This is a genomic window from Enterobacter cloacae complex sp. ECL411, assembly GCF_021869665.1.
GTDB lineage: Bacteria > Pseudomonadota > Gammaproteobacteria > Enterobacterales > Enterobacteriaceae > Enterobacter > Enterobacter intestinihominis.
Genome location: NZ_CP091486.1, coordinates 1380127 through 1436709, shown reverse-complemented (window position 1 = coordinate 1436709; position 56583 = coordinate 1380127). Strand labels below are relative to the sequence as shown.

General features: G+C 56.8%; 54 protein-coding genes and 1 riboswitch (2 of these 55 cut by a window edge). Of the genes, 28 read left to right on the top strand and 26 right to left on the bottom strand.

Translation table 11 applies throughout. The features are described 5' to 3' along the window. From L3069_RS06825 to mntR, 6 genes are all read right to left on the bottom strand, one after another. Positions 1-577, bottom strand: partial view of an aldo/keto reductase gene (locus L3069_RS06825; RefSeq protein WP_023299653.1) — the 5' portion only. 464 nt of this gene lie to the left of the window's left edge; the window shows 577 of its 1041 coding nt (coding positions 1-577); it begins with the start codon at positions 575-577; its stop codon lies off the left edge, out of view. 102 nt (positions 578-679) lie between these two features. Beyond that, on the bottom strand, positions 680-2203 hold the full coding sequence (locus L3069_RS06820; RefSeq protein ID WP_023305747.1) for an efflux transporter outer membrane subunit: 1524 nt from the start codon (positions 2201-2203) through the stop codon (positions 680-682). Continuing rightward, a complete protein-coding gene (locus L3069_RS06815; RefSeq protein ID WP_022647529.1) occupies positions 2203-3774 on the bottom strand; it encodes a DHA2 family efflux MFS transporter permease subunit in 1572 nt (523 codons plus the stop codon). The genes L3069_RS06820 and L3069_RS06815 overlap by 1 nt, the downstream gene beginning before the upstream one ends. Then, complete coding sequence (locus L3069_RS06810; protein WP_023305746.1) at positions 3771-4865, bottom strand: HlyD family secretion protein; 1095 nt, start codon at positions 4863-4865, stop codon at positions 3771-3773. The genes L3069_RS06815 and L3069_RS06810 overlap by 4 nt, the downstream gene beginning before the upstream one ends. Positions 4866-4966: 101 nt before the next feature. Beyond that, a complete protein-coding gene (locus tag L3069_RS06805) occupies positions 4967-6076 on the bottom strand; it encodes an anion transporter (protein ID WP_023299650.1) in 1110 nt (369 codons plus the stop codon). Then, positions 6073-6546, bottom strand: a complete 474-nt coding sequence (gene mntR, locus L3069_RS06800) for a manganese-binding transcriptional regulator MntR (RefSeq protein WP_022647526.1) — start codon at positions 6544-6546, stop codon at positions 6073-6075. Before mntR ends, L3069_RS06805 begins: the two co-directional genes overlap by 4 nt. Positions 6547-6728: 182 nt before the next feature. On the opposite strand from mntR, the gene mntS reads away from it, so the two are divergent. Beyond that, the gene (gene mntS, locus L3069_RS06795; RefSeq protein WP_022647525.1) at positions 6729-6857 is read left to right on the top strand and encodes a manganase accumulation protein MntS; all 129 of its coding nucleotides are present in this window, start codon (positions 6729-6731) and stop codon (positions 6855-6857) included. 268 nt (positions 6858-7125) lie between these two features. Next, the gene (locus tag L3069_RS06790; protein WP_022647524.1) at positions 7126-8709 is read left to right on the top strand and encodes a phosphoethanolamine transferase; all 1584 of its coding nucleotides are present in this window, start codon (positions 7126-7128) and stop codon (positions 8707-8709) included. A 116-nt stretch (positions 8710-8825) separates the two neighbouring features. Here the strand turns inward: L3069_RS06790 and ompX are convergent, their stop codons facing one another. Next, positions 8826-9344, bottom strand: a complete 519-nt coding sequence (gene ompX / locus L3069_RS06785; protein ID WP_003858450.1) for an outer membrane protein OmpX — start codon at positions 9342-9344, stop codon at positions 8826-8828. 355 nt (positions 9345-9699) lie between these two features. On the opposite strand from ompX, the gene rhtA reads away from it, so the two are divergent. The 6 genes from rhtA (at position 9700) to ybiO (ending at position 16302) form a co-directional block, all read left to right on the top strand. After that, a complete protein-coding gene (gene rhtA / locus L3069_RS06780) occupies positions 9700-10587 on the top strand; it encodes a threonine/homoserine exporter RhtA (RefSeq protein WP_023305742.1) in 888 nt (295 codons plus the stop codon). A gap of 298 nt (positions 10588-10885) precedes the next feature. Beyond that, positions 10886-11389: a DNA starvation/stationary phase protection protein Dps gene (dps, locus tag L3069_RS06775; RefSeq protein ID WP_000100801.1), complete on the top strand. Its 504-nt coding sequence runs from the start codon at positions 10886-10888 to the stop codon at positions 11387-11389. A 366-nt stretch (positions 11390-11755) separates the two neighbouring features. After that, positions 11756-12499: a glutamine ABC transporter substrate-binding protein GlnH gene (glnH, locus tag L3069_RS06770; protein ID WP_038415725.1), complete on the top strand. Its 744-nt coding sequence runs from the start codon at positions 11756-11758 to the stop codon at positions 12497-12499. A 93-nt stretch (positions 12500-12592) separates the two neighbouring features. Continuing rightward, positions 12593-13252, top strand: a complete 660-nt coding sequence (gene glnP / locus L3069_RS06765) for a glutamine ABC transporter permease GlnP (protein ID WP_010428919.1) — start codon at positions 12593-12595, stop codon at positions 13250-13252. Then, positions 13249-13971 carry a glutamine ABC transporter ATP-binding protein GlnQ gene (gene glnQ, locus L3069_RS06760; protein ID WP_038415724.1) on the top strand — a complete coding sequence of 241 codons (723 nt, stop codon included), beginning with the start codon at positions 13249-13251 and terminating at the stop codon, positions 13969-13971. The genes glnP and glnQ overlap by 4 nt, the downstream gene beginning before the upstream one ends. A 120-nt stretch (positions 13972-14091) precedes the next feature. Continuing rightward, positions 14092-16302 carry a mechanosensitive channel protein gene (ybiO, locus tag L3069_RS06755; RefSeq protein ID WP_038415723.1) on the top strand — a complete coding sequence of 737 codons (2211 nt, stop codon included), beginning with the start codon at positions 14092-14094 and terminating at the stop codon, positions 16300-16302. Between the two features lie 43 nt (positions 16303-16345). On the opposite strand, the gene rlmF is transcribed toward ybiO, so the two are convergent. Continuing rightward, a complete protein-coding gene (rlmF, locus tag L3069_RS06750; RefSeq protein ID WP_038415722.1) occupies positions 16346-17257 on the bottom strand; it encodes a 23S rRNA (adenine(1618)-N(6))-methyltransferase RlmF in 912 nt (303 codons plus the stop codon). Positions 17258-17499: 242 nt separating this feature from the next. Here rlmF and mcbA point away from each other — a divergent pair, with 242 nt between their 5' ends. From mcbA to ybiJ, 3 genes are all read left to right on the top strand, one after another. Further along, positions 17500-17763, top strand: a complete 264-nt coding sequence (mcbA, locus tag L3069_RS06745; RefSeq protein ID WP_022647519.1) for a DUF1471 family periplasmic protein McbA — start codon at positions 17500-17502, stop codon at positions 17761-17763. Positions 17764-17881: 118 nt separating this feature from the next. Beyond that, positions 17882-18148, top strand: coding sequence for a DksA/TraR family C4-type zinc finger protein (locus L3069_RS06740; protein WP_022647518.1), 267 nt, complete (start codon positions 17882-17884; stop codon positions 18146-18148). 285 nt (positions 18149-18433) lie between these two features. Beyond that, complete coding sequence (gene ybiJ / locus L3069_RS06735) at positions 18434-18694, top strand: DUF1471 family protein YbiJ (RefSeq protein WP_003858474.1); 261 nt, start codon at positions 18434-18436, stop codon at positions 18692-18694. Positions 18695-18810: 116 nt separating this feature from the next. Here the strand turns inward: ybiJ and ybiB are convergent, their stop codons facing one another. Then, positions 18811-19773, bottom strand: a complete 963-nt coding sequence (gene ybiB / locus L3069_RS06730; protein WP_022647517.1) for a DNA-binding protein YbiB — start codon at positions 19771-19773, stop codon at positions 18811-18813. A 256-nt stretch (positions 19774-20029) separates the two neighbouring features. On the opposite strand from ybiB, the gene L3069_RS06725 reads away from it, so the two are divergent. From L3069_RS06725 to L3069_RS06705, 5 genes are all read left to right on the top strand, one after another. Beyond that, complete coding sequence (locus tag L3069_RS06725) at positions 20030-20566, top strand: fimbrial protein (protein ID WP_022647516.1); 537 nt, start codon at positions 20030-20032, stop codon at positions 20564-20566. A 69-nt stretch (positions 20567-20635) separates the two neighbouring features. Then, positions 20636-21310: a molecular chaperone gene (locus tag L3069_RS06720; RefSeq protein WP_022647515.1), complete on the top strand. Its 675-nt coding sequence runs from the start codon at positions 20636-20638 to the stop codon at positions 21308-21310. 22 nt (positions 21311-21332) lie between these two features. Continuing rightward, complete coding sequence (locus L3069_RS06715; protein ID WP_139155915.1) at positions 21333-23876, top strand: fimbria/pilus outer membrane usher protein; 2544 nt, start codon at positions 21333-21335, stop codon at positions 23874-23876. A 22-nt stretch (positions 23877-23898) separates the two neighbouring features. Beyond that, positions 23899-24888 (top strand): fimbrial protein, encoded by a 990-nt coding sequence (locus L3069_RS06710; RefSeq protein WP_038415720.1) that lies wholly within the window; start codon positions 23899-23901, stop codon positions 24886-24888. 5 nt (positions 24889-24893) lie between these two features. Further along, positions 24894-25397, top strand: coding sequence for a fimbrial protein (locus L3069_RS06705; RefSeq protein ID WP_023299643.1), 504 nt, complete (start codon positions 24894-24896; stop codon positions 25395-25397). On the opposite strand, the gene dinG is transcribed toward L3069_RS06705, so the two are convergent. Beyond that, positions 25384-27561 (bottom strand): ATP-dependent DNA helicase DinG, encoded by a 2178-nt coding sequence (dinG, locus tag L3069_RS06700; RefSeq protein ID WP_100167732.1) that lies wholly within the window; start codon positions 27559-27561, stop codon positions 25384-25386. The two genes, L3069_RS06705 and dinG, sit on opposite strands and share 14 nt — an antisense overlap. A 96-nt stretch (positions 27562-27657) precedes the next feature. Further along, positions 27658-29040 (bottom strand): ATP-dependent RNA helicase RhlE, encoded by a 1383-nt coding sequence (gene rhlE / locus L3069_RS06695; RefSeq protein ID WP_038415718.1) that lies wholly within the window; start codon positions 29038-29040, stop codon positions 27658-27660. A 204-nt stretch (positions 29041-29244) separates the two neighbouring features. Here rhlE and cecR point away from each other — a divergent pair, with 204 nt between their 5' ends. From cecR to L3069_RS06670, 5 genes are read left to right on the top strand one after another with little or no spacing between them, the layout of a single operon-like run. Then, positions 29245-29922: a transcriptional regulator CecR gene (gene cecR / locus L3069_RS06690; RefSeq protein WP_038415717.1), complete on the top strand. Its 678-nt coding sequence runs from the start codon at positions 29245-29247 to the stop codon at positions 29920-29922. Continuing rightward, complete coding sequence (hlyD, locus tag L3069_RS06685) at positions 29919-30914, top strand: secretion protein HlyD (protein WP_038415716.1); 996 nt, start codon at positions 29919-29921, stop codon at positions 30912-30914. Before cecR ends, hlyD begins: the two co-directional genes overlap by 4 nt. After that, positions 30907-32646 carry an ATP-binding cassette domain-containing protein gene (locus tag L3069_RS06680; RefSeq protein ID WP_038415715.1) on the top strand — a complete coding sequence of 580 codons (1740 nt, stop codon included), beginning with the start codon at positions 30907-30909 and terminating at the stop codon, positions 32644-32646. Before hlyD ends, L3069_RS06680 begins: the two co-directional genes overlap by 8 nt. Beyond that, the gene (locus L3069_RS06675; protein ID WP_022647507.1) at positions 32636-33769 is read left to right on the top strand and encodes an ABC transporter permease; all 1134 of its coding nucleotides are present in this window, start codon (positions 32636-32638) and stop codon (positions 33767-33769) included. The genes L3069_RS06680 and L3069_RS06675 overlap by 11 nt, the downstream gene beginning before the upstream one ends. Positions 33770-33826: 57 nt before the next feature. Then, positions 33827-34933, top strand: coding sequence for an ABC transporter permease (locus L3069_RS06670; RefSeq protein WP_038415714.1), 1107 nt, complete (start codon positions 33827-33829; stop codon positions 34931-34933). Here L3069_RS06670 and L3069_RS06665 read toward each other — a convergent pair. Beyond that, positions 34895-35305, bottom strand: coding sequence for a YbhQ family protein (locus L3069_RS06665; RefSeq protein ID WP_003858499.1), 411 nt, complete (start codon positions 35303-35305; stop codon positions 34895-34897). The two genes, L3069_RS06670 and L3069_RS06665, sit on opposite strands and share 39 nt — an antisense overlap. 133 nt (positions 35306-35438) lie before the next feature. On the opposite strand from L3069_RS06665, the gene L3069_RS06660 reads away from it, so the two are divergent. From L3069_RS06660 to L3069_RS06650, 3 genes are read left to right on the top strand one after another with little or no spacing between them, the layout of a single operon-like run. Further along, a complete protein-coding gene (locus L3069_RS06660; protein ID WP_022647505.1) occupies positions 35439-36200 on the top strand; it encodes an endonuclease/exonuclease/phosphatase family protein in 762 nt (253 codons plus the stop codon). Beyond that, on the top strand, positions 36197-37435 hold the full coding sequence (clsB, locus tag L3069_RS06655) for a cardiolipin synthase ClsB (RefSeq protein ID WP_022647504.1): 1239 nt from the start codon (positions 36197-36199) through the stop codon (positions 37433-37435). Before L3069_RS06660 ends, clsB begins: the two co-directional genes overlap by 4 nt. Beyond that, positions 37435-38397 carry a YbhN family protein gene (locus L3069_RS06650; RefSeq protein ID WP_023299637.1) on the top strand — a complete coding sequence of 321 codons (963 nt, stop codon included), beginning with the start codon at positions 37435-37437 and terminating at the stop codon, positions 38395-38397. Before clsB ends, L3069_RS06650 begins: the two co-directional genes overlap by 1 nt. Before the next feature lie 532 nt (positions 38398-38929). On the opposite strand, the gene L3069_RS06645 is transcribed toward L3069_RS06650, so the two are convergent. From L3069_RS06645 to moaA, 6 genes are all read right to left on the bottom strand, one after another. Then, positions 38930-39637 (bottom strand): Bax inhibitor-1/YccA family protein, encoded by a 708-nt coding sequence (locus L3069_RS06645; protein WP_015571081.1) that lies wholly within the window; start codon positions 39635-39637, stop codon positions 38930-38932. Positions 39638-39695: 58 nt separating this feature from the next. Continuing rightward, positions 39696-40148, bottom strand: a complete 453-nt coding sequence (gene moaE / locus L3069_RS06640; protein WP_100167731.1) for a molybdopterin synthase catalytic subunit MoaE — start codon at positions 40146-40148, stop codon at positions 39696-39698. 1 nt (position 40149) lies between these two features. Beyond that, positions 40150-40395, bottom strand: coding sequence for a molybdopterin synthase sulfur carrier subunit (gene moaD / locus L3069_RS06635; protein ID WP_038415713.1), 246 nt, complete (start codon positions 40393-40395; stop codon positions 40150-40152). After that, the gene (gene moaC, locus L3069_RS06630) at positions 40388-40873 is read right to left on the bottom strand and encodes a cyclic pyranopterin monophosphate synthase MoaC (RefSeq protein WP_023305732.1); all 486 of its coding nucleotides are present in this window, start codon (positions 40871-40873) and stop codon (positions 40388-40390) included. The genes moaD and moaC overlap by 8 nt, the downstream gene beginning before the upstream one ends. Positions 40874-40876: 3 nt before the next feature. Continuing rightward, entirely contained in the window at positions 40877-41389 is a 513-nt protein-coding gene (gene moaB, locus L3069_RS06625) for a molybdenum cofactor biosynthesis protein B (RefSeq protein ID WP_022647501.1), read from the bottom strand. 24 nt (positions 41390-41413) lie between these two features. After that, positions 41414-42403 carry a GTP 3',8-cyclase MoaA gene (gene moaA, locus L3069_RS06620; RefSeq protein ID WP_017384935.1) on the bottom strand — a complete coding sequence of 330 codons (990 nt, stop codon included), beginning with the start codon at positions 42401-42403 and terminating at the stop codon, positions 41414-41416. After that, positions 42391-42524: riboswitch (molybdenum cofactor riboswitch) on the bottom strand. (Overlaps the previous gene by 13 nt.) A 226-nt stretch (positions 42525-42750) precedes the next feature. On the opposite strand from moaA, the gene yvcK reads away from it, so the two are divergent. Next, positions 42751-43659: a uridine diphosphate-N-acetylglucosamine-binding protein YvcK gene (yvcK, locus tag L3069_RS06615; protein WP_023299636.1), complete on the top strand. Its 909-nt coding sequence runs from the start codon at positions 42751-42753 to the stop codon at positions 43657-43659. A gap of 515 nt (positions 43660-44174) precedes the next feature. Here the strand turns inward: yvcK and uvrB are convergent. After that, on the bottom strand, positions 44175-46190 hold the full coding sequence (gene uvrB / locus L3069_RS06610; RefSeq protein ID WP_003858519.1) for an excinuclease ABC subunit UvrB: 2016 nt from the start codon (positions 46188-46190) through the stop codon (positions 44175-44177). A 748-nt stretch (positions 46191-46938) separates the two neighbouring features. Here uvrB and L3069_RS06605 point away from each other — a divergent pair. Next, a complete protein-coding gene (locus L3069_RS06605) occupies positions 46939-47661 on the top strand; it encodes an ABC transporter ATP-binding protein (protein WP_038415712.1) in 723 nt (240 codons plus the stop codon). Here the strand turns inward: L3069_RS06605 and bioD are convergent. From bioD to bioB, 4 genes are read right to left on the bottom strand one after another with little or no spacing between them, the layout of a single operon-like run. Further along, the gene (bioD, locus tag L3069_RS06600) at positions 47624-48325 is read right to left on the bottom strand and encodes a dethiobiotin synthase (RefSeq protein WP_074133655.1); all 702 of its coding nucleotides are present in this window, start codon (positions 48323-48325) and stop codon (positions 47624-47626) included. The two genes, L3069_RS06605 and bioD, sit on opposite strands and share 38 nt — an antisense overlap. After that, positions 48318-49073 carry a malonyl-ACP O-methyltransferase BioC gene (gene bioC / locus L3069_RS06595; protein ID WP_022647496.1) on the bottom strand — a complete coding sequence of 252 codons (756 nt, stop codon included), beginning with the start codon at positions 49071-49073 and terminating at the stop codon, positions 48318-48320. The genes bioD and bioC overlap by 8 nt, the downstream gene beginning before the upstream one ends. Continuing rightward, positions 49057-50214, bottom strand: a complete 1158-nt coding sequence (gene bioF / locus L3069_RS06590; protein ID WP_038415710.1) for an 8-amino-7-oxononanoate synthase — start codon at positions 50212-50214, stop codon at positions 49057-49059. The genes bioC and bioF overlap by 17 nt, the downstream gene beginning before the upstream one ends. After that, positions 50211-51251, bottom strand: coding sequence for a biotin synthase BioB (gene bioB / locus L3069_RS06585; protein WP_038415709.1), 1041 nt, complete (start codon positions 51249-51251; stop codon positions 50211-50213). Before bioB ends, bioF begins: the two co-directional genes overlap by 4 nt. A 68-nt stretch (positions 51252-51319) precedes the next feature. Here bioB and bioA point away from each other — a divergent pair, with 68 nt between their 5' ends. Both bioA and L3069_RS06575 read left to right on the top strand, forming a co-directional pair. Next, the gene (bioA, locus tag L3069_RS06580; protein ID WP_063135845.1) at positions 51320-52627 is read left to right on the top strand and encodes an adenosylmethionine--8-amino-7-oxononanoate transaminase; all 1308 of its coding nucleotides are present in this window, start codon (positions 51320-51322) and stop codon (positions 52625-52627) included. Positions 52628-52674: 47 nt separating this feature from the next. Beyond that, positions 52675-53151 carry a kinase inhibitor gene (locus L3069_RS06575; protein ID WP_038415707.1) on the top strand — a complete coding sequence of 159 codons (477 nt, stop codon included), beginning with the start codon at positions 52675-52677 and terminating at the stop codon, positions 53149-53151. An 85-nt stretch (positions 53152-53236) separates the two neighbouring features. Here L3069_RS06575 and hutH read toward each other — a convergent pair whose 3' ends face one another. The 3 genes from hutH to L3069_RS06560 all read right to left on the bottom strand — a co-directional run. Next, entirely contained in the window at positions 53237-54757 is a 1521-nt protein-coding gene (gene hutH / locus L3069_RS06570) for a histidine ammonia-lyase (RefSeq protein ID WP_032624627.1), read from the bottom strand. Further along, complete coding sequence (hutU, locus tag L3069_RS06565; RefSeq protein WP_003858533.1) at positions 54754-56442, bottom strand: urocanate hydratase; 1689 nt, start codon at positions 56440-56442, stop codon at positions 54754-54756. Before hutU ends, hutH begins: the two co-directional genes overlap by 4 nt. A 127-nt stretch (positions 56443-56569) precedes the next feature. Then, a protein-coding gene (locus L3069_RS06560) for a histidine utilization repressor (protein WP_063160743.1) crosses the window boundary here: on the bottom strand, positions 56570-56583 show its final stretch. The gene runs 721 nt beyond the window's last position; the window shows 14 of its 735 coding nt (coding positions 722-735); the start codon falls outside the window, past its right edge — the gene reads right to left on this strand; the stop codon is at positions 56570-56572.

Genomic DNA, 56583 nt, shown 5'->3' with positions numbered 1-56583 from the left:
TGGTGTAATACGCCTGCAACGATGCGAAACGCGCCAGCCCAAGACGTTCAGAAATACCGAGCGCTTTGGCAATCTGCCACGCAGTCCAGTTCGAGACGCCGATGTATCGCACGTGACCGTGCTGTACAAGGTTATCCAGTGCGTAAAGCGTCTCCTCAATGGGGGTCGCGGGGTCGAAACCGTGCAGCTGATAGAGATCGATATGATCGAGCTGCAGGCGGCGCAGGCTCTCCTTTACGCTGTCGATAATGTGATAGCGCGAGCCGCCGCGTGAGTTCACTCCCGCCGTGCCCGTTTCACCAAACACCTTTGTGGCGACCACCACGTTTTCACGTGGAACGTTCAGGTTTTTCAGCGCCTGCCCGAGGATCTCCTCCGAGCGTCCTTCCGAATAGACGTCGGCAGTGTCGATAAAGTTGATGCCCGCGTCCAGCGCGCGGCCCACCAGCTGCTCGGCTTCGTTTTGCCTTAGCTGGCCAATCTTGCCCCACATGCCGCCCTCGCCGCCGAAGGTCATGGTGCCGAGGCAGAGTTCAGAAACAAACAGTCCGGTATTGCCCAGTTTTTGATAACGCATAACGCTTTCCTCGCATATCGATTGGGTGTCTGTTAGTTATACCCGCCCCCCAGCCATCGCGAATGTGGCGTTCCTGTCCGTTTCTTGCCCAATCCTCTGAATCTATCCGCGCGGGGCATCGCCAAAGACGCTGTAGTCTGGCAGCTGAACCTGCTGATACGGCTCCCAGCCGCCGCCGAGGGCTTTGTAGAGCGCCACCAGGTCAAGCGCGCTCTGCACCTGCGCCTGCGCCCGCTGCTGTTCGGCCTGAGCGAGCTGACGCTGGGCGTCCAGCACGTCAATAAAACTGGCGATCCCCTGTCGGTAGCTGTCGCTGGCGAGATCAAAAGCGTTTTGCAGCGCGTCGATGGTTTTCGCCAGGCCCGCCTCACGCTGCTGGTCAGTGCGATAGCTCACCAGCGCGTTTTCAACATCGCCGAGCGCCGTCAGCACCGTCTGACGATAGTCCAGCACCGCCGCCCCTTGCTGTGCGCGGGCCACCTTGACGCTGGAGACCAGCCGACCGCCCTGGAAGATGGGGATGGAGACCTGCGGACCGAAGCTGTAAAAGTGGCTGCTCCAGTCGGTCAGCCAGCCGGATTCGCTGTTACGCAGGCCAAACTGCCCGGAGAGGGTGAAGCTTGGGAACAGTTCGGCTACCGAAACGCCAATTTGCGCCGTGGCGGCATGGAGGTTCGCCTCAGCTTCGCGCACGTCCGGGCGACGACGCGCCAGCGTTGACGGAATGCCGGTTTGCACAATATCCGGCAACGCTGGCATCGGCTGCACGGATTGTAATTCGGCATCCAGCGCCCCCGGCGGTTTGCCGAGCAGGATGGCCAGCCCGTTCATCGCCTGGCGTTCCTGCGCCTGATACTGCGGCAATTGGGCTTCAAGATTGCCCAACTGCGCCCGGGCGTTTTCTACGTCCATCTGCGGTGACAGCCCGCCCCGCTGGCGGCTTTCGGTCAGATCCAGCGTCTGCTGCGCGCTTTCAATTTGCGTATTAAGCGTGGCAATGATGCTCTGCGCCCCTCGCAGCTGTAGCCACGCCCGCGCCACTTCGGCTTCCAGCGAGACCAGCGCATCGTTACGCTGCTCGATCGCCGCCCGCTGCTGCGCCTCGGCCGCTTCTACCTGACGGCGCACCTTGCCCCACAGGTCGATTTCCCACTGAGCGTCGAAGCTGCCCTGATAGAGGTTAATCGGCTGCGTCAGCGGGCCTAACGCGCTTCGCAGCTGCGGATCGACATTATTCAACTGGTCATACACGCCGTGGGATTTCAGCTCCCCTTCCAGCCCAAGCTGCTGGCGCGTCGCCTGCACATTGCCATTCACCGACGGGAAAAATGCCCCGCCGGCCTGGTTAATCTGTTCGCGCGCGCCGGCAATGCGCAATACCGTTTGCTGTAGCGTCAGATTTCCGGCGATGGCGCGTTCAATCAGGCTGTCGAGCTGCGGCGAGCCGAAGGTTTTCCACCAGCGCGGGTTGGTGGCGGCGGAGGACGTTTGCGATTTCACCGCGCCGTCGCCCTTATCGTTCCAGTGCGTGGTGGCGGGCGGTGCAGGCTGTTGGTAGTCCGGCCCGACGGCGCAGCCCACCAGCAGCATCATTATCATCAGGAGGTGTAAACGTCTGTGTATCATCAGTGTGCTCCTGCACTCCCCTCGCTCTTAACCGGCGAGAGCAACAAACAAAACGGAATCAGTAAGAAGGCCACCGCGCTCAGAATGGTGAAGACGTCGATGTAGGCCAGAAAGCGCGACTGCTCGATCATGGTCTGGTACATCCGCCCGGTGGCAATGCCGGTCGGATCGCCCACCTGAGTGGTGAAGTTCTGGATCGCCTGGGCGCTTTCGCGTATCGCCAGCTGGAACTGCTCATTAAACGGCGAAGCGTGGTAAGCCAGATGCGCGCTGTGCGCCTGTGAGCGCTCGGTGATCGCCGCCGTCGAGAGCGAAATCCCAATCGAGCCAGCCACGTTGCGGAACATGGTAAACAGCGCCGCCGCGTCGGCGTTAAGCCGCCTTGGGATCGAGATAAAGGCGATGGTGGTGAGGGGCACAAACAGGAACCCGAGTCCAATCGACTGGGCGCTGCGGAACAGCACCAGCGTTTCGAAATCGATATCCGGCGTCAGCGTCCGGGACCAGAAGAAGGACACCGCCAGGCAGGTAAAGCCGAAGGCGATGATCCAGCGCGTCTGCACCACCGGCATCAGCTTCAGTACCAGCGGAATAGTCAGCACAATCAGCACCGCGCCGGGCGAGAGCACCAGCCCGGACCAGGTGGCGGTATAGCCCAAATCCTGCTGCGCCAGTTGCGGAATAACCACCGAACTGCCGTACAGGATCATCGCCATCCCCGCCATCAGCAGGCTGGAGATCGCAAAGTTGCGGTCCTTCATACAGTGCAGATCCACCACCGGCTTTTTGGCATACATCAGCCAGTAGATCGCGCCGATAATGCCGACCAGCGTCAGTACCGCGAAGGTGCGGATAAAGTTCGAATAGAACCAGTCATCATCTTCGCCCCGGTCGAGCATCACCTGCAAACAGCCAAGTCCGAGAGCGATCAGGCCGATCCCCGTCCAGTCGACGGTGAGCTTCTCTTCCGACTTTTTCTCCCACGGCGGATCTTCCAGCAGCTGATAGATGGCCAGCACCGTCACAATCCCTACCGGAATATTGATAAAGAACACCCAGCGCCAGGAGTAGTTATCGGTGATCCAGCCTCCCAGCGTCGGGCCAAGTACCGGCGCGACGATAATGGCAATGGATGAAAGGCCAAAGGCTTTGCCCCTGTCCTCCGGCTTGAAGTAATCGAGCAGCACCGATTGCTGCGTGGGCTGCAACCCGCCGCCAAAAAAGCCCTGCATCACACGGAACAGGATGATTTGCCAAAGCTCGGTGGCGATGCCGCACAGGAACGAGCAGATGGTGAACATCACAATGCAGATCAGGAAGAACTGCTTGCGGCCAAACAGCCGGCTCAGGAAGGCCGAGATCGGCAGCACGATGCCGTTCGCCACCAGGTAGCTGGTGAGCACCCAGGTGGATTCGTCATAGCTGGCCGAGAGCGACCCCGCGACGTGGGGCAGCGCCACGTTGACGATGGTGGTGTCCAGAATTTCCATAAACACCGCCAGGGTGACCACAATCGCCACCGCCCACGGGTTACTGGCGGGCTTCCAGTTTTCGTGGCTGCTGTCCGTCATTCCACGGTGACCTTCGGTTCAACCGACAGCCCCAGCGGCAGCGGTTTGTTCGGATCCAGCCCCTTATCAATGACGATTTTCACCGGCACGCGCTGAACGATCTTCACAAAGTTACCGGTGGCGTTTTCCGACGGGAAGGCGGAGAAGCGCGAGCCGCTGCCCTGCTGGATGCTGTCAATATGGCCTTCGAGCGCCATATCCGGCCAGGCATCGACGGACACGGTCACTTTGTCGCCCGGCTTCATACGTTCAAGCTGCGACTCCTTGAAGTTCGCCACCACCCACACGTTCGGGGAAACCAGCGAGAACAGTGCCGTGCCTGCCTGCACCAGCGTACCAGGCTGGACGTTGCGTTTGGTGACAAAACCGTCGAACGGGGCGCGGACTTCGGTATAAGAGAGGTTCAGGTTGGCGGTTTCCAACTGCGCTCTGGCCTGATCGACCTGCCGTTCGCGGGCTTCGACGTTAGTCTCCTGCTGGCGGATTTGCAGCTGGACTTGCTCCGCCACCTCCAGCTGCGCCTGCGCGCTGGCCAGACCCGCCTGGGCACTCCGCAGTTGAGCGTTCGCGGCATCGATGCTTTGTTGTGTGGTCGCGCGGGGGTCAACGCCGCGCTGACGGCGGTACTCCGCCTGAGCGTTGGTCATATCCGCCTGGGCTTTCAGTACCTGGGCTTTGGCTTCATCGCGCTGGGCGGGATATTGCACCTTCGAGAGCGCCAGCTGCGCCTGTGCCTGATGCAACTGCGCAACCGCCAGCCCAAGCTGGGCCTGAGCCTGATCGCGCTGGGCGGTGGTATCACGCGGATCGATCACCACCAGCACATCCCCTTTCTTTACACGCTGGTTATCCCGCACGCGAAGTTCGGTAACGTAGCCTGCCGTTTTTGGGGCAATGGTCACTACGTCGCCGTCGGTGAAGGCGTCGTCGGTGGTCTCTTCGTTACGGGTTAAAAACCACCAGACCAGCGCCACGATCACCATCACGATGACCACGATGCCAAGGATAATTAACGGTTTTTTGCCCGGGCGCTTGCGCTCGTTATTGTTTTGATCCTGCTCGTCAGCAGGTGGATTTTGATCTTCTGCCATAGTTCAGCAACGGTCCTGTCAGTGAGCGGCATCACACTATGCCGTTCACTAAAGCTAGGACGTTGCTATACATTTGCCAGGAAAAACTGACAAATTGCGCACTATATGAGAAGGAATAGTCCGAAACCGACCGCCGCAGACCAGAGCAGCATCGGGATTGACCATAAATGGAAGCGCCACCAGATGCGGCGATCGTTGGCCATCCGCAGGGCGATGAGGTTGGCCAGCGAGCCGGGCAGCAGCCCAAAGCCGCCGACGTTGACCGCCCACGCCAGCAGTACCGTTGGGGGAACATAGTTAAGCAGCAAAATGGTGGACGGCACGTTACTGATCACCTGCGAGAGACCAATCGCCGTCAGCCATAGTCCCGGCTGCGACAGACCGCTGACGCTATGGAGAACGGTCTGCAATACCGGGAGCTGGATCAGTAGATGGACGTCAATAAACATCGCCATAAACACCAGCAGCAGCGTCCAGTCAACGCTCACCAGCACCCGCCGGGCGAGGAACAGGAAGCCACACGCCACCAGCAGCGCGCCCGCCAGCGCCTGGTTTAACTCCAGCGCGGTAATGAAAACGATATACAGTCCCAGGCAGCTCCAGACGAGACGCGGCTGCCACTGGGGGCCGGTGGTACCGCTGTGGTACTGCAACGATTTATTCGGGAAAGCAAACCAGCCCACCACCAGCAGCGTCGCCACGATCGCCAGCGCCAGCGGCGCCATCTGCCAGGTAAATGCGGTAAACGACAGGCCGGAGCGTCCCCACAGCAGAATGTTCTGCGGGTTACCGATCGGCGTGAGCAGCGAGCCTGCATTGACGGCCAGCGCTTCAAAGATAATCAGACGGGTAACCGGTATTTCGCACAGCTTACGCAGCGTGAGCGTAAGCGGCACCACGATAAACAGCGCTACGTCATTAGTGAGGAACGTCGACAGCAGCGCCGCCGAAAAGACCATGAACAGAGCCAGTTTGCGCTCGGTGGCGAAGCGGCGCACCATTTTGCGCCCCAGCACGTCAAAATAGCCGCTCAGCTCTACGCCTTTGGTGAGCATCATCAAACCGCTCAGGGTAATAATGGTGCGCCAGTCTATGGCCGCCGGCCAGGTGTGCGGCGTGAAGGGCACAAAGACGCTGAGCCCAACGCCAGTGATAAGTAAAAGATGGAAAAAACGATCGCGTTTCAGGGCCTGCAAGCCGGGGATGTTCATTCAGCGGCGGGGCCATATTTGAGCGTAAATTCGCGGAACTTCACCAGCGTCTCTTCGCTGACGTGGTGTTCCATACCTTCGGCATCCCGACGGGCAATTTCCGGGCTGACGCCCAGCACCAGTAAAAAATTCTCGACGATCTGATGGCGCTCGCGGCTCTCCTGCGCCAGCTTTTCGCCTTCAGCGGTGAGAAACACCCCGCGCCAGGGGATCATCTCGATCAGCCCGACCGACGCCAGACGTTTTAACATTTTGGCAACGGTTGGCTGCGACACCCCCAGGCGTGCGGCCATATCCACCTGGCGCGCTTCTCCAACTTCACGAATCAGATCGGAGATCAGTTCGACATAATCATCAATCAGCTCCCGGCGGTGCGCCTCACGCACCTGGCGGAAGCCTTCCACATGTTCTTCAACGTTCACCAGTTGCGTCGTTTTTTTTGTTGTTGGCTTACCTGCGCGACGGTTCATTGTGCTTCCTCAATGGGTTGACGCTTCCAGCGCCCTGTAACGGAGCGCACATTGTAAACCATAGCTCTACAAGCACAAAAAATTAACGAATTAGCCATAGCTATACAATATAGCCTGTGCTATATCTGTATGTAATGCAGTCACCCTTCACGGATCGAAGGGATCATGAATCAGGAGGTCTTATGAATGAATTCAAGAGGTGTATGAACGTGTTTACCCACTCTCCTTTTAAAGTGCGTCTAATGCTGTTGAACATGCTGTGCGATATGTTTAACGCCAAACCGCATCAGGACGACAAATCTTCTCACTAAGCGGCGTCGCGGCACGCCGCTTCATTTTCCTGTCACACTTTCGTTGTAAACTCGCTTTTTCCTGATTATTTTTGCGGATTTGCAGCCCCCTTCGCAAAACATCTGTTTAGCAACTGTTGACCTTAATTCACGCTCGCACTATCTTCTTGCAGCCCTGCACAATTTGCGGCTCGCTGAAGCGGACCTCCATTCCCTTTCCACGCACTGTCCGGCAGGCTTTGACCCTTGACGCCAGGGTGAGCACATGGCGTTTTCGTGATAGTGATCTATGAACGTAACCCTGATTGATACACTTGTTACCCGCAGCCGGGCCCTAAGCCCGTGGACGGGATTTTATTTTTTGCAATCGCTGTTAATTAACTTTGCTCTTGGCTACCCCTTTAGCCTGCTTTATGCCGTCGGGTTCACCTGCATTCTTCACCTGCTATGGCGAAGCGCACCGCGCATGCAGAAAGTGCTTATCGGGATCTGTTCTCTGGTGGCTGCCGCCTATTTCCCGTTCGGCCAGGCCTATGGCGCGCCGAACTTTAATACCCTGCTGGCGCTCCACTCCACCAATATGGAAGAGTCTACAGAGATCCTGACGATCTTCCCGTGGTACAACTACGTGGTTGGCCTTTTCATTTTTGCTCTCGGCGTGATTGCGGTTCGCCGTAAGCAGGTCGGGAAAAAAACATGGGGTAAAATTGAAAGCCTGTGCCTGGCCTTTAGCGTAGTGACGTTTTTTGTTGCGCCGGTACAAAATCTGGCCTGGGGCGGCGTGTTTAAGCTTAAAGATACCGGGTATCCGGTGTTTCGCTTCGTTAAAGACGTGGTAGTGAATAACGAGGAAGTGCTCGACGAGCAGGCGCGTATGGCCGAGCTTTCCACCATGAAAGATACCTGGAACGTGCTGGCGGTGAAACCGAAGTATCACACCTATGTGGTGGTGATCGGTGAAAGCGCGCGTCGCGATGCGCTCGGCGCGTTTGGCGGTCACTGGGATAACACGCCGTTTGCCAGCTCCGTCAACGGTACGCTGTTTACCGATTACGTGGCGGCCAGCGGTTCGACGCAGAAATCTCTCGGTCTGACGCTCAACCGTGTCGTGGATGGAAAACCGCAGTTTCAGGATAATTTTGTCACCCTGGCCAACCGGGCAGGTTTTCAGACGTGGTGGTTCTCCAACCAGGGGCAGATCGGCGAGTATGATACCGCCATTGCCAGCATCGCGAAGCGTGCCGACGAGGTACAGTTCCTGAAAAGCGGTGATTTCGAAGCCGATAAAAACACAAAAGATGAAGCGTTGCTAAAAATGACCGCGCAGGTCTTTGCCACTCAGCGCACCCAGCCGCAGCTGATCGTCCTGCACCTGATGGGGTCACACCCGCAGGCATGCGATCGTACCGGGGGAAAATATGCGGAGTTTGTGCAATCCAAAGAGACCTCGTGTTATCTGTACACCATGACGCAAACCGACGATCTGCTCAGCAAGCTGTACGCGCAGCTGCGCAACAGCGGCGATAGCTTCTCGATGGTCTATTTCTCTGACCACGGTCTGGCGTTTAAGGAGCGCGGTAAAGAGGTGCAGTATCTGGCCCACGATGACAAGTTTCAGCAGAACTTCCAGGTACCGTTTATGGTGCTGTCGAGTGATGACAAAACGCATCGCATCATCAAAGCGCGCCGTTCCGCGAACGATTTCCTGAAATTCTTCTCACAGTGGACGGGGATTAAGGCGAAAGAGATAAAAAATGATTACCCGTTTATCTCCGGGAAGAAGGGCCCGCCAGTTTACATTACCAACTTCAGGTTACAGAAAGTTGACTATAACCATCTGGGGACGGATATTTTCGATATTAAGAGTAAGTGATCTCTGCCGTCTCGTGCAGGCTGATGCCCTCACTCTGGCCCTCTCCCACAGGGAGAGGGTACAAACAAAAAAAATCCGCCTCAAAGGGCGGATTTTTTACTGGCTCACCGAAGTGATTAGAAGCGGTAACCTACGCCCGCGATCCAGGTGCCAACGTCAACGTTGCGGATACGGCTCTGCTCATAGGAGAAGTCCAGAGCAACGTTTTCGATTGGGTTGAACTGCATACCTGCGCCATAGGAGAAACCGTAGTCGCTGTTGCTTGCAGTACGGTTCAGACCCTGGTTTTCGGTCTGCTGGAATTTACCGTAGCCAACACCTACAACACCGTAGATGCTTGCCCAGTCATTCAGGCGGTAAGCAGGACCCGCGGTGATGCCGTAGTACTGACCTTTATTGTAAGAGCCATTTTCAGTACGATCTTTCTCGGTGTAAGTGAAAGAACCGATCACACCCAGCGGGTTGTTGTCTTGCTCGTAACGGTACTTCAGGTTGAAACCGTTGGTTTTGTTCATCACGCCCTGCATATCGCTCTGAGCGTAACCACCAGTTACAGTAGAAGTTGCCGCTACAGCGGTACCTGCGGAAACAGCCAGAACAGCTGCCAGTGCTGAAAGACATGCAATTTTTTTCATAACCACCTCAAATGTGCTTCAAGTAAGTCCGTAAGTTTTAAATATATCAAAAAAATCTGTGAAACTCTTTGTCATTCACGATGTCTAATGCGACCTTTCCTGTAACAGAACATTTCCAGCACCAGCTATCTCGTTCAAATAACTCCAGATTTTCACCTGTAAATGCTAATAGTGCGCGTCATCGCCATTTAGTTCATCCAGATTATTCCTAATCTTTCAGGCGATAAAATCAGCAACGTTTTCTCATTTTACGGATTTTCCCTGGATTTTTTTTCAACAGTAGCTCAACCGTTGCAGGTTATTTCCATTACACTGCGACTTTTACCTCTTTTGACAAAAATTGACAGGAGAAAGGATGCCAGGTTTACCTCGTAAATCGTCGGTCTGGATGCCGGTGGCAGTCATACTTATCGCGATGATGTCCATACAAAGCGGCGCGTCGCTGGCAAAATCGCTGTTTCCGCTGATTGGTGCGCCCGGCGTCACGGCGCTGCGTATCGCATTAGGCACCCTGATCCTCGTGGTTGTCTTTAAACCCTGGCGGCTACGGTTTAAAAAGGAGCAGCGACTGCCTCTGCTTTTTTATGGGCTGGCGCTGGGAGGGATGAACTACATGTTCTACCTCTCTATTCAGACTATCCCGCTGGGGATCGCGGTCGCGCTTGAATTTACCGGCCCGCTGGCGGTTGCCCTCTTTTCTTCTCGTCGCCCGGTAGACTTTATCTGGGTCATACTGGCCGTGCTGGGGCTATGGTTCCTGCTGCCGCTCGGCCAAAGCGTTTCACAAATCGATTTGACAGGGGCCGCTCTGGCGCTGGGCGCAGGGGCGTGCTGGGCGGTGTATATTCTCACTGGCCAGCGTGCGGGCGAAGAGCACGGCCCCGCGACGGTCGCCTTAGGCTCGCTGATTGCCGCGGTTATCTTTGTCCCGATCGGCATGGCACAAGCAACGGACTCAATATGGCAGTGGTCAATCCTGCCGGTTGGGCTGGCGGTCGCCATTCTTTCCACGGCGCTGCCCTACTCTCTGGAGATGATCGCCCTGACGCGTCTGCCTACGCGTATTTTTGGTACGCTCATGAGCATGGAGCCCGCGCTGGCTGCCATCTCTGGAATGATGTTCCTCGGCGAAACCCTGACACTGGTGCAGACGCTGGCGCTCTGTTCCATTATCGCGGCGTCAATGGGCTCTACATTGACCATGCGCCCGGAACCAAAAGTACATAAGATTGACCTCAACTAGCCCTTAAATTCTGCATGGCTTACCGGCCATGCAGAATATAGGTCTCGTCAGCCCTTCAAATAATTTCTTACAAACTCTCTTATATTGCCAAAATATTTCACCTGCCCGCCTTGTCACTTAACGAATTAAGATTGATCTGCATCAATTTATATAAAAAACTTTAAAATCATTAAGTTAAAACTTCAACCATCCTTTCGCTATTAAACCGATAGGCAGCGCCAAACCGCAGAGAAAAAATCCGGTGCTATACTTAATCCCGTAATTACCTGGGACACAAACATCAAGAGGATATGAGATTATGAGTACCGCTAAACTGGTGAAAACGAAAGCGTCTAATCTGCTTTATACCCGTAACGATGTATCGGATAGCGATAAAAAAGCGACCATTGAGCTGCTGAATCGCCAGGTGGTCCAGTTCATCGATCTTTCGCTGATCACCAAACAGGCCCACTGGAATATGCGCGGTGCAAACTTTATTGCCGTTCATGAAATGCTGGATGGCTTCCGCACAGCACTGGTGACTCATCTGGATACCATGGCCGAACGCGCCGTACAGCTGGGCGGTGTGGCTCTGGGTACCACGCAGGTGATCAACAGCAAAACGCCACTGAAAAGCTATCCGCTGGATATCCATACCGTTCAGGATCACCTGAAAGAGCTGGCGGACCGTTATGCGATTGTCGCGAACGATGTTCGTAAAGCGATTGGCGAAGCAAAAGATGAAGACACCGCTGATATCTTCACTGCCGCGTCACGCGACCTGGATCAGTTCCTGTGGTTCATTGAGTCAAACATCGAATAATCCCTGCGGATTGTCTGAATAACCCTCGCCCCTCCCCTGGCGGGGGTTTTGCACATTTATGGTGCACACTTTTGTCCGCAACGGCCGCAAAAGTGAATAAAATGTAATAATCACCTCACACAACCGTTAACGGAAGATTGTTTTTTCGTCAGATTCTGCGCTAAATATCCCCCTGTCAGAAGACCTTAACGAAGCGCACCAAAACGGTGCTCCATTCTGGTGCAACCTGGCAGAATTGCCACGCTTTTTGTGCAATGCGTGACATTATCCCCTTTGCAAAACAACAGCTTGTAAAACTGGCACGATTTTTTCATTGTGCCTGAGGTTCTCGCAGGGGATCGCCCCGTGGATATAAAAGGAAATGCTATGAAGTCTGTATTAAAAGTTTCACTGGCTGCACTTACCCTGGCGTTTGCGGTGTCCTCGCAGGCTGCCGACAAACTGGTTGTGGCGACTGACACGGCGTTCGTACCGTTTGAATTCAAACAGGGTGATAAATACGTTGGTTTTGACGTTGATCTGTGGGCCGCTGTCGCAAAAGAACTCAAACTGGATTACACCCTGATGCCAATGGATTTCAGCGGCATTATCCCGGCACTGCAAACCAAAAACGTTGACCTGGCGCTGGCGGGCATCACCATTACCGAAGAGCGTAAAAAAGCTATCGATTTCTCTGATGGCTACTACAAAAGCGGCCTGCTGGTGATGGTGAAAGCGGATAACAACGACGTGAAAAGCGTGAAAGATCTCGACGGTAAAGTGGTCGCCGTGAAGAGCGGCACCGGTTCCGTTGATTACGCGAAAGCCAATATCAAAACCAAAGACCTGCGTCAGTTCCCGAACATCGACAACGCTTACATGGAACTGGGCACCAACCGCGCAGACGCGGTGCTGCACGACACGCCTAACATCCTTTACTTCATCAAAACCGCCGGTAACGGCAAGTTCAAAGCGGTAGGTGATTCTCTGGAAGCTCAGCAGTACGGTATTGCGTTCCCGAAAGGCAGCGACGACCTGCGTAATAAAGTTAACGGCGCGCTGAAAACCCTGAAAGAGAACGGCACCTATAACGAAATCTACAAAAAATGGTTCGGTACCGAGCCTAAATAATTTCACCTGACTTCAGGTTTGTAACGCCCGGTGGCGCTACCGCTTACCGGGCCTACGTTTTTCGTTTTTCACCACGGTATACAGGAATACATCATGCAGTTTGACTGGAGCGCCATCTGGCCTGCCATTCCTCTCTTGCTTGAAGGCGCTAAAATGACCCTGTGGATTTCGGTCCTCGGTCTGGTTGGCGGGTTGATTATCGGTCTGGTGGCCGGTTTCGCCCGCACCTACGGCGGCTGGATTGCAAACCACATCGCACTGGTTTTCATCGAAGTGATCCGCGGCACCCCCATTGTGGTGCAGGTCATGTTTATCTACTTCGCCCTGCCGATGGCCTTCAACGATCTGCGCATTGACCCGTTCAGCGCAGCTGTCGTCACCATTATGATCAACTCCGGCGCCTACATTGCGGAAATCACCCGCGGTGCGGTGCTGTCGATTCATAAAGGCTTCAGCGAAGCTGGCCTGGCGTTAGGTCTTTCCCGTCGCGAAACGATCCGTCACGTGATCCTGCCGCTGGCGCTGCGCCGCATGCTGCCGCCGCTGGGCAACCAGTGGATCATCAGCATTAAAGACACCTCGCTGTTTATTGTTATCGGCGTGGCCGAGCTGACCCGTCAGGGCCAGGAGATCATCGCGGGTAACTTCCGCGCCCTGGAAATCTGGAGTGCGGTCGCCGTTGTCTACCTGATTATCACGCTTGTCCTGAGCTTTGTTCTGCGTCGTCTTGAAAGAAGGATGAAAATCCTGTGATTGAATTTAAAAATGTTTCCAAGCACTTTGGTCCAACCCAGGTGCTGCACAATATCGATTTGAACATCAGGCAGGGTGAAGTGGTGGTGATCATCGGGCCGTCGGGTTCCGGAAAATCCACCCTGCTGCGCTGTATTAACAAGCTCGAGGAGATCACCAGCGGCGATTTGATCGTCGATGGTCTGAAGGTGAACGATCCGAAAGTGGACGATCGCCTGATCCGCCAGGAAGCGGGCATGGTGTTCCAGCAGTTCTACCTGTTCCCGCACCTGACGGCGCTGGAAAACGTGATGTTCGGTCCTTTGCGCGTGCGTGGGGCCAGCAAAGCGGCGGCAGAAACGCTGGCAAAAGATCTGCTGGCGAAAGTGGGTCTGGCGGAGCGTGCACACCACTATCCTTCCGAGTTGTCCGGTGGCCAGCAGCAGCGCGTGGCCATTGCCCGTGCGCTGGCGGTGAAGCCAAAGATGATGCTGTTTGATGAGCCAACCTCCGCACTCGACCCGGAGCTGCGTCACGAGGTGCTGAAAGTGATGCAGGATCTGGCAGAAGAAGGCATGACGATGGTGATCGTTACCCACGAAATCGGCTTTGCCGAAAAAGTGGCGTCCCGTCTGATCTTCATTGATAAGGGCCGCATCGCGGAAGACGGTAATCCGCAGGCGCTGATTGCGAACCCACCTAGCCAGCGCCTCCAGGAGTTCCTGCAACACGTCTCCTGATAGCCATACACAGAGCCGGGCATGCCCGGCTTTTTTATGCCGGATTGTTCCCAAAAACTCCCCTCCGCTCCGCGCGCTCTATACTTATCATTTTGCACGATATTTTTGTCGGAGGACGCCGTGCCGTGGATCCTGTTGCTACTGTTTACCCTGTTTAGCGCGCCATCACTTGCTGTAACCATTCCCGGCGTCACCACCGGAGCCACCGCCACCCAGCAAAATGCGCCGCCAGAACCCGACGCTGAAAAGAAAAAAGCCGCTTACAGCGCACTTGCCGACGTGCTTGAGAACGACACGTCCCGGCAGGAGCTTATCGATCAGCTGAGGAAAGTGGCCGCCACACCGCCTCAGGATCCGGTTCCGACTATCGCGCCGCCGGAAGTCGAAGACGAAAAGACGGTACTGGAAAACGTCACCGATATCAGTCGCCGCTACGGGGAAGCCCTGTCGTCGCGTTTTGCCCAGCTCTATCGCAACCTTGTTGGCACCTCGCATAAGCCTTTTAATCCCCACACCTTTTCTGCAGCCGCGACCCAGTTTTCTATTCTGGCCGCCGCGGTATTCATTTTTTACTGGCTGTTGCGCCTGTCTGTCTGGCCGCTTTACCGGAAGATGGGCCACTGGGGACGTAAAAAGAATCAGCATAAAAGCAGCTGGCTGCATCTTCCGGCAATGATTACCGGGGCCTTTATCATCGATTTGCTGCTGCTGGCGCTGACGCTGTTTGTCGGCCAGATGCTGGCCGACCGTCTTAATACCGGGAACAAAACCATCGCCTTTCAGCAGGGGCTGTTCCTGAACGCCTTTGCCCTGATCGAGTTCTTTAAGGCGCTCCTGCGGTTAATATTCTGTCCGCGCGTGCCGGAACTTCGCCCGTTCGCCATTTCGGATCGGAGCGCCAAATACTGGGCGGTTCGGCTCAGCGTGCTGAGCGGGTTGATCGGCTATGGCCTGCTGGTCGCCGTCCCGATTATTTCCAACCAGGTTAACGTGCAGTTCGGGGCCCTGGCGAACGTGCTGATCATGCTCTGTATTACCGTCTGGGCGCTGTACCTCATCTTCCACAATAAAAAAGCGATCACCGACAGTCTGCTTCACCTGGCCGATCGCTCCCTCTCCTTTTTCAGCCTCTTTATTCGCGCCTTTGCGCTGGTGTGGCACTGGCTGGCCAGCGCCTATTTTATTGTGCTGTGTTTCTTCTCGCTGTTCGATCCGGGCAACAGCCTGAAATTTATGATGGGGGCGACGTTCAAAAGCCTGGCGATTATCGGCATCGCGGCCTTTGTTTCTGGCCTGCTCTCCCGCTGGCTGTCGAAGACGATCACCCTGTCGCCGCAGGTTCAGCGTAATTACCCCGAGCTGCAAAAACGGGTAAATGGCTGGACATCGGTGTCGCTGAAGGTGGCGCGTATTTTGACGGTCTGCGTGGCAATTATGCTGCTGCTGAATGCGTGGGGACTGTTTGATTTCTGGAACTGGCTGCATAACGGTGCGGGAGAAAAGACCGTCGATATTCTTATTCGTATCGCGCTGATCCTGTTCTTCTCCGCCGTCGGCTGGACGCTGCTGGCAAGCCTTATCGAAAACCGTCTGGTGTCGGATGTCCACGGCAGGCCCCTGCCAAGCGCCCGCGCCCGCACACTGCTGACGCTGTTCCGCAACGCGCTGGCGGTGATCATTAGCACCATTACCATCATGATTGTGTTGTCGGAAATCGGCGTAAATATCGCCCCACTGCTGGCGGGTGCCGGTGCCCTGGGACTGGCGATCTCCTTTGGTTCGCAGACGCTGGTGAAGGATATTATCACCGGCATTTTTATCCAGTTTGAGAACGGGATGAACACCGGGGATCTGGTGACCATTGGACCGCTCACCGGAACGGTGGAGAGGATGTCCATTCGCTCCGTCGGCGTACGTCAGGATACCGGGGCGTACCACATTATTCCGTGGTCATCGATCACCACCTTTGCCAACTTTGTGCGCGGCATTGGTTCGGTGGTGGCGAATTATGATGTCGATCGTCACGAAGATGCAGATAAGGCGAAACAGGCGCTGCGGGATGCGGTGAGCGAACTGATGGAGATGGAGGATATTCGCGGGCTGGTAATTGGTGAGCCGTCGTTTGCGGGCATCGTCGGGCTGACGAACACTGCCTTTACCCTGCGCGTGTCGTTCACCACCCAGCCGCTGAAACAGTGGACGGTGCGCTTTGCCCTGGACAGCATGGTGAAAAAACACTTCGATCTGGCGAACGTGAGAGCGCCGGTGCAGACGTATCAGGTATTGTCGCCGCCCGCTTCGCTGCTCCCTCCGCAGGAGCCGACGCTGTAACCGAGCCGGGTGGCGGCTTCGCCTTTCCCGGCCCGAGAAACGATTATTTGCGACGTTTGTTATCGTCCATAAAGGACCAGGCAATAAAGCGGCTCTGCTTCTGACCCTGCGCCATCTCTTTTTTGACCACCTTCACCGCGCCGGCTTCGGTCAGCGCGCGGTAAAGCGGCGGCAGGTTATCGCCACGAGAGACCAGCGTGGTAAACCATTTCACCTGACGACCGAAGCCTTTACTCTCGGCAATCATGCGCAGAATAAAGGCTACTTCCCCGCCCTCGCACCACAGCTCCTGCTGCTGGCCGCCAAAGTTCAGCGCGCCATCTTTGGCCTGGCCCAGGTTACGCCGCTTGCGTTCACTTCCCGCACGCGCAGACGCGGCGGAGTCGTGGAATGGCGGGTTGCACAGGGTGGCATCATATTGTTCGTTCTTATGAATTATGCCGTTGAAAATAGCAGCGGCATCCTTCTGACGACGCAGACGAACGGCCCGGCTTAACCCCGGGTTAGCGTTGATAATGGCCTGCGCGCTGGCGAAGGCCTCATCACCGATCTCGCTGCCGGTAAATCGCCACTGGTACTCATGTGCGCCTATCAGGGGGTAGATCAGGTTCGCGCCCGTACCGATATCAAGGACGGTAGCCTGTTTCGGCACTACGCCATCGTGGTCATCCGCCAGCAGATCGGCAAGATGATGGACGTAATCCGCACGGCCCGGGACCGGCGGGCAGAGAAAGCCATCAGGGATGTCCCAGTGCGTCACACCATAAAAATGGGCCAGCAGCGCTTTGTTCAGCGTTTTAACCGCCAGCGGATCGGCAAAGTTTACCGACGGTTCACCGGCTGGTGTCTGAACGATAAAACCCTGCAATTCAGGGCAGCTCAGACACAGGGCTTTCATATCGTAGCGGCTACGGTGGCGGTTACGCGGGTGCAATCCCGGCTTGTGGGAAGTCATGGCATTCTCCTTTAAACAGCCGCGTAAGATACCCTGTGACGGCGCGGGGGTAAATATCTGTCTGAGTCGCACAAAAAAACGACAAAAATCAGCGACCTGTATGTCTATGATCTGTCAATAAATTGTCAGAATTTATCGTTCAAAAAATAAGCAGATCATCATCAAATTTTTGCGATAAATCACACGCATCGGGCTTCTAAACTTAACAGGAATCACCTGTTGTTTCCCCTGAGGATGTGATTATGAAAAAGTATCTGACCTTTATTATTGCGGGTGCGCTGGCAGGCGCATCATTTTCTGCCTTGTCCGTTCAACCTCTGACCGACAGTACCGACACCAGCCAGCTACGCGCGGCCGGGACGGTCTCTGTCAGCCGGGCAAGCAACCTTGATGACCTTCAGGACAAGCTGGCCGAAAAAGCCCGTCAGGAAGGTGCTAAAGGCTTCGTGGTGAACGCCGCTGGTGGCGATAACCATATGTACGGTACCGCGACTATCTATAAATAACTTACCGCCTTCCAAACTGCATCTGCCCGGCAGATGCAGTTCTCTCTGCCTGCGCCTTGACTGTGCGTTTTTTCACCCCATATTAAAATGCATGACTTGATCCTTTCAGGAGAACATCATGGCTTCCGGCTGGGCGAATGACGACGCCGTTAACGAACAGATCAACAGTACCATTGAAGATGCGGTTGCGCGTGCTCGCGGTGAAATTCCGCGCGGCGAAAGTTTGACGGAATGCGAAGAGTGCGGGGATCCCATTCCTGAGGCACGACGTAAAGCCATTCCCGGAGTACGGCTTTGCATCACCTGTCAGCAGGAGAAAGATTCAAAAAATGCTTCACATTCAGGATATAATCGTAGAGGATCGAAAGACAGCCAGTTACGTTGACTTTCCTTTACCGTAGTTAACCGCACCAACAGTTTACTTTACGCTCACGACTTTCAGCGAAGCGCGTAGCAAAACGTGCCCTTCTGATTGTGTCTGTAAAGCGTATCCGCAAGAAGTGTCAATTGCGCTTCTGATTTTATTGATAATCAATAAGTTATTTGTCATTCAATTTTTTTGACAAACCACGTCAATTCTCTTCGATTTTATCTTCCGCTAAAAAGCGTGATACTTATCACATCGACGGAACATCGTCTCCTTAACAGAATAACCTGCGAGAATTGACCTATGAAAACCATCAAATATGCTGTTGCCGCTGTTGCCCTGTCCGCTCTGTCTTTCGGCGCTTTCGCTGTAGAGCCAGTCTCCTCTACTCAGGCACAGGATCTGAACAAAATCGGTGTGGTGAGTGCTGAAGGCGCGACCACGTTGGACGGTCTGGAAGCAAAACTGGCTGAAAAAGCTGCCGCCGCGGGCGCAAGTGGATACACCATCACTTCCACTAACGGTAATAACAAACTGAGCGGTACTGCGGTTATCTACAAGTAATCGAACAAATTATGCTCCACCCTCGCCATACCCTCTGGTGAGATGCTCCAACCCTCATTGACCCTGTTGTTGTTACCCTTGTTTGCCCGTCCGCCACTGGACGGGCTTTTTTTTGCTTAAAATGACTGCGCCACGCGCTGCAACCCGGCTTCCACGGACTCGACTTCCCCTGCAGCCAGCAGGCAGCAGGCCATTTGCAGCTTGATTGACTGCGGAACCGGCACCTTCCCGGCCAGACACTGCACAATCCAGCGCGCGGTGACCTGCGGATCTTTCGACTCAGGCAGGATCGCATCTCTGTTCTCTTCCCCACGTTCGACAACGACCCGCGTCCCGGCGGGCTCAATCAGCATCAGCTGTGGACAACGCTGCGGGTTGGCGTAAACCTCGCCTTCTGTCCCGTGCATCAGCAGCGCGCGTCCACCGATTTCGGCAAAGAATTGCCCGACTCGCGTCACGTATTCCGGATGGGAGACGCTGGAAAGACGCAGCGCGGCGTCTTCGGCAAACGGCGTCGCCAGCTTCGCCAGGGTGTGAGCGCTGTTACGTACGCCCATGCGCCAGCGCATGTCCAGCTGCTTTTCCAGCGGTGGGCAGAGCGCGCTAACGGGGATATAGACCGGCTGATTCCCCTCCAGCTTTGCCTGTGCCTGACCGGCATGGAGGGTCGGTTCAATACCTAACAACGCCAGGATGGTTTCTGTCAGCACGCGCGTCGGATCTTCGCTCACGCCATGCACTACTACCGGGAAACCGAGTTTCTGCAACAGAATAGCCAGCAGCGGCGTGAGGTTTGCCTGCTTACGCGCGCCGTTGTAGGTCGGGATCACAATTGGCATCGGCTTCGTGACGGGCGGGGTTAAGCGCATGGTCTGCGACTGCATGGCCTCATAAAAGCCGCGCATCTCCGCCTCACCTTCCCCTTTAATACGCAGCGCAATCAAAATGCCGCCCATTTCCAGTTCCGGCACGTCGCCATTCAGCATATGCGTGTACAACGCGCGGGCTGTTTCCTGGTCCAGATCGCGAGCGTGGTTTTTCCCACGCCCTACCTCTTTGATAATTTTGCGGTAATCCACGACATTTCTCCTGACTGCATTATCTTGTTAACAATATAGCCCGATGAACACAGACCCGATAGTGTTTTGTGATCATTATCAACCTGCTGTTTTCATATAAAAAAATTAAACTCAAGCACTATTTACATTATTTGTGATTGGGACAAAAGATCCGCAGCGACCCTTTTTTTGATTAAATAAACATCGAAAAATCATTAAGGGTCAACGGTAAAAACGTCCAGGCAACGCTTTTACCAGAATCACATCAGGATTAACTATGAACAAGGTTGCATTAGGTTTTTTTATCGCCGCAACGGTGGGATGTTCTGCATCCGCATTTGCGGCAACTAACGGTGAAGGTCAGATTAATTTCACCGGTGAAATTATTGATTCTGCTTGCCAGGTCGTGAATGGATTAAGTAATCCATTAAACGTTCAGTTGGGTAAGGTGTCTAAAACGGTATTTACCGGCGCAGGCTCTACCAGCACATCAACGAAGTTTGATATTAAGTTAACCAATTGTCCGGAAACAGTGACCTCGGCTGCGATTAACTTCGGTGGTACCCCGGATGCGGATAATAATGCCGCGCTGGCATTAACGCCAGATACCGATGCGGCAACCGGTGTAGCCATTCAGTTGATGGATGCTTCCGGGCAGCCTGTCACTCTGTATACGCCTTCGCAGCAATATCCTTTAGCCTCCGGCACGGCAGTTAACGACCTGGAATTCGGTGCGCGTTATATTCAAACTCAGGCCGCCATTACCGCAGGCCCTGCCAACTCTGTATCGACTTTCACCGTTATTTATAACTGATCTTATCAATCCTGAGATATTAATGCTTTTGCGGGCATTAATATCTCTTCTATTTATTGAGAAATCTTTATGCGCCACGGTTATTTACTGAGCACTCTTTTACTGATAGCAGCCTCTGCACATGCGGGTGTCGTGATTAATGGTACCCGGCTGGTCTATCAGGGAGATAAAAAGGAATCATCTCTTGGCCTGTCAAACCCGGATACGACGGATTATCTGGTACAGTCCTGGGTCGATTCTGGCGGTAAAAACCCGGCCAAAGCCCCATTCCTGATCACCCCGCCGCTTTTCCGTCTGGATGCAAAAGAAGATAACGTTCTGCGCGTGGTACGCACGGGCGGAAATTTACCGGAAGACAGGGAATCTCTGTACTGGTTGAATATCAAAGCGATCCCTTCCTCAAAACACGTTGAGGGAGTAAATACGCTGCAAATTGCCATTAATACCCGCATTAAATTGCTGTATCGCCCGTCCGCGGTAAAAGGCCGACCAGAAGATGTGGCGGATAAGCTTGAATGGCATCGCGAAGGTAACGACCTGGTGGTGAATAACCCTACGCCTTTCTATATGAATTTCCAGACCGTCACGCTTAACGGTCAGAAAGTCACAAAAGCGACCTGGGCTGTTCCGAAATCAGAAACACATTTTGCCATACCGGGTAATGTCGGGGGCTCAAACGTGACGTATTCCATTATTAATGATTACGGCAGCATCAGCCATTCCTGGTCGAAATCCGTTCATTAATTGTTCCGGTAATAAAATAATCATGTACAGCCACAAAAAGCCGTTCACCTGCCGAATGTCTTCATTGCTGGTCATTCTCTGTGGCCTGGCAATAGCCATCTTTGCGCAGCAGGTTATGGCTGATGATTATTTTAACCCCGCCTTGCTGGATATTGATAATCCCCAGCAGGGTAAAACCGATCTGTCCGTCTATGAAAAAGGTCCCGGCCAGGCACCGGGGAAATATGAGGTCGCGGTGTTTATCAATAATAATAATATTGATACCCGCAACGTGACCTTTACGCTTGAGAAAGATTCGCAGGGCAACGACACGTTACAACCTTGCTTTAGCATGGGTGAGTTAAAAAGCCTCGGTATCAGGACCCAAAAGTTTCCTCAGCTCATGGCCAAAGGCCAGTGTGCCGATTTAGGTGTCATCCCTGCTTCATCTGCAATCTTTCACGTTCGCAACCAGCAGCTGCTGCTGAGCATTCCGCAAAAGGCGCTCGGACAGGTGCCACGCGGTTACATCGACCCGAAAGAGTTTGATGAAGGGATCAACGCGGGCTTGCTTAATTACAGCGTCAACGCCAGCCAGAGCCATGCGCGCCAGCAGGGTGAAGAGGATAGCAGTAGCCAGTACGTGAACCTGCGTCCGGGTTTAAACGTTGGCGCATGGCGCCTTCGCAACTATTCCACCTGGAATCGCAGCACCACAGGCAATGAGGAGGAACAGAAATTCACCTCCGTTTATACCTATGCGCAACGCGATATTGTGGCGATGAAAAGCGATATCACCGTTGGCCAGAGCTCATCACCTGCTGATGTTTTTGACAGTGTCCCTTACACCGGCGTGGAGCTGAAATCCGATAACGACATGCTTCCCGACAGCGAAAAAGGCTATGCGCCTATTATTCGTGGCACCGCCCACAGCAACGCGCTGGTGATGGTGCGCCAGAACGGGTACGTGATTTATCAGAACACGGTCGCGCCGGGGGCCTTCGAAATTAACGATCTCTACCCCACCGGCAGCAGCGGCGACCTCCAGGTCACGGTGAAAGAAACTGACGGCAGCGAAAGCCATTTCGTGGTGCCGTTTGCCTCCGTTCCGGTATTGCAGCGTGAAAAAAACCTGCGCTACAGCGTAACTGCCGGGCGTTATCGTTCTTATGACAAAGATGTTGAAAAGACCCCGTTTGCTCAGGGGAGCGCCATCTATGGTTTACCCCACGGCTTCACGGCCTACGGCGGCGTACAGCAGAGCAGTCATTATCAGTCGCAGGCGATAGGCGCCGGGAAAAACATGGGCGATTTAGGGGCGTTCTCCATTGACGTGACTCGCGCCAGAGCCCTGCTGAAAAAACAGCAGTCCAGCACAGGCAAATCGTGGCGCGTACGCTACAGCAAAGATTTCGCCGGTTCAGGCACCAACTTTTCGCTTGCGGGCTATCGCTACAACAGCAAGGGGTTTTACACCCTGGACGACACCATGGAGTCGTATACCCGCGCCGACAACTGGTCTGCGCCACAGCAGCGCCGCGCCCGTACCGAAGCCACCATCGACCAGACGCTACCAGAAGGCTGGGGATCGGTCACGCTGAGCATGGTGAAGGAAACCTATTGGAGCCAGAACCAGGACATGACCTCCATGAGCGTCAGCTACAACAACAGCTGGCACGGCGTTAGCTACAGCCTTAGCTACAGCATGAATAAAAACACTCACGACAGCGATCTGGACGGTAATGCGGTGACGAACGACAACCAGTTCTCGCTGAGCGTTTCGGTTCCGCTGGATCGCTGGATGCATAACACCTGGGCCACGTACAACCTGAACAACACGAAAGATGGCACCACGCAGAACATCGGCCTGAACGGTACGGCCCTGAAAGAAGACAACCTGAACTGGAATCTCCAGGAGGGGCTGAGCAGCACCGGCAGCGGTAACTCCACCAGCGTTAACGCCGACTACAAAGCGACATACGGTGAAGTGAGCGGTGGCGTCAGTCAGGATAAATATCAGCAAACACTGAACGTCGGCTTGCAGGGAGGCGTGATTGCCCATGCAAACGGCATCACGCTGAGCCAGCCGCTCGGTGAGACCATTGCGCTCGTGAAAGCCCCGGGTACGCACGGCACGCATATCACTAACCAGACCGGCGTTGAAACCGACTTCCGCGGCTACACCGTCGTACCGTTCGTCACCGCGTATCGCCACAACACTATTGCGCTGGATACGGAAACGCTGCCGGAGGACGCCGACGTCACCCATGCGGCACAAATTGTGACGCCAACCCGCGGAGCCATTGTGCGCGCCAGCTTCACGACGCGCGTGGGCAATCGCGTCCTGATGACGCTCACGCAAAACGGTAAACCGCTGCCGTTCGGCGCAACGGTTACCACCGAGGACAAGGACAGCGAATTTATCGTCGGGAATGACGGCCAGACCTATCTCTCGGGTCTGCCACAGCAAGGGCATCTCCGCGTTTCCTGGGGACAGGAGGCAAACGAGCATTGCGTCGCTGACTATGTGCTCACGGATGAGAAAGCGAAAACCAGCATCATTAACGCTGCCGCGCAGTGTCACTGATCTCCCCTAAAGGCAAAACATTATGCAAATGATTAAACAGTGCTTTTTCTTAATGATTCTGGGAACCGCTGCGTTATTCATGCCGCATGCGAAGGCGACCTGCACCACGCCGGATCTCCCCAAAATGATCAACGTGGCATCCATTTCTGTCCCGACGACGCTGGCAGTTGGCGCAACTATCCCGGGTACAGAGCAGAGCGTTCATGTTGCCGGGCATTGCGATCAGAGTACCGACAGCGGCCTGGAGATTGTCTCCTGCTACTACGGCACCGGAGCGGAAATGCCAGGGCTCAGGGGGGTATACGAATCCGGCGTGCCGGGGATTGGCGTAGCATTGATGAATGATCACGGGCAGCGAATTAGCGGCGCTGGCGGCGTGCAGTGCGATTCACGTGGAACGCCTGTTGGCTACGTCTCTACCGATGGAACACAGACTTTTAGCTTTGAAATAACGCTTGAGCTGGTTAAAACGAGTGACACCGTGACATCCGGTACGCTGGTGCAGTCTCAAACCGAATTTGGCATTGGCGTTTTCGGCCATGAAGGGATCGGCAACCCTAACCACATCGCCTATGCAGGTAATGTTATTCTTCATCAGGTCACCTGCTCCGTTTTACCGAAAAATCTCACCGTTAATTTGGGCGATTTTCCCGTCAGTGATTTCATCAGCGTAGGTTTTTTATCCAGCCCTGCTCAAAAATTTAATATCACCGTCAACTGTGACACAACCGTACAGCCTGAGCTAAAAATCACCAGCGCGAATGGATATGACACAGCATTTGAGGGGGTGATCAAACTCACGCAGCAGACCGGCATGGCTACAGGCGTCGGAGTAAGAATGCTATTTGATGACCATCTCGCCACCTTCGGTACCTATGTAAGTACCCAAAATCAGGCCGTAGCCAACGAAACGCTGGTGATCCCGTTTGAGGTTCGCTACGAGCAGGTCAGCAATGTAGTCACCCCCGGGCCAGCCAATACTGTGGCAACCATCACCCTCGCTTATAAGTGAACGTCATGAAAAAAACCGCATTGATTCTCGCGCTGGGGCTGATCGCCCAGGCCCACGCCGATGATATACAGATCCAGATGACGGGTAACATTTACGCCAACACGTGCGTCATTGACAGTGCCAGCCGCAACCTGACGGTGGACTTAGGCCAGGCGGCATCGGGTAGTTTTAAAGACGTGGGCGATACCGGCGAGTGGAAGGACTTTTCCCTTTCGGTGTCGCACTGCCCGGCCACGCTGGCGCTTGCCACCGCCTTTTTCTACGGTCAGGCCGACAGCACCCATCCCACTAAATTTGCCAATCTCGGTAGCGCAAAGGGGCTGGCACTGGAGCTGGCAGATCGTCAGGACAAGATACTGATTGCCCCGCAGGCCGCCTTTAACGCTGCCATAAACCCGTCAGACCACACGGCCACGTTCCCGCTGGCCGCACGCTATTACGCCACCTCGATGCCCATCTCTGCCGGCACGTTCAGCAGCGTGATCCAGGTGACCTTCACTTACCAGTAGGACCGCGCCCCTTAGCACGGAAGCTTTTTCGACGCCCGGCAGCCAGTTTTGTCGGGCGTTTTTTTACTTCCGGCACGTCCGGCTGCTCAATCGGGAAGATCGGCAGCGCATTCAGCAGCCGCTGGCCGTAGTTTTTGGTGAGCAGTCGTTTGTCATAAATCACCACCTCGCCCCAGCAGCCGTGGCTACGGATCAAGCGCCCGACCTGCTGAATCAGGTTAAACGACGCTGCAGGCAGGCTTTGCACTTCAAACGGATAACGGTTAAGGCTTTTCAGCCATTCGCCTTCGGTGATCACCACCGGGCTGTCGATGGGCGGGAAGGCGATTTTATGGATATGCACCTGCGTCAGGTAGTCGCCTTTCAAATCAAGCCCTTCCGCAAAGGACTGTAACCCCACCAGCACGCTGCGCTCGCCGTTATCAATGCGTTTACGGTGGGTTTCCACCAGCCGATAGCGCGGCTGATCGCCCTGCACCAGCAGGAGTAAGCGCAGATCGGTGACGTGCTCCAGGAAGCGTTGCATCGCCCGACCGCTGGCAAACAGCACCAGCATACCGGGGTATTTTTTACTCTCAACCTGCTCGCGGAAGTAGGCCGCCATTTCCGCAATATGCTGCTCTTCGTTATCGATAAGCGGCTCATAATTCATGCGCGGAATGACCAGCTTGCCCTGCTCACAGTGGTTGAACGGCGAGTCCAGGGCCACAAAACGGTCGCCCGCTTTCTCTTTCAGGCCGCTCATCTCCTGCAACCTTGAAAAGCTGTTCAGGGAACGCAGAGTCGCTGACGTCACTACCACGTGCGGCACGCTGCGCCAGATCAGCTTTTCCAGCTGATCGGCCACGCGGATGCCCACGCAGTGGAAGAAGAGATGTCCCTGCCCGTCTCGTACTTCGCGGGTGGCCCACTTAGTCACCGGCGCGCCAGACGCCTGCGCCATCGAAGCCAGCCGCCAGAGTTTGCTCTGCGCTTCAAACATCCCCCGCGCACGATTCATTTGCAGCAGAATGCGGTGCAAACGCACCACGTCGTGAGTACCGGTTTTCTCGCTGAGATCGTTTAAGAACATCTCCGCCAGCCCGCGCAGCTTTTCCAGGTGCTTCGCCAGCTGCTGGCAAATCTCCATCACTTCCTGCGGCAACTCACCCATCGCAAAGCGGTGTTCCGCCTCCTGGGTGGCGGGGAGATACAGGTTAAGAATATTATTCAGCGAGGCGATGAGGCTGTACACCTCTTCACAGTGCTCGCTCAACCGCTCCGGAACCGCCAGCGGCGGCGTGGTTTTCGGACGGAACTGCTCCATGCAGGTTGCCACCAGTTTGCAGAACAGATCCAGTTGCAGGCGAAACCACGGGGCGGTAATTTCCGCGCTCATCTCCAGCGCATCTCGCGCCACGTCGGGCAGATGATGACCTTCATCGAGCACCAGCAGCAGGTTTTTGGGCTCCGGCAGGACCGCTTCACTCTCCAGTGCAGCCATGACCAGCGCGTGGTTGGCGACAACCACCTCCGCTTCCTGAATCTCACGCCGGGCGACAAAGAACGGACACTCGCGATAGTAGTGACAGTTACGGTTCAGGCAGCTTGCTTTATCGGTGCTGAGCCTGCGCCACAGGTCGTCGCCGATCGCCTGGTTGGTGTGATCCCGCAGGCCGTCCCACTTGTAGCCGTCGAGATCGGCCTTCAGCTTTGCGCACTGCTCCTGCTCCGCCTTGTTGTTTGGCGTCAGCTCGTCATCAAGAAACGCGAGCAGATCCTGTTGGGAGGGTTCACTGCTGGCCAGTGCCGCCAGATTGCGCGGACAGACGTAGCGCCCGCGACCAAAGGCGGCGGTAAACCGTAAATCGGGGATAATTTTGCGCAGCAGCGGCAAATCTTTGCTGAAGATCTGATCCTGCAAGGCCACGTTAGCGGTACTGACCACCAGCGTTTTATCTTCTTCCCGCGCGATGGCAATGCCGGGAATAAGATACGACAGGGTTTTCCCGACGCCGGTCGGGGCTTCAATCGCCAGATGTCGCCCGTCGTCCCCGGCGAGCGTTTTTGCCACGTCGGCAATCATCTGCCGCTGCGGGGCTCGGGGAATAAAATCGGGGATCTGCTGTTGTAGCGCCTTATACCATGCGCCAATTTGCGCCTTGAGCGCAGCGGTTAAAGCCATCGGAAACCTGAAATACTGTATAAACAGCCACTATTGTGGCACTTTCTCTCCGCTGCCGCAAAAAGAAAAGCCCGGCTTTACGACCGGGCTTCCAGATTACTGCGGGTTAGCAGGCTTACGCGGGCGGCGTCGGCGCTGCCCCTCGCCTGCCGGTTTCCCTTCGCCGCTACGCCATGGGTTTTCACCGGCCGGTTTGCTGTCGTTATTACGACGCGGCGGTTTGCCCGAAGATTTCGGCGCGCCGCCTTCGGCACGACGCGGCTGCTGACCGCGACCACCGCCGCCCTGACCGCGCCCGCCACCCTGACGACCGTTCTGAATTGGCTCGGCTTTGATTGACGGGTCAACTTCATAGCCCGGGGTTTCAATACGCGGGATCTCTTTCTTCAGCAGGCGTTCGATGTCGCGCAGCAGCTTGTGCTCATCCACGCAAACCAGAGAGAGCGCTTCCCCGGTTGCCGCCGCGCGTCCGGTACGGCCGATACGGTGAACGTAATCTTCCGGCACGTTTGGCAGCTCGTAGTTCACCACGTGCGGCAGCTCTTCGATATCCAGACCGCGTGCGGCGATGTCGGTTGCCACCAGCACGCGTATGTCGCCGGACTTGAAGTCTGCCAGCGCGCGGGTACGCGCGCCCTGGCTCTTGTTGCCGTGAATGGCCGCGCTGCGGATGCCATCTTTATTCAGCTGTTCCGCCAGGTGATTGGCGCCGTGCTTGGTGCGGGTAAAGACCAGCACCTGCTGCCAGTTGCCCTGGCCGATCATCTGGGAGAGCAGTTCCCGCTTGCGCTTCTTATCTACAAAATGCACGTGCTGCGTCACCTGCTCGGAGGCGGTGTTGCGGCGCGCGACTTCCACTTCCAGCGGGTTATGCAGCAGCTTTTCCGCCAGCGCCTTGATCTCGTCGGAGAAGGTCGCGGAGAAGAGCAGGTTCTGACGACGCGTCGGCAGCTTCGCCAGCACGCGGCGAATGTCGTGGATGAAGCCCATGTCGAGCATACGGTCGGCTTCGTCCAGCACCAGAATTTCGATGTTATCGAGCTTCACCGCGTTCTGGTGTTCGAGATCCAGCAGACGCCCCGGGGTTGCCACCAGCACGTCGACGCCGCCGCGCAGCTTCATCATCTGCGGGTTAATGCTTACCCCGCCGAAAACTACCAGCGAACGAATGTTGAGATAGCGGCTGTATTCATGCACGTTCTCACCAATCTGGGCCGCCAGCTCGCGGGTTGGGGTGAGGATCAGCGCACGCACCGGACGACGGCCTTTGGCGTGTGGCTGGTTTTTTACCAGCAGCTCCAGCAGCGGCAGGGTAAAGCCCGCGGTCTTACCAGTACCGGTCTGCGCGCTTGCCATCAGGTCACGGCCCTGCAAAACGGCCGGGATAGCCTGCTGCTGAATAGGGGTTGGCTCAACGTAGCCCTGCTCTGCGATGGCGCGCAGAATTTCCGGGTTCAGACCAAGGGAATCAAAAGACATAAAAACTCCGAACCGCCCCGACCATCACAGGTGTAGTTTTCAGGGAGATATAACGAATAGAAGGACAAAAACCACAATGTCGCGAAGGAGCGGAGTGTAGCAGCTTTTGTGACGTGGCGCATAAAATATCCCCGGCGATGACTCGACGTTTGCGCAAATCAGGCATAATCTTAATCAATCGATTGATTAATTTTTAATGCTGCTATGAATACAACCCCAACGACAACCAAAGGCGAACAGGCGAAAAGTCAGCTTATCGCCGCTGCGCTGGCGCAGTTTGGCGAGTATGGTCTGCATGCCACCACGCGGGATATCGCCGCGCAGGCCGGGCAGAATATTGCGGCCATTACCTACTATTTTGGCTCAAAAGAGGATTTATACCTCGCCTGCGCCCAGTGGATCGCGGATTTTATCGGCACCAGCTTTCGCCCACACGTGGAAGAAGCCACCGCGCTGTTCAGCCAGACAGAACCGGACCGGGTTGCCATCCGCCAGCTGATCCTTAACGCCTGTCACAACATGATTCGCCTGCTGACGCACGACGATACGCTGAACCTGAGCAAATTTATCTCCCGCGAGCAGCTCTCCCCCACTGCCGCGTACCAGCTGGTGCACGATCAGGTGATCGCCCCGATGCATAGCCATCTGACCCGGCTGATCGCCGCCTATACCGGACGGGACGCCAGCGATACGGACACCATTTTGCATACCCACGCCCTGCTGGGCGAAGTGCTCGCCTTCCGTCTGGGGCGTGAGACCATCCTGTTACGTACGGGCTGGACACAATTCGATGAGGATAAAGCCGCGCAAATTAGCCAGGTCATTACCTGTCACGTTGATCTGATCCTGCAAGGCTTAACGCAAAGGAGCCGGAAGTCATGAAAAAACCTGTCGCCATCATTCTGGTGGTTGTTGTCTTGCTTGCTGCGGGAACAGGCGGCTGGCTGTGGTATCAGAGCCAGCAGGATCGTGGCCTGACGCTGTACGGCAACGTGGATATCCGCACCGTGAACATGAGCTTCCGCGTCGGCGGACGGCTGGCCTCGCTGAGCGTTGACGAAGGCGATGCCATCAAAACCGGGCAGACGCTGGGGATGCTGGACAAAGCCCCGTTTGAAAACGCGTTGATGCAGGCAAAAGCGGGCGTCGCCGTCGCACAGGCGCAGTACGACCTGATGCTGGCGGGCTATCGTGATGAAGAGATCGCCCAGGCGGCCGCTGCCGTTAAGCAGGCAAAAGCCGCCTATGACTATGCGCAGAATTTCTATAACCGTCAGCAAGGCTTATGGAAAAGCCGCACCATTTCCGCCAACGACCTGGAAAATGCGCGCTCATCCCGCGACCAGGCGCAGGCGACGCTGAAATCTGCCCAGGATAAGTTAAGCCAGTACCGCACCGGTAACCGCGCGCAGGACATTGCCCAGGCGAAGGCCAGCCTTGAGCAGGCGCAGGCGCAGTTAGCCCAGGCGGAGCTGGATCTGCACGACACCACGTTAATCGCCCCGTCTGACGGTACGCTGATGACCCGCGCCGTGGAGCCGGGCAGCATGCTCAGCGCGGGCAGCACCGTGTTAACGCTCTCCTTAACCCGTCCGGTGTGGGTGCGCGCTTACATTGATGAGCCGAATCTTGGCCAGATGCAGCCGGGCCGCGAACTGCTGCTCTACACCGATGGTCGCCCGGACAAGCCGTATCACGGCAAAGTGGGCTTCGTCTCCCCAACGGCCGAGTTCACGCCAAAAACCGTTGAAACCCCGGATCTGCGTACCGACCTGGTGTATCGCCTGCGCATCATCGTCACCGATGCGGACAACGCGCTGCGTCAGGGCATGCCTGTTACCGTGACCTTAAACGACGGGGAACAACATGAATGATGCGGTTATCCAGCTCAATAATCTGGTCAAACGCTTCCCGGGAATGGCTAAACCGGCGGTCGCGCCGCTGAACTGTACGATTCAGAAAGGCTATGTGACCGGGCTGGTGGGGCCGGACGGCGCGGGTAAAACCACGCTGATGCGGATGCTGGCGGGATTGCTGAAGCCGGATGAAGGCAGCGCCAGCGTGCTTGGCCTCGACCCCATCAAAGACGACGCGGCGCTCCACGGCATACTCGGCTATATGCCGCAGAAGTTTGGTCTGTATGAAGATCTGACGGTAATGGAAAACCTCAACCTCTATGCCGATCTGCGCAGCGTTACCGGCGAAACCCGGCAGAAAACCTTCGAGCGTCTGCTGGCGTTTACCTCCCTCGGCCCGTTCACCGATCGGCTGGCGGGCAAACTTTCCGGCGGGATGAAGCAGAAGCTGGGGCTGGCCTGCACGCTGGTGGGCGAACCGAAGGTGCTGTTGCTGGATGAACCCGGCGTCGGCGTGGACCCGATTTCCCGCCGCGAGCTGTGGCAGATGGTGCACGAGCTGGCGGGTGACGGCATGCTGATCCTCTGGAGTACCTCTTACCTTGATGAAGCAGAGCAGTGCCGTGACGTGCTGCTGATGAACGAAGGCGAACTGCTCTATCAGGGCGAGCCCACCGAGCTGACGCAAACCATGGCCGGGCGCAGTTTTCTGCTACACAGCGCGCAGGAATCCAACCGCAAGCTGCTGCAACGGGTGCTGAAGCTGCCCCAGGTGAGCGACGGGATGATTCAGGGCCGTTCGGTGCGCGTGATCCTCAAAAAAGAGGCCACCGCCGACGATATCCGGCGTGCGCAGGGGATGCCTGAAATCGACATCACAGAGACCGCGCCGCGCTTTGAAGATGCGTTTATCGATCTGCTGGGCGGGGCGGGAACCTCAGAATCACCGCTTGGCGCCATTCTGCACACGGTGGAAGGCACGCCGGGCGAAACGGTCATTGAGGCGAAATCGCTCACCAAAAAATTCGGCGATTTCGCCGCCACCGATAACGTCAATTTTGCCGTGAAGCGCGGCGAGATATTTGGCCTGCTCGGGCCGAACGGTGCGGGGAAATCCACCACCTTTAAAATGATGTGCGGCCTGCTGGTACCGACCTCAGGCAAAGCGCTGGTGCTGAACATGGATCTCAAAGTCAGCTCCGGCAAGGCGCGCCAGCACCTGGGCTATATGGCGCAGAAGTTTTCGCTCTACGGCAACCTGACGGTGGAGCAAAATCTGCGATTTTTCTCCGGCGTCTACGGCCTGCGGGGACGGGCGCAGAACGAGAAGATCGGCCGCATGTGCGACGCCTTTGGCCTGACCGATATCGCCTCACACGCTACCGACGCGCTGCCGCTTGGCTTCAAACAGCGGCTGGCGCTGGCCTGTTCGTTGATGCACGAGCCCGACATCCTCTTTCTTGATGAACCTACGTCAGGCGTGGATCCCCTCACCCGCCGTGAATTCTGGTTGCATATCAATAGCATGGTGGAAAAAGGCGTGACCGTGATGGTCACCACCCACTTTATGGACGAGGCAGAGTATTGTGACCGCATCGGGCTGGTCTATCGCGGCAAGCTGATTGCCCACGGCACGCCGGACGACCTGAAAGCGCAGGCCGCCGACGACGCACAGCCGGACCCGACCATGGAGCAGGCGTTTATCACCCTCATCCACGACTGGGATAAGGAGAATCCTCATGCGCAGTAACGCCCTCTCCTGGCGCCGGGTGCGCGCCCTGTGCGTCAAAGAGACGCGGCAGATTGTGCGTGACCCCAGCAGCTGGCTGATTGCGGTGGTGATCCCCCTGCTGCTGCTGTTTATTTTTGGCTACGGGATTAACCTCGATTCCAGCAAGCTGCGGGTCGGGATCCTGCTGGAGCAGCAGAGCGAAGAGGCGCTGGACTTCACCCACGCCATGACCGGCTCGCCCTACATCGATGCCACCATCAGCGACAACCGGCAGGAACTGATCCAGAAAATGCAGGCCGGTAAAATTCGCGGTCTGATCGTCATCCCGGTCGATTTCGCCGCCAACATGGCACGCCCGGGCGCCGATGCGCCAATTCAGGTGATCACCGACGGCAGCGAACCGAACACCGCCAACTTCGTGCAGGGCTATGCGGAGGGGATCTGGCAGCTCTGGCAGATGCAGCGCGCCGAAGACCGGGGGGAGAAGTTTGAACCGCTGATTGACGTGCAGACGCGCTACTGGTTTAACCCCGCCGCCATCAGCCAGCATTTTATTATCCCGGGTGCAGTCACTATCATCATGACGGTGATTGGCGCGATCCTCACCTCGCTGGTGATCGCCCGCGAATGGGAGCGCGGCACCATGGAGGCGCTGCTCTCCACCGAAGTGACGCGCGTCGAGCTTTTGCTCTGCAAGCTGATCCCCTACTACTTCCTCGGCATGCTGGCGATGCTGCTCTGTATGCTGGTCTCGGTATTTATTCTTGGCGTGCCGTACCGCGGTTCGCTGGTGGTGCTGTTCTTTATTACCAGCCTGTTTTTACTCAGCACGCTGGGAATGGGGCTGCTGATCTCCACCATCACCCGCAACCAGTTTAACGCCGCGCAGGTGGCGCTTAATGCCGCCTTCCTGCCGTCGATCATGCTCTCCGGCTTTATCTTCCAGATTGACAGTATGCCAGCGGTGATCCGTGCCGTGACCTACATCATTCCGGCACGCTACTTTGTGAGCACCCTGCAAAGCCTGTTTCTGGCGGGGAACATCCCGGTAGTGCTGATTATCAACACCCTGTTTTTGCTGGCGTCGGCGGTGATGTTTATCGGGCTGACGTGGATGAAAACGAAAAGAAGATTAGATTAGCCATCGGATTTTGTAGGTCGGGTAAGCGCAAGCGCCACCCGACAGGAGGACGACGCGATGTTTCACCGTTTATGGACATTGATCCGCAAAGAGCTGCAATCCTTGCTGCGCGAGCCGCAGACCCGCGCCATTCTGGTGCTGCCGGTGCTGCTTCAGGTTGTACTGTTTCCGTTTGCCGCCACGCTGGAGGTCACCAACGCCACCATCGCCATTTACAACGAAGACAATGGCAAGCATTCCGTCGAGCTGACACAGCGTTTCGCCCGCGCCAAAGCCTTTACCCATGTCCTGCTGCTGCAAAGCCCGCAGGCGATCCAGCCCACCATCGACACGCAGAAAGCATTATTGCTGGTGCGCTTCCCGGCGGATTTCTCCCGCAATCTGGACACCTTCCAGACCGCGCCGATGCAGCTGATCCTCGACGGACGTAACTCCAACAGCGCCCAGATAGCGGCGAACTATTTGCAGCAGGTAGTGAAGGACTACCAGCAGGAGCTGATGGCGGACAAACCCAAACCCAACAACAGCGAGCTGGTGGTGCGCAACTGGTACAACCCGAATCTGGACTACAAGTGGTTTGTGGTGCCGTCGTTAATCGCCATGATCACCACTATTGGCGTGATGATTGTCACCTCGCTGTCCGTGGCACGCGAACGTGAGCAAGGTACGCTGGATCAGCTGCTGGTCTCGCCGCTCGCCACCTGGCAGATATTTGTCGGCAAGGCGGTGCCGGCACTGATTGTCGCGACGTTCCAGGCCACCATCGTGCTGGGGGTGGGAATATGGGCGTACCAGATCCCGTTTGCCGGATCGCTGGCGCTGTTTTACTTCACGATGGTGATTTACGGCCTGTCGCTGGTGGGGTTTGGGCTGCTGATTTCCGCGCTCTGCTCAACGCAGCAGCAGGCGTTTATCGGGGTGTTTGTCTTTATGATGCCGGCGATTTTGCTTTCAGGGTACGTGTCGCCAGTGGAGAACATGCCGGTGTGGTTACAGGATCTGACATGGATAAACCCGATTCGTCACTTCACGGATATCACCAAGCAAATCTATCTGAAGGATGCGAGTCTGGATATTGTGTGGGGAAGTTTGTGGCCGCTACTGGTCATCGCGGCCACAACGGGCTCAGTGGCCTATGCGATGTTTAGACGAAACATCGCGTAGCTTTTTCTCTTTGGTGAGCAACGACACCACCGCAGGCCCTGCGAGGATAGCCAGACCCGCCAGGGCCAGCAGCAGGTTGTTTTGCAGCACGCGTGACAACAGCCACAGGACGATCATTGCCGCACCAAAATACCAGGTGGTGGTGAGCTCTTCGAGCACATCACCCACTTCACGCCAGCGCGCGTCGTGGTGACGCTGTAAAAACAGCATCGACAGCACGGTCACGCCGTAAACCACACATAACCCTAAGCCGACACGCACCAGCGTGCCGCTCATCCAGCCCATCACCAGTACGGCCACGACCAGTAAATGCAACATTATCTGCCAGCAACTCAAACCGGTTGCGACACGAACGCGTTGTTGCCACTTCATGGCTTCTCTCCTGAAGGATTTTTCTCTGCTAATTCAGACTACCGCACTTTACGGAAAATTCCGTAACGCCGCATCTTTTTGTGACGCCTACTACACTTTATTTTCATCGGGATAGTCACCCAGGAAGGTGTTTATGAGCAAAAGAACGCAGCATTTCTCGCTTAAGGTGCTGACGATAAATATTCATAAGGGCTTCACAGCATTTAACCGCCGCTTCATTTTACCGGAGCTGCGCGACGCGGTACGCACCGTCAGCGCCGATATTGTCTGCCTTCAGGAGGTCATGGGCGCGCACGAAGTGCACCCGATGCATTTCGAAAACTGGCCCGACACGCCCCATTACGAGTTTCTGGCGGATACCATGTGGAGCGATTACGCCTACGGGCGCAATGCGGTCTACCCGGAGGGGCATCACGGTAACGCAGTGCTGTCGCGTTTTCCTATCGAGCATTATGAGAACCGGGACGTCTCCGTTGGCGAGAGCGAAAAACGCGGGTTGTTATACTGCCGCATCACGCCACCGGCGCTCGATTTTCCCATTCATGTGGGCTGCGTTCATCTTGGCCTGCGTGAGGCCCACCGTCAGGCTCAGCTACAGATGCTGGCAGACTGGACCAATGCGCTGCCGGAGGGCGAGCCCGTGGTAGTGGCCGGTGATTTTAACGACTGGCGACAGCGGGCCAACCATCCTCTGAAGGTGAATGCGGGGCTGGAGGAGATTTTTACCCGCTCACGCGGTCGTCCCGCGCGGACGTTTCCGGTGCGCTTCCCCCTGCTGCGCCTTGACCGCATCTACGTAAAAAATGCCCACGCCAGCAGCCCGACGGCGCTGGCTTTACTCAACTGGCGACATCTCTCCGACCATGCCCCACTCAGCGCGGAGATACACTTATGAAATGCACATGGCAGGAAGGTAACCGTATTACGCTGCTGGAAAATGGCGATAACTTTTATCCGGCAGTCTTTGAGGCGATTAGCCACGCACAGCAGAAAGTCTTTCTGGAAACGTTTATCTGGTTTGAAGACGACGTGGGCAGGCAGTTGCACAGCGCACTGCTGCAAGCCGCTCGTCGCGGTATAAAAATCGAGGTCCTGCTCGACGGATATGGTTCGCCGGATCTCAGCGACGAATTTGTTAACGAGCTCACCGCCGCAGGGGTGGTATTCCGCTATTACGATCCCGGCCCGCGTCTGTTCGGGATGCGCACCAACCTGTTCCGCCGAATGCACCGCAAAATTGTGGTGGTGGACGAAACGGTGGCCTTCGTTGGCGGCATTAACTACTCCGCCGAGCATATGTCGGATTATGGTCCCGAAGCGAAACAGGACTACGCGATCCGCATTGAGGGACCGGTGGTACAGGACATCCAGCTGTTCGTGCTGGAAAACTTACCCGGCAAAGAGGCCGCACGCCGCTGGTGGCGACGCCGCCATCGCCCGGAAGAGAACCGCAAGCCCGGCGAGGCGCAGGCGCTGTTCGTCTGGCGGGATAACGAGGAGCACCGGGACGATATCGAACGTCACTACCTGAAGATGCTGGCGAACGCGAAGCGCGAGGTAATTATCGCCAACGCCTATTTCTTCCCCGGTTACCGGATTTTGCACGCCATGCGCAACGCGGCCCGACGCGGCGTAAGCGTGAAGCTCATCGTCCAGGGTGAGCCCGATATGCCGATTGTGAAGGTGGGCGCGCGTCTGCTCTATCGCTATCTGGTCAAAAGCGGCGTGCAAATCTATGAATATCGCCGCCGCCCGCTGCACGGCAAAGTGGCCGTGATGGATGACCACTGGGCGACCGTTGGCTCAAGCAACCTCGATCCGCTGAGCTTATCGCTCAATCTGGAAGCGAACCTGATCATCCACGATCGCCAGTTTAATCAGACCCTGCGCGATAACCTTCAGGGTCTGATCAATAAAGACTGCGTGCGTGTGGATGAGTCCATGGTGCCGAAACGCAGCTGGTGGAACGTTGGCATCGGCGTGGTGGTGTTCCACTTCCTGCGCCACTTCCCGGCCATGGTGGGCTGGCTGCCCGCGCATACACCGAAACTGGCGCTGGTGGATCCGCCAGTGCAACCCGAAATGGAAACCCAGGACCGCGTAGAGGCGGAAGATGGAGGGAAAACCTGATGTCGAAATCTCATCCTCGCTGGCGGCTGGCGAAAAAAATCCTGACCTGGCTGTTCTTCATTGCCGTCGCGGTCCTGCTGGTGGTGTATGCCCAAAAGGTGGACTGGGAAGAGGTGTGGAAGGTTATTCGCAACTACAACCGGACAGTCCTGCTGGGGGCGGTTGGCCTGGTGATTGTGAGCTACCTGATGTACGGCTGCTATGACCTGTTGGGACGCGCCTACTGCGGGCATAAGCTTGCCAAACGGCAGGTTATGCTGGTGTCATTCATCTGCTACGCCTTTAACCTGACGCTGAGCACCTGGGTGGGCGGGATTGGCATGCGCTATCGCCTGTACTCCCGCCTTGGCTTACCGGGCGGCACCATCACGCGTATTTTCTCGCTGAGTATCACCACCAACTGGCTGGGGTATATCCTGCTCGGCGGGGTGATTTTCACCATTGGCGTGGTGCAACTGCCTGCGCACTGGTACATCGATGAGGCCACCCTGCGCATTCTGGGCATCGTACTGCTGCTGATCATCGCCGCCTACCTTTGGGCCTGCGCCTTTGCCAAACGTCGTCATATGACCATTAAAGGGCAGAAGCTGGTGCTGCCGTCATGGAAGTTTGCCGTCCTGCAAATGGTGGTTTCCAGCGCCAACTGGATGGCGATGGGGGCCATTATCTGGCTGCTGATTGGCGAAGATGTGAACTACTTCTTCGTGCTGGGCGTGCTGCTGGTAAGCAGTATTGCCGGGGTGATTGTGCATATACCGGCGGGGATCGGCGTACTGGAAGCGGTGTTTATCGCGCTGCTTGCAGGGGAGCATGTGTCTCACGGGACGATTATCGCTGCCCTGCTCGCGTACCGCATGATCTACTACTTCCTGCCGCTGGCGCTGGCAACGATCTGTTATCTGGTGCTGGAGAGTCGGGCGAAGAAGCTGCGCGCCAAAAACGAGAAGGCGATGGCAAAATAAAAGCAAAACGGCAACTTCGTTGCCGTTTTTAGGGTTTGTTCCCTCTCCCTGTGGGCTGAGGGATCCCCAGTAATTTTTTTATGCAGAAGCAATAAAGTTGCTTTCTAAATGACTGAGGGCTGTCAGCGATGCCCTGGTCCGGCTGTAAATCGCTGAGGCGTTTGCCTTCCGGCCGGGGCGAGGCGCAGGGATGCGCCGAGAGGGCGGCTTTACAGGGACGTTGCCTCCGCCCGTACCCGATAAGCCGGAAGGAATAAGCCGAGGGCACCGCGAAGCGGCGATTTACCGCCGGGAGCCCGGGTCGCCAGGGTGGTGGCGACTGAGCCACCCTGGCACGTTCACCGGTCATGTCGTTACAGAGTAGCAAGGAACATAAAGTGAACGGAATGACCACCACCGCCGTATGTTCCCCTCACCCTAACTCTCTCCCCGGAGGGGCGAGGGGATTGCTCAGTGCTCGCATTAATTTGTGGGGAACCCTCAGCCCTGTGGGAGAGGGTCAGGGTGAGGGCATCAGACAGCGCCACCCTCACTAGCGACGGTTGCCGAAGATACGCAGCAGCATCAGGAACAGGTTGATGAAGTCCAGATACAGCGTCAGCGCGCCCAGAATCGAGTATTTGCGCAGGTTTGAACTGTCGCGAACATCAATTTGTTCACCGATGTTTTTCAGCTTCTGGGTGTCGTAGGCGGTTAAGCCCACGAAGATCACCACCCCGATATAGGTCACCGCCCACATCAGCGCGTCACTCTTCAACCACAGGTTCACCAGCGACGCCAGCACAATCCCTATCAGCCCCATAAACAGCATGTTGCCGAAGCCGCTCAGGTCACGTTTGGTGGTGTAACCGTACAGGCTCATCACACCGAACATCCCGCCGGTCACCACAAAGGTGCTGGCGATGGAGGAGTAGGTGTAAACGATGAAAATACTGGAGAGCGTCAGCCCGGTCAGCGCCGAATAGAGCATAAACAGCGTGGTCGCCATGCCCGCGCTGAGCTTGTGCACCAGCCCGGAGAGCACGAATACCAGCGCCAGTTGCGCAATAATCAGCCCAAAGAAGGTGATTTTGCTGGAGAAGATAAACATCATCAGTTCAGGCGTGTTTGCCGCATACCACGCGATAAACGCGGTAAGCAGCAGGCCAACCGTCATCCAGCCATATACCTGAGCCATGTAGGTTTGCAGCCCGCTACGGGTCTGCTGAACTATCGAATCGGAACGCGGAAATCGGTCCATGATTCACTCCTGATTAAGTAAACACACACGTTAAGACTAACACATCCACGTAAACCTGTTACCAGCGGCTGGCAGCCTGTTTGTCGCTGTCCCGCGATTCCACCCAGCGCTCACCTTCCGGCCTCGCTTCACGCTTCCAGAACGGCGCTTTAGTTTTGAGGTAATCCATGATGAACTCCCCCGCCGCAAAAGCACTCCCGCGATGGGCGCTGGTGACGCCGACAAACACAATTTCTTCGCCGGGCCACATTTCGCCGATGCGATGGATAACCGTAACGCGCCCCAGCGGCCAGCGGCCTCGCGCCTCTTCGACAATGGCCGCCAGCGATTTTTCGGTCATTCCCGGATAGTGCTCCAGCGTCAGCGCTTTTACGCTGTCGCCGAGATTATGATTACGCACTTTCCCGGTAAAGGTCACGACCGCGCCGTCTTCGTCGCGCCCGGCCAGCCAGTCATATTCCGTGCCCACGTTAAAACGCTCATGGCCAACCAGAATTCGGGTTTCCGTCATCTCAACCCCCTGTGACCGGCGGGAAGAAGGCCACTTCATCCCCATCAGCCAGCGGGTGGGTCAACTCCACCAGCGTCTGATTCACGGCGGCCAACAGTTTGCCTTCATCCAGCGCCAGCGCCCAGCGGTCGCTTTGCGCCGCCAGATGCGCACGCAGGGCGGCGACGTTTTCGAAAGAGCCGTCCAGCGTCAGGCTGTCGGTATTAACCAGCTCACGGACCTGGGCAAAAAAGAGCACCTTAATCATGGATTTCCACCTTAAAATCACCGGATTTGCCGCCGCTTTTTGCCAGCAGACGCACCGGGCCAATCACCATATCTTTCTGCACCGCTTTGCACATGTCGTAGATGGTCAGCGCCGCCACGGAGGCTGCCGTCAACGCCTCCATCTCCACGCCGGTTTTCCCGGTTAAGCGGCACAGGGACTCGATACGTACGCGGTTATGCTCCGGCTGCGCCTGCAAATTTACCTCCACTTTGCTAAGCATCAGCGGATGGCAGAGCGGGATGAGGTCCCAGGTGCGTTTAGCGGCCTGAATACCGGCGATGCGGGCGGTGGCAAACACATCACCCTTGTGATGGCTACCGTCGATAATCATCGCCAGCGTCTCCGGCAGCATGGTGACGAACGCTTCAGCACGCGCCTCGCGCACCGTTTCGGCTTTGGCGGAGACATCCACCATATGCGCTTCGCCAGCGGCGTTTATGTGGGTCAGTTGTGACATAGCTTATTTCTTTAAATGGGGATGGAAATTACACGGACGGGTACGGGCATCCAGCTGCGGGGCAATAATGTTTTCCCACGCGGTGCGGCAGGCTTTGGTCGAGCCCGGCATGGCGAAGATCAGCGTCTTGTTCGCTACCCCCGCGACGGCACGGGACTGGAGCGTAGAGGTGCCAATCTCTTCAAATGAGAGCATGCGGAACACTTCGCCGAAGCCCTCTACTTCGCGATCGAACAGCGGAAGCAGCGCTTCCGGCGCCTGGTCGCCTGCGGTAAAGCCGGTGCCGCCAGTGATCAGTACAACCTGGACGTCATCACTCGCAATCCACTGTGAAACCTGAGCGCGAATGGCGTAACGGTTCTCTTTGACGATCGCTTTATCAACAATCTGGTGCCCGGCTTCGTGTGCCGCCTCGCGCAGCCAGTGGCCGGAGGTATCATCCTCTTCACCACGACGTTCGGAAACGGTAAGAATAGCAATGCGTGTCGGGATAAATTCCGCGCTTACCTGACTCATCTTCTGGTTCCTTCTAAAGCCTGATTACCCGCCGATATAGGACAGGTTCTGAGTAATGCCGGTGTTGCCCTGATGCAGGAAATGGGTCTGCTTTTTGTGCGTCAGCGCCTCGGAAATGCGTGCTTCAAGCGCGTCCTGTTGGGCGTCGTCTTCCAGCAAATCGCGCAGATCGACGCCGCCATCCCCGAACAGGCAGAGGTGCAGCTTGCCAACAGAGGAGACGCGCAGGCGGTTGCAGCTGGCACAGAAGTCTTTTTCATAGGGCATGATCAGGCCGATTTCGCCTTCATAATCCGGATGACAAAAGACCTGCGCCGGGCCATCGCTGCGCTGGCGGATCTGGTGGATCCAGCCGCGTTTCAGCAGTTCGTCACGCAGGACCATGCCGGAGATGTGATGGCGACGGAACAGCTCGCTGCCCTCCCCGGTCTCCATCAGCTCAATAAAACGCAGTTGAATGCGGCGCGGTTTGATCCACGCCAGAAAGGTGTCCAGCTGATGGTGGTTCACATCACGCATCAACACGGTATTGACTTTGACCTTGTCGAAACCGGCGGTGAACGCGGCATCGATGCCGTCCATTACCTGCTGGAACTTATCCTGGCCGGTAATGGCGTGGAACTGACGGGCGTCCAGGCTATCGACGCTGACGTTGATCGCCGTCAGCCCCGCATCGCGCCAGTTCGCCACGTCACGCGCCATGCGGTAACCGTTGGTGGTCACCGCTATCTGGCGGATACGTTCGTTTTCACGCACGGCGGCAATGATGTCAGGGAAATCACGGCGCAGGGAGGGTTCTCCCCCGGTAAGACGCACTTTTTCCGTACCGAGTTCAGAGAACGCGCGCGTGACGCGGCGTACTTCATCCACGGAGAGAAAGCCGTTGTTGGTGACGCTGCCCGGCTTGTAGCCATCGGGCAGGCAGTAGGTGCAACGGAAGTTACACACGTCGGTAATCGACAAACGTAAGTAGAAAAACTTACGCGCGAAAGCATCAGTAAGTTGTGAAGCCATGTACACCTTTCCAGATCGGGAGGCACAGTCATTTCTTTCTGTACCCTGGTGGCAAATCCGCCACGGCCAGGGCGCCATATCTCTCGACACAGGCGCCAGGGCTAGAGTGTATGTTTTCAGTTTTGAAAACGTGGTTATGGCGATAGTAGCGTGGAAATCGCCACTTCGCCATTGTCGCTTTTCGCTATATAAATTTATACATAACGATGTTATCGTGCATTTTCACTACAGAATACGCAAAAACAGCGCTTTCGCATTGATATACGTCATTATGGTTTGTGAGAGGCATCGTCTTTTAGGAGTAGTTGCGTTACTGTGACGCAAGCTTAACAGGATAAGGAATAGGTATGCGCAATCGCACTTTTGCGGATCTGGACCGCGTGGTCGCTCTTGGAGGAGGTCACGGTCTGGGACGGGTTATGTCGTCGTTATCGTCACTGGGCTCACGCCTGACGGGCATCGTGACAACAACGGACAACGGCGGCTCAACCGGGCGGATCCGACGTGCTGAAGGCGGGATAGCCTGGGGTGATATGCGCAACTGCCTCAACCAGCTCATTACTGAGCCAAGCGTGGCCTCGGCGATGTTTGAGTACCGTTTTGGGGGAAATGGCGAACTTTCAGGCCATAACCTTGGAAATCTGATGTTAAAGGCGCTGGATCACCTGAGCGTGCGCCCTCTGGAAGCGATCAATTTAATTCGTAACCTGCTAAAAGTGGATGCGTTCCTGATCCCGATGTCCGAACAGCCGGTAGATTTGATGGCGATCGATGCTGACGATCACGAAGTGTATGGTGAAGTGAATATCGACCAGCTTCTCCTTCCGCCAAAAGAGCTGATGACCTACCCCAGCGTACCCGCAACGCGTGAAGCGGTTGAAGCGATTGGCGAGGCCGATCTGATCCTGATTGGGCCGGGGAGTTTTTATACCAGCCTGATGCCGATCCTGCTGGTGAAAGAGCTGGCGCAGGCGCTGCGCAGAACGCCTGCGCCCATGGTCTATATCGGTAATTTAGGCCGCGAACTCAGTCCGGCGGCGGCAAGCCTGTCGCTGGCGGATAAGCTGGACCTGATGGAACAGTATGTTGGTAAGAAAATTATCGATGGTGTCGTGGTCGGGCCAAAAGTAGATGTGTCGGGGATTGGCGATCGCGTGGTGGTGCAGGAGCCGCTGGAAGCCAGCGATATTAAATATCGCCACGACCGCCATCTGCTGCGCGAGGCGCTGGAGAAGGCGATTCAGGCATTAGGTTAGGTTCGTTTTGTGCGGCCTGATGCCCTCACCCCGGCCCTCTCCCACAGGGCTGAGGGTTCCCCACAAATTAATGCGAGCACTGAGCAATCCCCTCGCCCCTCCGGGGAGAGGGTTAGGGTGAGGGGAATATACGGCGGTGGTGGTCATTCCGTTCACTTTATGTTCCTTGCTACTCTGTAGCGACATGAGCGGTGAACGTGCCAGGGTGGCTCAGTCGCCACCACCCTGGCGACCCGGGCTCCCGGCGGTAAATCGCCGCTTCGCGGTGCCCTCGGCTTATTCCTTCCGGCTTATCGGGTACGGGCGGAGGCAACGTCCCTGTAAAGCCGCCCTCTCGGCGCATCCCTGCGCCTCGCCCCGGCCTGCAGGAAACGCCTCAGCGATTTACAGCCGGACCAGGGCATCGCTGACAGCCCTCAGTCATTTAGAAAGCAACTTTATTGCTTCTGCATAAAAAAATTACTGGGGATCCCTCAGCCCACAGGGAGAGGGAGAAAACCCCACCGGGCAAAAAACTACGATGCCGCAATAAACAGATCCCGCAGCTGATGAAGCTGATCGCGGATTTGCGCAGCCTCTTCGAACTCCAGATTCTGCGCGTGCTGCATCATCTGCCCTTCCAGCTCGTGGATCTTTTGCTGCAACGCTTTCGGGGTCAGCGCGACGGTATCCTCTTCCACCACTGAACGGGCCTTGCCGCGCCCTTTCGCTTTGGTCTTCGCAATGTTCTGACCCAGCGCCAGGATATCCACCACTTTCTTGTTCAGCCCCTGCGGCGTGATGCCGTGCTCTTCGTTATAGCGCTGCTGCTTCTCGCGACGACGTTCCGTTTCGCCAATCGCTTTGGCCATCGACGGGGTGATTTTATCCCCGTACAGAATCGCCTTCCCGTTGACGTTACGCGCGGCACGGCCAATGGTCTGGATCAGCGAGCGCTCGGAACGCAGGAAGCCCTCTTTGTCCGCGTCCAGAATCGCCACCAGCGACACTTCCGGCATATCCAGACCTTCTCGCAGAAGGTTGATACCCACCAGCACGTCGAACTCGCCCAGGCGCAGGTCGCGGATGATCTCCATACGCTCCACGGTATCAATATCCGAGTGCAGATACCGCACCTTCTCGCCGTGTTCTTCCAGATACTCCGTCAAATCCTCCGCCATACGTTTGGTGAGCGTGGTCACAAGCACGCGCTCGTTGATGGCAGAGCGGGCACGTATTTCCGAGAGCAGATCGTCCACCTGCGTCGCCACCGGACGCACCTCGATAATCGGATCCAGCAGCCCGGTCGGACGCACAACCTGGTCCACCACGTCATCACCGGATTTCTCCAGCTCGTAGTTGCCCGGCGTCGCCGATACGTAGATGGTCTGCGGAGCAAGCGCCTCAAATTCTTCAAACTTCATCGGACGGTTGTCCAGCGCTGACGGCAGTCGGAATCCGTACTCCACCAGCGTCTCTTTACGCGCGCGGTCACCGCGGTACATCCCGCCGATCTGGGGGATCGTAACGTGGGATTCGTCGATCACCAGCAGGCCGTCCGCCGGAAGGTAGTCAAACAGCGTCGGCGGCGCTTCGCCCGGCCCGCGTCCGGAGAGGTAGCGCGAGTAGTTTTCGATGCCGGAGCAGTAGCCCAGCTCGTTCATCATCTCCAGATCGAACTGGGTACGCTGGCTCAGGCGCTGCTCTTCCAGCAGCTTGTTGTTCGCCAGCAGCACCTTGCGGCGGTCTGCCAGCTCAATTTTAATCTCTTCCATCGCCTGTACGATACGCTCGCGTGGCGTCACGTAGTGCGTTTTCGGGTAGATGGTGAAGCGCTGGATCACCGACTCCACATGACCGGTCAGCGGGTCGAACAGCGACAGGCGTTCAACCTCTTCATCGAACAGCTCCACGCGCAGCGCCATGTCGTCCGATTCCGCCGGGAAGATATCAATAACCTCACCACGTACGCGGAAGGTCCCGCGCTGGAACGCCTGATCGTTACGGGTGTACTGCAGCTCCGCCAGACGGCGCAAAATCGCCCGCTGATCAATGATCATCCCCTGCGTCAGGTGCAGCATCATCTTGAGATAGAGATCCGGATCGCCCAGGCCGTAGATCGCCGACACCGAGGCCACCACCACCACATCACGACGCTCCAGCAGCGCCTTGGTCGCCGACAAACGCATCTGCTCGATATGTTCGTTCACCGAGGCATCTTTCTCGATAAACGTGTCGGAGCTGGGAACGTAGGCTTCCGGCTGGTAGTAGTCGTAGTAGGAGACGAAATACTCCACCGCGTTTTCCGGGAAGAACTCTTTCATCTCACCATACAGCTGCGCCGCCAGCGTTTTGTTCGGCGCGAGAACCATCGTAGGACGCTGGAGATCGGCAATGACGTTGGCAATAGTGAAGGTTTTACCCGAACCGGTTACCCCCAGCAGGGTCTGGTGCGCCAGCCCGTCTTCCAGCCCCTCTTCCAGGCGACGAATGGCCTCGGGCTGATCCCCGGAAGGACGGAAAGCAGAATTCAATTTGAACGGTTTACTCATGGGCGACGACCTGATGACAGAATAAGCGGCAGGTGAGTAATTTTACTCGTTGTGGCCAGGATTGCCAGTAAAAAACACTGGATGGAAAACCAGTAGCGTGTCAGGATATTTAGCGTAGCGCAGAGAGGATTAGTGCGTTCGCGAGCTAAATTTCAACTGTGACAATATAAAACACCAGCCTCAGGGGGTTATCCCCAGAACTATTACTTTTTTAACATTTGTCAAGGGCGGTTATGAAAGTTTTATGGCAACAGGTGTCGCTGGCGCTGAGGGAATTGCTTTTATCTAATTCGTTAAAAAATATAGACTATTTCCTAAAGCCGCGTTTCGCATCAATTTGGGCGTAACCCGCGTGTTCTCTCGCTTATCGCGTGTTTTCTAACTCTAATGCACAAGGTTATCCACAGGAATAGTGGATAACTGCCTCCAGCCCGTACAGCATGCACTCCAGCAAATTCCCGGTTTTTCCCACGAAGCGGCAGTAAAAAATTTTTATCACTCTTTTTTGCCTGGAAAACGTTCATTTTTTCATAAGTAACCGGCGAGATCTTAATCACAATTCCGTCATTTTCCCTGCACCACGATTCGACACGCACGGCACCGGGAGCGTGCAATTCGAACAAACGTTAAGCTTTTAGCAGTGGGTTATTCCTAAAAATGGCTCTTTTTTAATCATTATTTTGTTTCTGGCAGGCGTTTTGCAGATATCAGCCTGAGCATTACCCCACACATTTTTAAGGAGAGAAAGATGTTGAGTCTGCGTGCTGTAAATCAGTTTTACGGAAGCCAACATACGCTATGGAATGTGAATATCGATTTCCCGCAAGGCATCTGTACGGGCATTGTTGGCCTGCCTGGCATGGGTAAATCCACGCTAATGAACTGCATTACCGGAAAGGTGCCCGTTGAGAGCGGCACCATCATCTGGCATGAGGCTGGCGCGCCGCCGCGTAATTTGCTCAGCCCTGCGTCAGCATTCACGGCGCCGCCAACGATAGGCTACGTCCCGCAGGATCGGCGGATATTTTCCCAGCTGACCGTCGATGAAAATCTGCATATCGCTATGCGGGCGACGGGGAAATCCGACCCGACATCAAAAAATGACGTGTACGCACTGTTTCCGGAACTCTATCCGCTGCGACAAATGCGTGCCTCTGCGCTGTCCCCCGACGACCAGTATCAGCTGGCCCTCGCCAGTGCGCTGGTTAATCGCCCGCGCGTGTTGATTCTGGATGAGCCCATGTATGGCGCAGGGCAAGGCTTCGCCCGCAGGCTGGGTCAACTGCTGGTACGGTTGAATCGGGAGCTGGGAATGACGGTGCTGTTAGCGGAGCAACAGCTGTCGTTTATCCGCCGGGTAGCGGATCGTTTCTGCATGCTCTATCGCGGGCGTAACGTGGCACAGGGCCACGTTAACGAGCTGGATGACGACCTTATTGCGCACTGGATGGCGCGGGACATAATGCGCTGAGGTCAAGATAGCGTCCGGTTTCCGCCTGCTCTGCGCCGTCGGCAAGCCACGGGATCTCGCCGAGAAACGGCGCAGGCAGCACCCGCTTCAGCGTCGCCAGATACTCAGCATGACGTTTACCCGGCGCAACCACGTCATTGGCAATCCACCCTGCCAGACGCAACCCGGCCTGCTGCACGGCCTGAGCGGTCAGCATGGCGTGATTGATACAGCCAAGCTTCACGCCGACCACCAGAATGACCGGAAGCTGTTCGGCCTGCACCCAGTCAGCAAATGTCTGCTCGTCGGACAGCGGGGTAAACCAGCCGCCAGCCCCCTCCACCAGCACCCAGTCGGCCTGCGTTTCCAGGTTGCGTAATCCGGAAGAGAGCACCGAAAAATCAATCGGACGATCTTCATCGGCGCTGACGATGTGCGGCGAGGTGGGTTCAGCAAAGGTATAGGGGTTCACCGCAGAATAGGCCAGCACAAGGCTGCTGTTACGCTGTAGCGCCAGCGCATCAGTATTGCGTAAGCCTTCCGGCGTCATCTCGCTGCCGGAGGCTACGGGCTTATACCCGGCCGTTGTTTTCCCCAGCAGACGCGCCGCCTGCAACAGCGCGGCGCTGGCAACCGTTTTACCGACTTCAGTGTCCGTACCGGTAACAAAATAACGTTCAGTCACGTTCAATAATCCCATGAAAAAGATGATAAGAGAGCGGGAACCGGCCCCGATCCTGCGGCCAGGCCAGCCCGAGACGCTGGAGTTGTCCGCGGGTAAGGGGTTTCTTCTCCCGTCCGGCGTGCAGGTGCGTCGCGCCTATGCCCTTAAGAGAGCGCATGGCGCTTAACGCATCGCTAAATTCGAGGGTGACGGTCTGGACCTCGCTGCGATAACGCCAGCCTGCCAGCGCCTGAGTGACCTGTTCGTGCGAGAGAAACCGGTTGGCGTGCGGCTGCGCATCCACCGCCCTCCACGCCTGATTCAGCTCCGGCAACGAACTTTCCAGCAGGGTGGTAAAGGCCACCGCTCCGCCGGGCCGTGCCACGCGGTAAAGCTCGCGTAGCGCCTGCGACAGGCTGGTGCACCACTGCACCGCAAGATGGCTCCAGACGAGGTCAAAAAGCGCATCCTCCAGCGGGATGGCCTCGATATCGGCCACCAGATAACGGTCTGCTGACTGCTGCTGGCGGGCTTCATCCAGCATCTGCGCAGATAAATCCAGCGCCGTGACGTGGCTGCCCGTTGCGCGCCAGTAGCGGCTATTGCCGCCTGGCCCGCAGCCCGCGTCCAGCACCTGCATAAAATGCCCCTCCCCGAGCGCGGCCAGCAGCCCGCGCGCGCTCAGGCGTTGCAGCTCATCGTGCTGTGAATAGCTTTGCGCTGCCCGGCCAAACGCAGCGGCAACGGCCTGTTTATTGACGGGAGACATACAGTGCCTCCAGAAGCGTATCGATATCCTGCGGCTCGTGCGCTGCCGTAAGCGTCAGACGCAAGCGCGCGGTGCCTGGCGGCACGGTGGGTGGGCGGATCGCCGTGACCCACTGCCCGCTTTCTCGTAGCGCCTGTGCCAGCATCAGCGCCCGATGGTTTTCACCCACAATCACGGGCTGAATGGCGCTGTGCGAGTCGGTAAGCCGGTAAGGCAGTTCGCTTAACCCCCGGCGAAAACGCTGAATATGGTCGGCCAGGCGAGCCCGGCGTTCAGCGCCGTCTTCGCTGCGGATCACCGCAAGCGACGCAGAGAGTGCCACGGCCTGCGCCGGGGGCATGCTGGTGCTGTAGATCAGGTGCCGGGCGAACTGCACCAGGTAGTCGGCCACCGGCTCGCTGCACAACACTGCGGCACCGCTGACGCCGAAGCCTTTGCCGAAGGTGACCACCAGCAGTTCCGGCCTGACGCCCTGCTGATAAGCGCTTCCGCGCCCCTCCTCGCCGGTGACGCCAATGCCGTGGGCATCGTCGACCAGCAGCCATGCGTTTTGCTGTTTTGCGGCGTCGTGCAACGCGGCCAGGGGCGCGCTGTCGCCGTCCATGCTGAATACCCCTTCCGTGACCGCCAGCTGAAGCCCTGAACAGGGTTTACCCAGCAGGACGTTCAGCTGAGAGGCATCGTTATGGGCAAAACGCCGCAGCTGTGCCGGGCTGAGACTGGCGGCTTCAAGCAGGGAGGCGTGGCTCAGGCGGTCCGCGATGATGCGGTCGTCTTTGCCCATCAGGGCGGCAATCACCGCCTGATTCGCGGCAAAACCGGAGATAAACAACAGCGCCCGCGGGTAGCCCAGCCAGTCGGCCAACGCTTCCTCCAGCGCCTGATGCGCCGTGGTGTAGCCGCTGACGTGCCCGGAGCCACCGCTGCCCACGCCGTAACGATCCGCGCCCTGCTGCCAGGCACGAACGATTTGCGGGTGCTGGCTCAGGCCCAGATAATCGTTGCTGGAGAAATTACAGAACCGCTCTCCTTCCCGGGTGAGAAAACGGCCTGCACCGTTTTCCACTACCCTGCGTACCCGAAATGCATCCGCCGCCCGCCGCTCGTCGAGCGCGGTCCTGATACGTGCCTGCCAGGTCATACGGCTGCCGCGTTGTAGAACTGGTCAGTGTCGGCGTTGAAAATCTGCTGCTCCAGCTGCTGCTGTTGCTCGTTATCCCCCGCCTGTACCCCGGTCTGGTGTGGGTTCAGCCCCAGCTTGCGGAACAGCTGAACGTCTTTGTCCTCTTCCGGGTTTGGTGTGGTCAGCAGTTTGCAACCGTAGAAGATGGAGTTGGCCCCGGCCATAAAGCACATCGCCTGGGTCTGCTCGCTCATCTGCTCGCGACCGGCAGAGAGGCGAACGTAAGAGGTTGGCATCATGATGCGCGCCACCGCGATGGTGCGGATGAAATCGAAGGCATCCACGTCCTCATTATCCGCCAGCGGCGTGCCTTTTACCTTCACCAGCATGTTGATGGGCACACTTTCCGGCGGGGTCGGCAGGTTCGCCAGCTGTAACAGCAGGCCGGCACGATCTTTTACCGTTTCGCCCAGTCCCACGATCCCGCCGGAACAGACCTTGATCCCCGCATCACGCACTTTATCCAGCGTATCCAGACGCTCCTGATAGGTGCGCGTGGTGATGATGTTGCCGTAGAATTCCGGCGAGGTATCGAGGTTGTGATTGTAGTAATCCAGCCCTGCCGCCGAGAGGCGCTGCGCCTGCTCCTCGTTTAGCGTACCCAGGGTCATGCAGGCTTCAAGCCCCATCTCCTTCACCCCCTTCACCATCTGCTCCAGATAGGGCATGTCGCGCTCATGGGGGTTTTTCCACGCCGCGCCCATGCAGAAGCGGGTTGAGCCAGCGTTTTTGGCCTTGCGCGCTGAGTCGAGCACCTGCTCGACTTCCATCAGGCGCTCGGATTCGAGACCGGTTTTATAGCGCGCGCTTTGCGGGCAATATTTGCAGTCTTCCGGGCAAGCCCCGGTTTTAATCGACAGCAGCGTGCTGACCTGAACATGACGCGGATCGAAGTGCTGGCGGTGCACCTGTTGCGCCTCAAACATCAGCTCCAGGAAAGGTTTGTTGAATAATTCAGTGACTTGCGACATCGTCCAGCGTGCGTGGTGAGCCATCGGGCTTCTCCAAAGGGTTTTGTTAATTGTCGGTTCGGTTTATACTTGTAAACCTAAAACTTTTCAAAATGGTTTACAAGTCGATTATGACCCAGGACGATCTCACCTTCGACAAGCAGCATATCTGGCACCCTTACACCTCCACGACCCGCCCCCTTCCCGTCTATCCGGTAGCCTCGGCCCACGGCTGCGAGCTGCATCTCGCCAGCGGCGAGCGGCTTGTTGACGGGATGTCCTCCTGGTGGGCGGCGATCCATGGCTACAACCACCCGCGTCTGAACGCGGCGATGAAAGCGCAGATTGACCAGATGTCACACGTGATGTTTGGCGGGATCACGCATCAGCCCGCGGTGGATTTATGCCGTCGCCTGGTAGCGATGACGCCTGAATCGCTGGAGTGTGTTTTCCTGGCTGATTCCGGCTCGGTGGCCGTGGAAGTGGCGATGAAAATGGCGTTGCAGTACTGGCATGCGAAGGGCGAAACGCGCCAGCGGTTCCTCACCTTCCGCAACGGCTATCACGGCGACACCTTCGGGGCGATGTCGGTGTGCGATCCGGACAACTCCATGCACAGCCTGTGGAAAGGCTACCTGCCGGAAAACCTGTTTGCGCCAGCCCCGCAGAGCCGCTTCGACGGCGAATGGGACGAGATGGACATGGTGGGCTTCGCACGGTTGATGGCGGCCCATCGCCACGAGGTTGCCGCCGTTATTCTCGAACCGATTGTGCAGGGCGCGGGCGGAATGCGGATGTATCACCCCGAGTGGCTGAAGCGCATTCGGAAGATGTGCGACCGCGAAGGGATTTTGCTGATTGCCGATGAGATCGCCACCGGCTTTGGCCGTACCGGGAAGCTGTTTGCCTGCGAGCATGCGGGGATCGCGCCGGATATTCTGTGCCTGGGGAAAGCGCTCACCGGCGGCACCATGACGCTCTCCGCCACGCTCACCACCCGCCAGGTTGCCGACACCATCAGCGACGGCGACGCGGGCTGCTTTATGCACGGCCCGACATTTATGGGCAACCCGCTGGCCTGCGCCGTGGCAAGCGAAAGCCTCGCCATTCTGGAGAGCGGCGAGTGGCAGACGCAGGTGGCGGCGATTGAGGCACAGCTGAAGCAGCAGCTAAGCGTGGCGGCGGATGCGGAATACGTCGCGGACGTCCGCGTGCTGGGCGCCATCGGGGTGATCGAGACAACGCATCCGGTGAACATGGCCGCGTTGCAGCGCTTCTTCGTTGACCAGGGCGTTTGGGTGCGACCTTTCGGTAAGCTGATTTACCTCATGCCGCCGTACAGCATTTCTCCGGATCAGCTCCACAAGCTGACCGGGGCAGTGGTTAAAGCCGTTAACATATCAGCGCATTTCACGATTTAACCCCATGCGTTACACTTTCTGAATGAGTGAGTAACGAGGGAAATAGGATGAAAATCATCAGTAAAGATTTGCGCGACGGCGAAAAGCTGCCGGAACGTCACGTGTTTAACGGGATGGGTTATCAGGGAGATAATATCTCTCCCCATCTGGCGTGGGACGATGTACCAGCGGGAACCAAAAGTTTTGTCGTGACCTGCTACGATCCGGATGCGCCAACCGGCTCGGGCTGGTGGCACTGGATCGTGGCAAACCTGCCCGCCGAAACCCGCGTGCTGCCGCAGGGTTCCGGTTCCGATCTGGTTGCCCTGCCCGACGGTGCAATTCAGACCCGCACGGACTTTGGCAAAGCGGGCTACGGCGGCGCGGCGCCGCCAAAAGGGGAAACGCACCGCTATATCTTCACGGTGCACGCGCTGGATGTGGACAAGATTGAGGTTGACGAAGGGGCAAGCGGGGCAATGGTAGGCTTTAACGTGCATTTCCATTCGCTGGGCAGCGCGTCGATTACGGCGATGTATTCATAAAAAAAGCCGGGTGGCGGCTACGCCTTACCCGGACTACATTTCGTATTCGTAGGCCCGGTAAGCGCAGCGCCACCGGGCAAAAAAATCACAGCACGGAAGGTAGCAGTCCTGCAAGGGTTTCTTCTTCCAGAAGCTGTATCGCCTTATCAATATCCGGCGCAAAGAAGCGGTCCTCATCGTAGTGCGTAACGTGCTCACGCAGCGTATGACGCGCCTGCTCCAGCAGCGGGCTGGATTTTAGCCCTTCGCGTAAATCAATACCCTGACACGCCGCCAGCCATTCCACCGCCAGCACGCCGCGGGTGTTGGAGGCCATCTCCCACAGTCGACGCCCGGCAGCCGGGGCCATCGAAACGTGATCTTCCTGATTTGCTGACGTTGGCAGGCTGTCCACGCTGTGCGGATGCGACAGGGCTTTGTTTTCGCTTGCCAGTGCTGCGGCGGTGACCTGGGCGATCATAAAGCCCGAGTTCACGCCGCCGTTGCGCACCAGGAATGGCGGTAGCTGGGACATGTGCTTATCCATCATCAGCGCGATTCGACGCTCAGACAATGCCCCGATTTCGGCAATCGCCAGCGCGATATTATCTGCGGCCATCGCCACCGGCTCGGCGTGGAAGTTACCGCCAGAAACCACCTCGTTTTCCTGAGCAAATACCAGTGGGTTGTCGGACACCGCATTGGCCTCCACCAACAGCACTTCTGCCGCCTGGCGCAGCTGCGTCAGGCATGCGCCCATCACCTGCGGCTGGCAGCGCAGAGAATACGGATCCTGCACCTTCTCGCAGTTGTGATGCGAATCGGCAATGTCGCTGGTATCGGTAAGTACGTGGCGGTACATGGCTGCGGCATCAATCTGACCACGCTGGCCGCGCACCTCGTGGATGCGGGCATCGAACGGACGACGCGAGCCGAGCACCGCTTCAGTGGTCAGCGCACCACACACCACCGCGGAGGCGAACAGATCTTCTGCTTCAAACAGGCCGCGCAGCGCAAAGGCCGTCGACGCCTGCGTGCCGTTGAGCAGCGCCAGCCCTTCTTTTGCCGCGAGGGTGATCGGCGCTAAGCCGGCTTTTTTCAGCGCCTCTTTCGCAGGCAGCCACTCCCCTTGCCAGCGCGCCTTGCCTTCACCCAGCAGGAGCAGCGACATATGCGCCAGCGGTGCCAGATCGCCGGAAGCTCCGACGGAGCCCTTCGCCGGGATCCACGGATAAACTTCCGCATTCACCAGCGCCATCAGCGCCTGGATCACGCTCAGACGAATGCCGGAAAACCCACGCGCCAGGCTGTTGATTTTCAACACCATCATCAGGCGGACGATCTCATCGTCCAGCGGCTGGCCAACGCCCGCCGCGTGCGAGAGCACAAGCGAACGCTGTAAATTCTCCAGATCGTGCGTGGCAATGCGGGTCTGCGCCAGCAGGCCAAACCCGGTATTGATGCCGTAGGCGGTGCGCCCCTCCGCTACAATCGCCTCCACGCAGGCCACGCTGTCATTAATGGCACGGTGGGCGCTTTCATCAAGGGCGAGTGTCACCGGCTGACGCCAGACGTGACGCAGCTGTTTGAGCGACAAAGAGCCGGGAGTAAGTGTTAACGCGTTCATGCAGGCTTTCCTTGTGTGGCGGGGATCATCGGCAGGTTCAGGCCCTGCTCTTTGGCACAATCAATGGCAATCTCGTAACCCGCATCCGCGTGGCGCATTACGCCGGTTGCCGGGTCGTTATGCAGCACGCGAGCAATACGTGCCGCCGCTTCGTCGGTACCGTCACAGACGATGACCATCCCGGAGTGCTGGGAGAAGCCCATCCCGACGCCGCCGCCGTGGTGCAGCGACACCCAGGTTGCGCCGCTGGCGGTGTTCAGCAGGGCATTCAGCAGCGGCCAGTCGGAGACCGCATCCGAGCCGTCGCGCATGGCTTCGGTTTCACGGTTCGGACTGGCGACAGAGCCGGAGTCCAGGTGGTCGCGGCCAATGACGATCGGCGCGGAGACTTCGCCGCTGCGCACCATTTCGTTAAAGGCGAGGCCGAGTTTTTGCCGCCACTCCAGCCCGACCCAGCAGATACGCGCTGGCAGGCCCTGGAAATTAATGCGCTCGCGCGCCATGTCCAGCCAGCGGTGCAGGTGCTCGTCGTCGGCGACAATTTCCTTCACTCTGGCGTCGGTTTTGTAGATATCCTCCGGGTCGCCGGACAGGGCAACCCAACGGAACGGCCCGATGCCGCGGCAGAACAGTGGACGAATATAGGCAGGCACGAAGCCGGGGAAATCAAAGGCGTTATTCACCCCCATCTCTTTCGCCATCTGGCGGATGTTATTCCCGTAATCAAAGGTCGGAATCCCCATCTTACTGAAGGCGAGCATCGCGGAGACGTGTTCCGCCATGGCGCGTTTAGCCGCCAGTACCGTGCCCTCAGGATCGGTTTCCGCTTTTTGCTGGTAATCTTCCCACGTCCAGCCTTTTGGCAGGTAACCATGAAGCGGATCGTGAGCGCTGGTCTGGTCGGTGACCAGATCCGGACGCACGCCGCGCGCCACCAGTTCCGGCAGAATATCCGCCGCGTTGCCGCACAGGGCAACCGACACGGCTTTGCCTTCAGCGGTGTACTTTTTGATGCGCGCCAGCGCGTCATCGAGGTTGTCGGCCTGTTCATCAACATAGCGGGTACGCAGACGGAAATCGATGCGGCTCTGCTGGCACTCAATGTTCAGGGAGCACGCGCCGGCCAGCGTCGCGGCCAGCGGCTGCGCGCCGCCCATGCCGCCCAGTCCGGCGGTGAGCACCCAGCGGCCTTTCAGTGAGCCGTTATAGTGCTGTCGGCCCGCTTCCACGAAGGTTTCATAGGTGCCCTGCACAATCCCCTGGCTGCCGATGTAGATCCAGCTACCCGCGGTCATCTGGCCGTACATGGCCAGCCCTTTTGCGTCCAGCTCGTTGAAGTGTTCCCACGTCGCCCAGTGCGGCACCAGGTTGGAGTTGGCAATCAGCACACGGGGCGCATTTTTATGGGTTTTGAATACGCCAACCGGTTTGCCGGATTGCACCAGCAGCGTTTCGTCGTTTTCGAGATTCGTCAAAGACTCGACAATCGCGTCATAGCACGCCCAGTTGCGCGCGGCGCGGCCAATGCCGCCGTAGACCACCAGCTCATGGGGATTCTCTGCTACCTCAGGATCAAGGTTGTTCATTAACATGCGCAGCGGTGCTTCGGTGAGCCAGCTTTTTGCGGTGAGCGTGGTGCCGCGCGCGGCGCGGACATCCTGCTTGCGGTATTTATCTGACGACATTGTGTGTTCCTCATAAGGGACAGGTGATGCATTTAGATATACTTGTATAGACAAGCACACACAAGGTCGGATTTAACAAAAAAGATACAATTTTGCTATATTGCGTTAGCGATCACGCTTATAAAACTTATGACATAAAGT

Excerpts from the sequence above, each read along its gene's own strand:
- L3069_RS06660 (WP_022647505.1), top strand. The coding sequence starts at position 35,439 with ATGAGCAAAAGAACGCAGCATTTCTCGCTTAAGGTGCTGACGATAAAT.
- ompX (WP_003858450.1), bottom strand. The coding sequence starts at position 9,344 with ATGAAAAAAATTGCATGTCTTTCAGCACTGGCAGCTGTTCTGGCTGTT.
- ybiJ (WP_003858474.1), top strand. The coding sequence starts at position 18,434 with ATGAAAACCATCAAATATGCTGTTGCCGCTGTTGCCCTGTCCGCTCTG.
- L3069_RS06705 (WP_023299643.1), top strand. The coding sequence starts at position 24,894 with ATGAAAAAAACCGCATTGATTCTCGCGCTGGGGCTGATCGCCCAGGCC.
- L3069_RS06805 (WP_023299650.1), bottom strand. The coding sequence starts at position 6,076 with ATGAACATCCCCGGCTTGCAGGCCCTGAAACGCGATCGTTTTTTCCAT.
- L3069_RS06715 (WP_139155915.1), top strand. The coding sequence starts at position 21,333 with ATGTACAGCCACAAAAAGCCGTTCACCTGCCGAATGTCTTCATTGCTG.
- L3069_RS06645 (WP_015571081.1), bottom strand. The coding sequence starts at position 39,637 with ATGGACCGATTTCCGCGTTCCGATTCGATAGTTCAGCAGACCCGTAGC.
- rhtA (WP_023305742.1), top strand. The coding sequence starts at position 9,700 with ATGCCAGGTTTACCTCGTAAATCGTCGGTCTGGATGCCGGTGGCAGTC.
- moaC (WP_023305732.1), bottom strand. The coding sequence starts at position 40,873 with ATGTCACAACTGACCCACATAAACGCCGCTGGCGAAGCGCATATGGTG.
- bioB (WP_038415709.1), bottom strand. The coding sequence starts at position 51,251 with ATGGCTCACCACGCACGCTGGACGATGTCGCAAGTCACTGAATTATTC.
- bioF (WP_038415710.1), bottom strand. The coding sequence starts at position 50,214 with ATGACCTGGCAGGCACGTATCAGGACCGCGCTCGACGAGCGGCGGGCG.
- moaE (WP_100167731.1), bottom strand. The coding sequence starts at position 40,148 with ATGACGGAAACCCGAATTCTGGTTGGCCATGAGCGTTTTAACGTGGGC.
- mntS (WP_022647525.1), top strand. The coding sequence starts at position 6,729 with ATGAATGAATTCAAGAGGTGTATGAACGTGTTTACCCACTCTCCTTTT.
- clsB (WP_022647504.1), top strand. The coding sequence starts at position 36,197 with ATGAAATGCACATGGCAGGAAGGTAACCGTATTACGCTGCTGGAAAAT.
- L3069_RS06575 (WP_038415707.1), top strand. The coding sequence starts at position 52,675 with ATGAAAATCATCAGTAAAGATTTGCGCGACGGCGAAAAGCTGCCGGAA.
- glnH (WP_038415725.1), top strand. The coding sequence starts at position 11,756 with ATGAAGTCTGTATTAAAAGTTTCACTGGCTGCACTTACCCTGGCGTTT.
- L3069_RS06605 (WP_038415712.1), top strand. The coding sequence starts at position 46,939 with ATGTTGAGTCTGCGTGCTGTAAATCAGTTTTACGGAAGCCAACATACG.
- uvrB (WP_003858519.1), bottom strand. The coding sequence starts at position 46,190 with ATGAGTAAACCGTTCAAATTGAATTCTGCTTTCCGTCCTTCCGGGGAT.
- L3069_RS06720 (WP_022647515.1), top strand. The coding sequence starts at position 20,636 with ATGCGCCACGGTTATTTACTGAGCACTCTTTTACTGATAGCAGCCTCT.
- L3069_RS06810 (WP_023305746.1), bottom strand. The coding sequence starts at position 4,865 with ATGGCAGAAGATCAAAATCCACCTGCTGACGAGCAGGATCAAAACAAT.
- L3069_RS06680 (WP_038415715.1), top strand. The coding sequence starts at position 30,907 with ATGAATGATGCGGTTATCCAGCTCAATAATCTGGTCAAACGCTTCCCG.
- hutH (WP_032624627.1), bottom strand. The coding sequence starts at position 54,757 with ATGAACGCGTTAACACTTACTCCCGGCTCTTTGTCGCTCAAACAGCTG.
- moaB (WP_022647501.1), bottom strand. The coding sequence starts at position 41,389 with ATGAGTCAGGTAAGCGCGGAATTTATCCCGACACGCATTGCTATTCTT.
- dps (WP_000100801.1), top strand. The coding sequence starts at position 10,886 with ATGAGTACCGCTAAACTGGTGAAAACGAAAGCGTCTAATCTGCTTTAT.
- bioA (WP_063135845.1), top strand. The coding sequence starts at position 51,320 with ATGGTTTACAAGTCGATTATGACCCAGGACGATCTCACCTTCGACAAG.
- L3069_RS06740 (WP_022647518.1), top strand. The coding sequence starts at position 17,882 with ATGGCTTCCGGCTGGGCGAATGACGACGCCGTTAACGAACAGATCAAC.
- dinG (WP_100167732.1), bottom strand. The coding sequence starts at position 27,561 with ATGGCTTTAACCGCTGCGCTCAAGGCGCAAATTGGCGCATGGTATAAG.
- L3069_RS06790 (WP_022647524.1), top strand. The coding sequence starts at position 7,126 with ATGAACGTAACCCTGATTGATACACTTGTTACCCGCAGCCGGGCCCTA.
- L3069_RS06820 (WP_023305747.1), bottom strand. The coding sequence starts at position 2,203 with ATGATACACAGACGTTTACACCTCCTGATGATAATGATGCTGCTGGTG.
- L3069_RS06710 (WP_038415720.1), top strand. The coding sequence starts at position 23,899 with ATGCAAATGATTAAACAGTGCTTTTTCTTAATGATTCTGGGAACCGCT.
- L3069_RS06675 (WP_022647507.1), top strand. The coding sequence starts at position 32,636 with ATGCGCAGTAACGCCCTCTCCTGGCGCCGGGTGCGCGCCCTGTGCGTC.
- moaD (WP_038415713.1), bottom strand. The coding sequence starts at position 40,395 with ATGATTAAGGTGCTCTTTTTTGCCCAGGTCCGTGAGCTGGTTAATACC.
- glnP (WP_010428919.1), top strand. The coding sequence starts at position 12,593 with ATGCAGTTTGACTGGAGCGCCATCTGGCCTGCCATTCCTCTCTTGCTT.
- hutU (WP_003858533.1), bottom strand. The coding sequence starts at position 56,442 with ATGTCGTCAGATAAATACCGCAAGCAGGATGTCCGCGCCGCGCGCGGC.
- rhlE (WP_038415718.1), bottom strand. The coding sequence starts at position 29,040 with ATGTCTTTTGATTCCCTTGGTCTGAACCCGGAAATTCTGCGCGCCATC.
- L3069_RS06815 (WP_022647529.1), bottom strand. The coding sequence starts at position 3,774 with ATGACGGACAGCAGCCACGAAAACTGGAAGCCCGCCAGTAACCCGTGG.
- mcbA (WP_022647519.1), top strand. The coding sequence starts at position 17,500 with ATGAAAAAGTATCTGACCTTTATTATTGCGGGTGCGCTGGCAGGCGCA.
- yvcK (WP_023299636.1), top strand. The coding sequence starts at position 42,751 with ATGCGCAATCGCACTTTTGCGGATCTGGACCGCGTGGTCGCTCTTGGA.
- L3069_RS06725 (WP_022647516.1), top strand. The coding sequence starts at position 20,030 with ATGAACAAGGTTGCATTAGGTTTTTTTATCGCCGCAACGGTGGGATGT.
- bioC (WP_022647496.1), bottom strand. The coding sequence starts at position 49,073 with ATGTCTCCCGTCAATAAACAGGCCGTTGCCGCTGCGTTTGGCCGGGCA.
- moaA (WP_017384935.1), bottom strand. The coding sequence starts at position 42,403 with ATGGCTTCACAACTTACTGATGCTTTCGCGCGTAAGTTTTTCTACTTA.
- mntR (WP_022647526.1), bottom strand. The coding sequence starts at position 6,546 with ATGAACCGTCGCGCAGGTAAGCCAACAACAAAAAAAACGACGCAACTG.
- L3069_RS06665 (WP_003858499.1), bottom strand. The coding sequence starts at position 35,305 with ATGAAGTGGCAACAACGCGTTCGTGTCGCAACCGGTTTGAGTTGCTGG.
- rlmF (WP_038415722.1), bottom strand. The coding sequence starts at position 17,257 with ATGACTTCCCACAAGCCGGGATTGCACCCGCGTAACCGCCACCGTAGC.
- L3069_RS06650 (WP_023299637.1), top strand. The coding sequence starts at position 37,435 with ATGTCGAAATCTCATCCTCGCTGGCGGCTGGCGAAAAAAATCCTGACC.
- hlyD (WP_038415716.1), top strand. The coding sequence starts at position 29,919 with ATGAAAAAACCTGTCGCCATCATTCTGGTGGTTGTTGTCTTGCTTGCT.
- cecR (WP_038415717.1), top strand. The coding sequence starts at position 29,245 with ATGAATACAACCCCAACGACAACCAAAGGCGAACAGGCGAAAAGTCAG.
- L3069_RS06670 (WP_038415714.1), top strand. The coding sequence starts at position 33,827 with ATGTTTCACCGTTTATGGACATTGATCCGCAAAGAGCTGCAATCCTTG.